Consider the following 57,289-nt stretch of genomic DNA (forward strand, 5'->3'; position numbering starts at 1 on the left):
CCGCCCCCCCCCCCCCCCCCCCCCCGCGCGGCCCGCGCGGCCGGGCCCCCCCCCCCCCCCCCCCCCCCCCCCCCCCGCCCCTGGTGGCGCAGCCAGGTGCGCCACCGGCATCACCTCTTTCCGAGGGCCTTCCGGAGCCTGCCCGGGAGGGCGCCGCCGCGGCGGAGTTCGTTGTAGGCGATCCGGGAGTTGCGGGCGGCGAGGCGGTACTGGACGCCGCGGACACCCCCGGGAAAGCGGTATCCGGCCGGCCGGTGCCGGGCGAAGTGCGCGGCGACGCGGGCGAAGAAGTCGGCCCGGAGCTCGGCGGGGATCAGCCCGGGGGTGTCGTAGATGGTCAGGGCCTGACGGACCGTCCGGTCGAAGACCAGCTGCCGCATCGCGGGCCCGGGGTCGTTGCCCGGCCGGTCCAGCGTCGCGAAGATCGCGTCGTACTGGGCGAACGCGTCGGCGTGCTTGGGGGAGGCCGTCGCGGTGATCGCGCCGGGGCGCCCGCGCCGGTAGTTGTAGCAGGAGCGGTCGAGGTAGCGCAGCCGCCCGGTGAGCAGGGCCGGGTAGGTGACGGAGATGTCCTCGTAGAACCCCCGGCCGAACTCCACCCCCAGCCCGAGCAGGAAGTCCCACCGGAAGACCTTGTTCCAGACCGACATCACGCTCTGGAACAGCGCCGGGTGGTCCACCGCGCGGCAGCCGGTCTCCAACGGGGAGCCGCGCAGCACGTGGCCCCACGGGTTGGGCTCGGTCGCGCCGCCGGGGTAGACGTGGACGAAGTCGGTGAGCAGGACGTCCACGGGGTGCTCGGCGGCGGCCTCCTTGCGCAGCTCCGCGAGCAGCGCGTCGAGCGTGCCCTCGGGCACCCAGTCGTCGCTGTCGACGAACCACACGTACCGCCCGGTGACCTCGGCCATCCCGGCGATCCGGGCTCCGCCCAGGCCCTGGTTCTCCGTCAGGTGCAGCACCTTGAAGCGGGGGTCGCGGGCGGCGTGCGCGTCCAGCAGGGCGCCGCAGCCGTCGGGGGAGAGGTCGTCGACCGCGATGACCTCGACCTCGCCGTCCTGGGGGCCGTCGAGGGAGGCCAGGCACTGGGGGAGGAAGCGCTCCACGCCGTGGACGGGCAGCACGATGCTGAGGAGGGGGCTCACGCTGGTTTCACTCCGTGGGAATGCCGGGCCGAGGGGCGGCTGACCGGGTCTGGCGCCACTTTACTGAACCGCGGGACCGGTCCCGAAAGGGCGACCGCCGGTGCACGCGCCGTGCGAGCGCGGGCACCGGCGGTCCGGTGTTGGCGGTCCGGCCGACCCTCAACGGCCGACCGCCGGTCCCGTCCACCAGGAGCGAGCCGGGCCGCCGCAGCGTCGAGACGGCCGGACAGTGGCTCACCTGGTGTCGGAAGTTCAGTTGTTCAGCTCATGTTCAGCTGTCGAATTCATTCGACGGGAGCTGGCCCGCCTTTCGGCGTCGATAGAGATATTGCTTGTAGGTTTCGGCCGCGTCAATCCCCTGAATGTGTTCACTTCTTGAATCTTGCGTGACTCATTGTCGTGAGCCTGTCGGGCTCCTATATTGACGACAAGTCTCACAAGGGAGGGTGCGATGGTCAGCCCGGTCCTCAAGGCGCTGATGGTGGCGCCGCTGGCGCTCGGTGCCGGGTACCTCTTCCTGCTGCTCACCCTCTTCCCGGGCTCCACCGGCACCCTCTTCGCCTGGCAGATGTCCCCGGTCTCCGCCGCCCTGCTCGGCGCCGGGTACGGCGGCAGCTGCGCCATGTACGTGCTGGCGCTGCGGGCCCACCGCTGGGTGGACATCCGGGTCGCGGTGACCGCCGGGGCGCTCTTCATGCCGCTGGCCGGGCTGGCCACGCTGCTCGGCCGGAGCGAGCTCCAGCTCACCGGCGGGCCGCTCGTCGGGGTGCTGGCCGCCTGGGGCTGGACCGCCGTGCACGCCGGCGCCCCACTGCTCGGCCTGATCGCGCTGACCGCCCAGTGGCTGGCCCGGGAGGAGCGGCCGCCGCGCCCGCCCCGGCTGCCCTGGTGGGTGGCCGGGCCGGTCACCGGGCACGGCCTGGGCCTGACCGTCATCGGTCTGCTGCTCTACGCCGTCCCCGGGCCGGCGGTCCGTCACTGGCCGTGGGCGGCAGGGCAGTTGGAGGTCCGGATGCTCGGTGCCTGGTGCCTGGTCTTCGGGGCCGCGCTGCTGCTCACCTGGGTCGAGGCCGAACTGCGCCGGGTGCGCAACGGGATGGCGGCCCTGCTGGTCACCGGGACGTTCGGCCTGATCGGCCTGGTCCGCGAGGCGGGGCAGGTGAGTTGGGATCAGACCGGCGCCTGGGCCGTGGTGTTGGTGCTCTGCGCCTTCCTGGGGCTCGGTCTCTCCGGGCTGGGGGTCGGCTGGATGCTCGATCCGGCGCTCCCGCAGGCCCCGCCCGCCCCGGTCGATGCGCACTCGTGATCGGTTGTGCCCGGATCTGGTGCGGCGTCAGTTCGCCGCGCACGATACGGTGGCGGATACACCAGGACGGTTGCGCGGACTCCGGCACTCGCGGATAGTCTTCGCCTCACGGCCCTGGCGCCTCGTAGGGGTGGGAAACTGATGGAACACATGCAAGTGCGGCCCCGGCCCCGGGTGCCGGCGATCCAGTGCGGTGTCGGCTCGACCGGCCGCCGCCTCGACCGCCATCTCTCGGTGCTCGGCGCTCCGGCGATCTCTGCGGTGGACACCGCCGAGGCGCTCGGCCTGATAAGGGAGCTGACGCCCCGTGGTGTCACGCCCCCTGCGGCCGTGACGCGCCGGAGCACGCGGGTGTTGCTGCTCGCGCCGCTGCGGCGGCTCAAGCGGAGCCTGTTCGGCAGCAGGGGCTGACCGCCCCGGCCCCGGACGACCCGGCAGACCTGACGGTCCGCCGGGTCCCTTGCATGCCCCGATCCTGGCAGCGTCCCGCAGGGGCGCGAGGAACCGCGCACAGGGGAACGGCAGCACGTGCAACCGGCTGACGCGCCCCGATCCCACGCCGGTCCGCCTTCCGTACCCGCGCAGTTCCCCGCGCCCCCGGTGTGGCCGCGTACGTCCCTCGCCCCCGATGCGAGGATGGGCGTCATGTCCGACAGCTTCTCCACCCTGACCATCGAGCTCACCACCGGCACCGGCGAGGTCGCCCTCGACATCACCGACCGCTGCTCGGCCTTCCTGGAGTCCGTCGCCCCCGGCCGGGACGGCCTGCTCAACGTCTTCGTGCCGCACGCCACCGCCGGGATCGCGGTGATCGAGACCGGGGCCGGCAGCGATGAGGACCTGCTCGCCCTGCTCCGTGACCTGGTGCCCGCGGACGACCGCTGGCGCCACCGCCACGGCAGCCCCGGCCACGGCCGCGACCACGTGCTGCCGGGCCTGGTCGCCCCGCACGCCACCCTGCCGGTGGTGGGCGGACAACTCGCCCTCGGCATCTGGCAGTCCGTGGTCCTGGTCGACACCAACGGCGACAACCCCCGGCGGACCGTCCGGCTCTCCTTCCTGGGCTGAGCGCACAGGGAGCTGACGGAGTCCGGACGGATCGCCGCGCGGGCCGCCGCGGGCGCCGCCGCCGTATCGTGGGCGGCATGAGCGAGGAAGAAGAGGTGGCCCGCGAGGCCGTCGCCCGGTGCGAGGTGCCGCCGCGGGTGGACGCGCTGGCGGCGTTGACCCCGGCCACCGGGGACGGGCCGCGGGCGGACTGCGTCCAGTGCGGCGAACCGACCGAGTACCCCGCCGACCACCCCGGGCTGACGCTGTGTCCGGTCTGTGCCTGGCAGGAGGCCCAGCGGGTGGCCTGCTCGGGCTGAGCCCGGCTCAGTCGAGGGCGGCGCGGAGGCGTTCGAGCTCGTCCGCGCGGCGGTGGTCCTTCGGGCGGCCGATGGCGCGCCGCATCCGGATCAGGTCGTCCGCCGTCACGTAGCGGACGGCGAGGCCGTCCCCGGGGTCGGTGGTGGTCAGGGCGCGGTCGAGGCAGCCGCTGGTGTCGAGGCCGCCCCAGGGGAGGGCCGGGGTGCAGAGGTCGCCGGTCGCGCCGGTGACCCGGTAGGCGGCCTGGGGGTGGGTGAGGTCGGGCAGGTCGGTGCAGCCGGTGGCGGAAAGCGCTTTCCGCAGGGCCCGGGCCTCGTCCGGCGAACCGTCCCAGAGCAGGTCAAGGTCGCCGGTCGGCTCGGCCGAGCCGTGCAGGATCCCGGCCACCTGGCCGACCAGCACCGCGCGCGAGCCCGCGGCGTGCAGGGCACGCAGGAACGGGAACGGGTCGAAGCCGAGCGCCCCGTCGGTGGCGAAGGTGCCTTCGAGGTCGTCGGCCGCCTCGGCTCCCCGGCCGGTGGCGGCCCGGTCCCGGGTCAGTTCCGCGGTGCGGCGGACGGTCTGGTGGAGCCGGGCCAGGGGTGACGTGGTGTCGGTCATCCCGCCATCCCACCATCCGGGAGGGCCGCGGCGCGGGCACTGCGCTGAGGACCCCGGGGCAAGCGCCCCGCGGCAAGCGCTCCGTGGCAAGCGCTTTCCGGAGCCGACGGGGCGTCAGGGGACGCCCGGGAAGCGGCAACGGCGCTCAGCGGCCGCAGGCCTCGGCGATCCTCGGTGCCGCCCGGTGCCGCCCCCGTGCGGTCAGGGGCGCTCGCGGGTGGTGAGGCGCAGGGTGGAGCCGTGGCGGCCCTTCTGGACCAGGAGCTGGGCCGGGATGCGGGAACGCAGGTCGGCCACGTGGCTGACGATGCCGACCGCGCGGTCGCGCTCGCGCAGCCCGTCCAGCACGTCGAGCACCTCCTCCAGGGTCTGCTCGTCCAGGCTGCCGAAGCCCTCGTCGATGAAGAGGGTGTCGAGCGGCATGCCGCCGGACTCGTCGGTGACCACGTCGGCCAGGCCCAGGGCCAGGGCCAGCGAGGCGAAGAAGCTCTCGCCGCCGGAGAGGGTGGAGGTGTCCCGGTCCTGGCCGGTCCAGGCGTCCACCACCCGGAGGGAGAGGCCGGAGCGGCGGTTGCCGGAGGCGCGGCCGTCGCTGTGCACCAGGGTGTAGCGGCCGCCGGACATCCGCAGCAGCCGTCCGCTGGCGGCGGCCGCGACCTGCTCCAGCCGGGCCGCCAGCACGTACGACTCCAGGCGCATCCGGAGCACGTTCTCGGCGGAGGTGCCGGAGGCCAGCTCGGCCAGCCGCTTGATCTGCTCGTAGTGGGCCAGCGACGGGCCCAGCGCCCGGACCAGTTCGGTCAGTCGGCGCCCGAGCCCGGCCAGGTCGGTGACCCGGGTGCGGGCGGAGCTGTCGGCGGTGTCGGCGGCCCGGAGCCGGGTGAGGGCCTGCTGCTCGTCCTCCCCGGCGGCGGCCGGATCGGCCGGTGGCAGGGCCGCGGCGGCCGTCAGCTCCGGCTGGGCGAGCCGGTGCTCGACCAGCTCCCGGTCGGTGCGGGCCCGCTCCACCCGGGTCCGGAGCGCCTCGCGCTCGGCGGCGGGCAGCAGGGCCGCCCCGGCCTCGGCGGGAGAGGCGAACCCGGCGGAACGGCTCGTCGAGGCCAACTCCGCCTCGGCGTCGGAGAGTCGGCCGGCCGCCTCGGACCGGGCGCGGGCAGCGGCCAGGGCGGTGGCCACGGCGTCGGCCAGCGAGGCCAGTGCGGCGGCCCGGGCGGCGACGCTGGGGGCACCCCCCTTGGCGGCGTCGATCCGTTCGGTGAGCCGCTCCCGTTCCTCGGCGAGGGTCTGGAGCCTGGCGGTGAGGGCGGCGGCGCGCACCCTGGCCTGTTCCTGCTCGGCCTGCCGGTCCTGCTGTTGGCGGGTCAACTGATCGGCCTGGCGCTGGAGTTGGCCGAGGGCGTCGGCGACGGTGAGGGTCGCCCGGAGCTCGGCGTCGGCCCGGGTGAGGGCGTCGGCCAGCTGCTCGGCGGAGTCGTCGCCGGCGGTCGCGGCGGCCGCCGCCTCGGCCACCCGCAGGGCGGCCAACTCCTGTGCGGCGGCGTCCCGGCGCCGCTCCGCCTGCTGCTGCTCGGCCTGGGCCCGCTGCTCGTCGGCCTGGCCGACCGGCGCACCGGAGGGCTCCGCCGGGGCGGGGTGCGCGGTCGCACCGCAGACCCGGCAGGGCGCGCCGTCGGTCAGCCCCGCCGCCAGCTCGGCGGCCATCCCGGCGAGGCGGCGCTCCCGCAGGTCGAGGGTGTGCTCCCGGGCCTCGGCGGCCAGCTCGCGCAGGGTGGCCGACTCGCCCTCGGCGGTGGCGATCCGGCCGCGCAGCCGGTCCCGCTCGGCGGCGGCGGTCAGCCGGGTGCGGAGCTCCGCGCGGCGGGCGTCCAGCTGCTCGACCCGGGCCTCGGCGGCCCGGGCGGTGGCCTGCTGCTCCTGGAGCTCCTTGACACGGGTGTCGAAGTCCAGCAGCCAGTCGGCGGCGTTGTCCGCGGCCTCCTCCGCGAGGCCCAGCTGGTGGTTGGTCCGCTCGGCCTCGCGCAGGGCCTCGGGGAGGCGGTGCTCGTCGGCGCGGGCGGCGTCGAGGCGGCCGAGGTCGGCGCGCAGGCCGCGCTCCGCCTCGGCGAGGTGCTCGGCCCCGGCCCGGTGGAGGTCGGTGCCGGTGTCCGGCGCGCCCGGCCCGCCCCGCCCCGCGAGGGCGGTGCGGGCGCGGTGCTCGGCGGCCTCGGCCCCGGCCAGGGCGGCCGTGGCGGCTGTGTGGCGGTGCAGGAAGGGCTCGACGGTGGCGGCCTGCTGGGCGACGGCGAGCCGGTCCGCGTCCCGCTGGTGGGCCTCGGCGTTGCCGGCCAACTCGGCGGCGGCCCGGACGGCTTCGGTGTGGCGCTGCTGACGCTCCGCCAGCTCCCGGGCCGTCCGGAGGCGGTCCCGGGCCAGCTCGTGCGCCCGCTCCGCCGCGGCCAGGGCCAGCGCGGCCACCCCGGCCCGCTCGGCCGCGTCCGCGCGCAGCAGTGCGGCCCAGCCGAGGAAGGCCTCCGGCCCGGCCGAGTCCGGCACCCAGTCGGCCAGCGGTTCGGCGGACGGCCCGGCGGCCTGTTCGGCCCGGGTGGCCAGGGCGTGCAGCTGCCGGCGGTCGGCCCGGACCACCGCCTCCTGACGGGACTTCTGCTCGGCGAGCCAGCGCTCCACCTGCTCGAAGCGCCCGGTGTCGAAGAGCTGGCGGAGCAGCTTGGCCCGCTCGTTGGCGTCGCCCCGCAGGAAACGGGCGAAGTCGCCCTGCGGCAGCAGCACCACCTGGCAGAACTGGTCCCGGCTCATCCCGATCAGCCGGTGGATCTGCTCCCCGGCCTCCTGGTGCGACCTGCTGACGGCCCGCCAGCCCGGCTCGCCCTCCCCGGCGTCCGGCGCCCACTCGCTGAGCAGGGTCTCCGGCTTCTCCGGCGTCATGCCGGTGCCGCGCTTCTTCGGCCGCAGCTGCTCGGGGCGCCGCAGCACCTTCAACCGCTGGCCGCCCAGGGTGAGTTCGAGCTCGACCTCGGTGAGCAGGCCGGGTTCGGCGTGGTCGCTGCGCAGCGGGTTGCCCTTGCGGGCGCCGGGCACCTCGCCGTAGAGCGCGAAGCAGACCGCGTCCAGCACGCTGCTCTTGCCCGCCCCGGTGGCGCCGCGCAGCAGGAACAGCCCGGCGGAGCCCAGGTCGTCGAAGTCCACCTGCTCCGTCCCGGCGAACGGGCCGAACGCGGTGATCCGCAGCCGGTGCAGCCTCATCGGGGCAACTCCTGCTTCTGCTGGTCGAGTCGGCGCACGTCCTCGAAGGCCTGGCGCAGCCAATCGCGCTCGGCCGGGTCGGCCTCGGTGCCGGGACGGACGTGCCGGACGAAGCCCTCGGCCACCTCCAGGTCGGTCCGGCCGCTGACCCGGGAGGCGTAGGACTCGGGCTGCTCGCCATCGACCGGCTCGGGGTCGAAGAGCAGTTGGAGGGTGTGCGGGAAGCGGGTGCGCAGCTGCTCCATCGGCTTCGCCGGGCGGGCCGGATCGGTCAGGGTGGCCTGCACCCAGGAGCCGGTGTGCTTCCCGTACTTCTCGTCCTCGAGCAACTCGTCCAGCCTGCCGCGCAGTTGGGCCAGCGGCCGGGGCACGGGGGTGTACACCCGCTCGGCCTCCACCGAACCGTCGGCGGCCAGGTCGACCAGCCACATGCTCTTGCGGTGGGTGGTCTCGGAGAACGAGTAGGCCAGCGGGGAGCCGCTGTAGCGCAGGTGCGGGGCGATGGTCTGGCAGCCGTGCAGGTGGCCGAGGGCCACGTAGTGCGCCCCGTCGAAGACCGCCGAGGGCACCGCCGCGATGCCGCCCACGGTGATGTCCCGCTCGCTGTCGCTGACCTCGCCGCCCGCCACGAAGGCGTGCGCCAGCACCACGGCCCGGGTCCCCTCCGGCCGCCCGGCCAGATCCTCCCGGACCCGCTCCATCGCGGCCGCCAGCACCTGCTCGTGCCCGCCCTTGGCCAGCCCGAACCGCTCCCTGGTCAGCACCGGCTCCAGGTACGGCAGTCCGTAGACCGCCACCGGCCCGTGCCCGTCCTCCAGCACCACCGGTTCGGCCACCCCGCCCGGGTCGGTCCGCAGGTGGATCCCGGCCCGGTCGATCAGCCCCGAGGCCACGCCGAGCCGCCGGGCCGAGTCGTGGTTCCCGCTGATGAAGACCGTCGGCACGCCCAGCTCCGCGAGCCGGTGCAGCACCTCGTCGAACAGTTCCACCGCGTCCAGCCCCGGCAGTGCCCGGTCGTACACGTCCCCGGCGACCAGCACCGCCTCGACCCCGCGCTCCTCCACCACCCGCACCAGGTGCTCCAGGAACCCCCGCTGCGCGGCGATCAGGTTCTCCCGGTGGAACGACCTCCCCAGGTGCCAGTCCGAGGTGTGCAGCAGTCGCACGTACCCAACCCCCACACGTCTCGCACCCACCAGGACCGCCCCGAGTATCCCAGCTCCCCCCGACAACCCGGGAATCGGCCGTTCGCCCCGGTCGCGGACCGGCCCCGGCTCAGCCGCGCCGCCAGGGCCGCTTCGGCTGCGGGGCGGGCGGCGTCTCCTCGGAGTGCACCAGTTCGGCCACGCTGACGTGCAGTTGGCTGCCGTGGCTCCAGGTCCGGGAGCCGTCCCGCACCTCCCGGGTCAGCTCCACCAGCCAGCTGGTCTCGGACCTGCGGAAGACCAGTCGGCCGTACTCCTCCCGCGGGCCGATCGTCCGGCAGAGCTCCTCGGCCCGGGCGACGGCCGCGTCCCGGCCGCCGTCGACGGCGACCTTCTGGGAGAGGACCCAGGTGTTGTCGCCCCCGAGGGAGTCGTTCCGTTCGACCAGCACGTACCAGCTCATGACGCCGTCTCCCCCGTGATCCGTCCGACCCGGCGGAATCTACCGGGGCCGCGGCCCCTCGGTCCGGGCGGCCCGGACATTGCTGTGCGTGTTCTGTCAGTGACCGTGTGTACGTTTCGGGTCGTCGGCACCCCGGGGTTTCCGGGGGTCGTGGTTCGAGCTCGGAGGGGATCCGGATGGCCGGGAAGTACGGTGCGCGGCGGCGGGTGGCGGGGCGTCGGCGGTGCGGGGAGGTGCGGCAGACGGTGGCGTTGGCGGTGGCCACGGACGCGGCGGCGTACGCGCGGCTGCGGCGGTGCGGGCTGTTCGAGGGGGTGGACTTCGGGGCGTACCTGCGGTGCACGGAAGGGCGGTTGCGGGCGCTGCGGGGGACGGGGGTGGACGTGCACCTGCGGGTGCTGGAGCCGGTGGACTTCGAGGACTTCTGCGCGGAGCACCTGCTGGACCCGGCGGACCCGGTGGCGGAGGTGGCGTACGCGGCCGATCCGGAGCTGGCCGGCGAGCCGTTCGCCTACGCGGGGGAGGGGCTGGCGGAGCTGCTGCCGGTGCTGACGGAGGATCACCGGGCGCGGGTGCGGATCTCGATCGGGTGCGCCGCGCTGCTGGCGGCGGTGGGGTGGGAGTCGAGCCCGCAGGAGCGGGTGGCGGCGGTGCTGGGGTACGTGTCGGAGGTGGTGATGGCGCTGGCCGAGGGGGCGGGGGACGGGCGGCACCGGCTGACGCTCCGTTCGCTGGGGCTGCTGGACGGCGAGGAGCTGACGGCGGTGGCCGGGCTGGCGGTGCGGGACGGCCGGCCGGACGGGGTGGGGCGGGAGGCGGAGGCGTTCTGCGTGACGCTGGCGGCGGCCGTGGCGGGGTGCGGCTCGGGGGAGCTGATGCTGTACCGGGCGGACGGCGCGGTGCACGGGTGGGTGCTGGTGGACGGGTGGCTGAGGCCGATGACGGCGGCGGAGACCGGGGCGGTGCTGGAGCTGCGGGCGGCCGGGGCCGGGGTGCTGGGGCCGGAGTTGCCGGCGGGGGAGGGGGAGGGGACGGGCCGCCCCGGCTTCCCGCTGCCGATGCCGTGAGCGCACCGGGGGTGGCCGGGAGCTGAACGGGGGGCGGACTGCCGTGCCCCGGGCGGCGGCCAGGACTGTTCATCGACCGAATGTTCGGGGAAGATCAACAGTCGGAGGCACCGACTCCGAATCGCCGCCGCACCCGAGACCGAGGCAGGAGGACGCATGGGCCGCATCGAGTACAGCGCGGAGATCGCCGAGCTGCTCGGCCGCGTCCGCCGCCGCCCGACGGCCGGGTGGCCCTGGCGGCCGGGCGAGCCGGTGCCGGAGGGGCTGCCGGTGAAGCAGTCCTGGGGCTGGCTGTTCGTGCCGGACGGCCGGGTGCTGACGCTGGTGAACCCCCGGGACGGCGTGGTCAGCCTGCCGGGCGGTTCGCTGGAGCCGGAGGACGCGGGGGACCCGGCGCTGGCACTGGCCCGGGAGGCGGGCGAGGAGGCGCAGGCCGTGATCGGCGCCGCGCACTACCTCGGGTACCTCTACGACCGGGTCGGCTCGGCCAACGGCGGCCACGAGTGCGCCCGGGTCCGGATGGCGGCCCCGCTGAACGCCGTCGGCCCGACCGCGCCGGACCCGGCCTCGGGCCGGCACTACCGCCGCCTGCTGGTGGCCCCGGGGCTGGCGGTGGAGCTGCTGGGCTGGGGCGAGCCGGGTCTGCGGCAGGCCCGCGCGGCGGTGGAGGTGGCCGTCCGGCTGCTGGGCATACCCGCGGCCGCCAACGAGACCATCGAGGAGCTCCCGCCGTCCGGTGCGGTCCTGGGCTGACGCCGCGGCACCCCGCCGGAAGCCGGTCGGAGGTGAGCGGGAACTGACACCGCGTCGGGCTGACGGTGTCACACGGGCTAATCCTCGCAACAACTTTGGCATGGCCACTATCCGGCGTAGCTACTCCCTGGTATCAAAATTGCGACCCGCGTCACGTGACCTGCGTCACTCCCAGTGGAGGTGCCCGTGCGTCCAGTCCGTGCTGTCTCCGTCGCCTTCTCGGCGATGCTGCTCACCCTGACCACCCTCGTCGCCGCTCCCGCGGCCCACGCCGCCGGGGCCCGCTACGTCGCCCTCGGCGACTCCTACTCCTCCGGAGTGGGGGCGGGCAGCTACACCAGTGAGAGCGGTGGCTGCAAGCGGAGCACCAACGCGTACCCGTACCTGTGGAAGAACGCCAACGCGCCCGCCTCGTTCTCCTTCCTGGCCTGTTCGGGAGCGAGAACCGGTGACGTGCTGGCCAACCAGCTCGGCACCCTCAACTCGACCACCACGCTGGTGTCGATCACCATCGGCGGCAACGACGCCGGCTTCGCCAGCACCATGCAGACCTGCGTGCTCAACTCCGAGAGCGCCTGCCTGACGGCGGTCAACGACGCGAAGGCGTACGCCACCAACGTCCTGCCCGCCAAGCTCGACCAGGTGTACTCGCAGATCCGCAGCAAGGCGCCCAGTGCCAAGGTGGTGGTCATCGGCTACCCGCGCCTCTACAAGGTCGGCGGGGACTGCATCTTCGGCATCGGCGACACCAAGCGGACCGCCATCAACAGCGCGGCGGACCTGCTGGACGACGTGATCTCCAAGCGGGCGGCCAACGCGGGCTTCACCTACCGGGACGTCCGGGGCCTGTTCACCACCCACGAGATCTGCGGCTCCGGCACCACCTGGCTGAACTCCACCGTGCTGCCGGTGGACGAGAGCTACCACCCGAAGGCGTCCGGCCAGTCCGGCGGCTACCTGCCGGCCTTCTCCGGCGGCGTGTGAGCCGTCCGGTAGACGGCGCGAGCCCGTACTCCCTGCCCCGTGACGCGGGCGGCGGGGGGTGCGGGCTCTGCGGTGTGAGGGGCCGTCAGGGCAGGTACGAGCGCAGGCCGCCCACGGTCAGGCCGGCGGCGGTGACGTCGGCCAGGGCGCGCTGGAGGTCGGTGGCCAGCGTGTCGGAGAAGTGGAAGATCACCACGTCGCCGGCCTGGAGGCCGCCGCGGTAGCTGGTGGAGGCGCCCCAGCTGTAGTCCGCGGTGGCGGTCATCACGGTGCGCAGGCCGCAGTTGGCGGCGGCCTGGAGGGTGTCGGCGTTGAAGGCGAAGTACGGCGGGCGGAAGACCTTGGGGACGGTGCCGTACCGCTGGGCGACGGAGTCCCGGGCCGTGCAGATCTCGGCCTGCTGGTCGGCGAGCGGCAGGGTGGTGAGGTCGCGGTGGGAGACGCTGTGCACCTCCACCGAGCCGCCGGTGCCGGCCGAGGTGACCCGCTTGAAGAAGTCCGGCTCGAAGCCGACCGGCATCGGCAGCGGGAAGGCGGTCACCGGCAGCTTGTTGGCCTCGACGACGTTCAGCACCTCGGGCGTGCGCTGCCAGCCGTCGTCCACGGTGAAGAAGACCTTCTTGTCCTGGACGGCGGCCGGGTAGGGCACGTTCCAGGTGGCCCAGGCCGGGTCGACGGCCGGGCCGCTGAGCTCCACGTCGTCGGCGGAGAAGGCGCCCTGCTCGTACCAGCCGTGCAGGTAGAGGCGGACGGTGGAGGCGTCGGGGCCGGTGGTGAAGCGGGTGGTGAGCTTCTGCCAGCCGCCGTTGGTGGTCTCGGTCCAGGACGGGGCGACGTCGTTGCCGGTGCCGGTGGCGCCGAGGAAGACGTAACTGCCGCGCACCCAGGCCGAGTAGGTGTAGGTGGAGTTCGGGCGGACGGCGACGGTCTGGGCGCACTCGCCGTTGCTGTGGTCGTTCGCCGGGGTCACGGTGAGGGCGGCGGCGCCGGTGCGGGCGGTGTCGCGGATGAACGCCTCGCCCGGGACGCACTGCCAGCCCGGGATCGTCCCCCAGTCGGCCAGCGGCAGCGAGGTGATCTCGAAGCCCGGGTTGGTGGCCAGGTTGACGGCCGGGGCGGCCTCGGCGTGCGCGGCGGTGGGCCCGGCGGCGCCGAGCACCGTGAGGGCGCCGACGGTGGCGCAGGCGATCCGGCGCAGAGAGGTGTGCACGGGTGAACTCCTGTGTGGGGGACGGACGCTGCACTCCCCGGAGGGGCGGGGAAGGGGACGGCCCGCCGCACATCCGGGCCGGGCCTGGGTACCGGCCGGGCCCCAACATTGGACTGGACCAGACGGCCCGTCAAGGGCCCGGCCCCACCTTGCCCCGGCTTGCCCGATCATGCCCCCGACATCCCGTCACCACGGTTCGTCCACCTCCGGGGAACGGAACGGACGCACGTCTCAACGGAACGGACACACGCCTCAGCCGGTGTACAACTCCTCGACGTCGTCCGCCCAGTGGGCCAGGATGGCCGAGCGGCGCAGCTTCAGCGAGGGCGTGAGCAGGCCCTCCGCCACGGTGAACTCCCGCGGCAGCAGCCGGAAGGCGCGGATCGACTCGGCCCGGGAGACGGTCGAGTTGGCGGCGGCGATGCCGCGCTGCACCTCGGCGTGCAGCGCCTCGTCCGCCAGCACCGCCCAAGGGTCCAGTTGCGCCCGGCCGTTGGCCTTCAGCCAGTGCGCCAGGGCCAGCGGGTCGAGGGTCACCAGGGCGGCCACGTAGGGGCGGTTGTCGCCGACCACCAGGCACTGGGAGATCAGCGGGTGGGCCCGGACGCGCTCCTCCAGCAGGCCGGGTGCCAGGTTCTTGCCGCTGCTGGTGACGATCAGCTCCTTCTTCCGGCCGGTGATGGTCAGGTACCCGTCGCGGTCCAGCGAGCCCAGGTCCCCGGTGGCGAACCAGCCGCCGTGGACGGCCGGTTCGGCGTGGTTGAGGTAGCCGGCGAAGACCGTGGGGCCGGCCACCCAGACCTCGCCGTCCGGGCCGATCGCCACCTCCGCGCCGGGCAGCGGGCGGCCGACCGTGCCGGCCTTGGTGCGGCCGGGCGGGTTGGCGGTGACGGCGGCGCCGGTCTCGGTCAGGCCGTAGCCCTCGTAGACGGTCATCCCGGCGCCGGTGAAGAACAGGCCCAGCTCGCGGCCGAGGTGGGAGCCCCCGCACATCAGCGCCCGGGCCCGCCCGCCGAAGACCGCCCGCAGCCGTTGGTACACCAGCCGGTCGTACCCGGCGTGCCGCAGCCGCAGCGCGGCGCCGGGGCCCGGGCCGGTGGAGAAGGCGCGCTGCTCCCGGGCGGCCGCCCACTCCACCGCCACCTGCCGCGCCTGCTCGAAGAGTTCGCCCCGCCCGGCCTCCTCGGCGGCCTGCCGGGCCCGCTGCGCCACCTTCTCCAGCACGTACGGCACCAGGTGCAGGAAGGTGGGGCGGAAGGAGGCCAGCGCGGGCAGCAGCGAGTCGGTGGTCAGCTCGGCGTGGTGGCCCAGCCGGATGCCGCCGCGCACCGCCGCGATCTGCACCACCCGGCCGTAGACGTGCGCCATCGGCAGCATCAGCAGGGTGGCGGGCTGGCCGCCGCCCTCGGACAGCACCGGGGCCCAGCCGGTCAGCAGGGCGTCCGCCTCGGCCGCCAGGTTCCCGTGGGTCAGCATGCAGCCCTTGGGGCGGCCGGTGGTGCCGGAGGTGTAGATGACGGTGGCCACCGAGTCCGGGGTGACGCCGAGCCGCTGACGGTGCACCAGGGAGTCGGGCAGCCCGCGGCCGTCCCGGGAGAGCTCGGCCACGCAGTCCTGGTCCAGCTGCCAGATCGCGGTCAGCCCGGGCAGCGCGTCGCAGACCGCGCCGACCGTCATGGCGTGGTCCTCGTGCTCCACCACGCAGGCCACCGCCTGGGTCTCGGCCAGGATCCAGCGCACCTGCTCGGGGGCCGAGGTCGGGTAGACCGGCACCGGGACGGCGCCGATGGACCAGAGCGCGTAGTCGAAGAGGGTCCACTCGTACCGGGTGCCGGACATCACCGCGACCCGGTCGCCGTACCGCACCCCGTGGCCGAGCAGGCCCTTGGCCAGGGCCAGCACCTCGTCGCGGAAGCGCAGCGCGGAGAGCGGACGCCAGCCGTCCGGCCCGGGCCTGGCCAGCTGCACCAGCTCGGGCGTCCGGTCGGCGGTGTCGTACAGCGAGTCGGCCAGCCCGCCGACCGCCGGGGGAGGGGCCGCCGGTCCGCTGAACTGCCGCAAGGCCACCCCCGTCCGCCCCGGCCCGTGGGCCGGGCCCGCCGCCCCGGCGCGGCATGCGGCGAAGCTACCGGATCGTCGCGGCCCTGCCCAGAGCTGTCGCACCGTCAGGCACTCTTGGCACGTGCCGGTGCCGGGCCCGGCAGGACAGACCTGTGCAAGTGTCAGAAACCGGGAGGAACATCACCGTTTGGTTCCGGCTGGCCATTCGACCCTTCGAACGAGTGGTCAGGGAGTAGTAAGGTGACGCAGATCTCGGGCAGAGGACGTGCCCGAACACTCCTTTCCGTGTCCATGACTGGCCTCCCCGCACCCCCCTCCCTGCACCGAGGACTCCATGCGTCTGCGCAGCAGCTCGATCCGCGCGAAGATGATCGCGCTGCTCTTGGTGCCCATCGTCGCCCTCACCGGTCTGTGGGTGTACGCGACGATGGTGACCACCGGCGACGTCTGGGCCCAGCTGGACGTCTCCACCGCCTACCGGACCTTCGGCACCCCCACCGACCAGTACGCCCGCGACGTGCAGAACGAGCGCCGGGCCGCCGTGCTCCGGCTGGCCGACCCGAGGGACAAGGAGCTCCAGGAGCGCTACCTCCAGGCCCGGACGATCACCGACCGTTCGCTGCAGCTGCTGCGCTACCAGGCCGACTCCTCCGACAAGGGGAAGCTGGACGCGGTGCAGAAGCTCCGGCTGGCCGACATGCTCAAGGCCTCCGAGGGGATCGCCCCGCTGCGCGACATCGTGGACCAGCGCCTCAAGGACTGGGACGTGGTGGTCACCGAGTACAGCAAGCTGGTGCTCCCGGTCTTCTCCTTCCGCTCCGCCTTCGTCAGCCAGCAGACCGGCCAACTGCCCCGCCAGGGCATGGTGCTGACGGAGCTGGTGCGGGCCCGCGAGTACCTCTCCCAGGGCGAGACCGGCATCCGGGCGCTGCGCCTGATGCTGGACCTCAAGGAGGCCAGCCCCAAGGACCGGCCCGAGCCCACCCCCGCGATGTACCAGGTGACCAAGGACGCGCTCCACAACGAGCAGGCGCTGTTCACCGTCTACATCCCCGAGCTGGACGAGCAGGACCGGGTCGACTACCTGGCCGTCCGCAACGGCAACAGCCTCTCCGCGCTGGCCGAGTCCGAGGGCCTCTTCCTCGGCTCGCCCGACCCGCGCCAGGCCGTGCTCGGCATCCCGCCGGTCTCCTGGAACGGCCCGGCCGACAGCGGCCTGGCCGAGCTGGCCACCCTCAACTCCCGCCTGGTCGGCGAGATCGGCGCCCGGGCCCGCTCCTACGCGGTGAACCAGCTGGTGCGCGGCGGCATCGCCGGTCTGATCGGCCTGATCGCGGTGGTCGCCTCGGTGATCATCTCCTACCGGATCGGCCGGGGCCTGGCCCGCGAGCTGATCGGCCTGCGCAACTCCGCGCTGGAGCTCTCCGGGGCCCGGCTGCCCGCGGTGATGCTCAAGCTGCGCCGGGGCGAGCCGGTGGACATCGCCGTCGAGGCGCCCGAGCTGGAGTTCGGCCCGGCCGAGATCGGCGAGGTGGGCCGCGCCTTCAACCAGGTGCAGCGGGTGGCCGTGGAGGCCGCCGTCGAGCAGGCCGAGCTGCGCCGCGGCGTCTCCGCCGTCTTCGTGAACCTGGCCCGCCGCAGCCAGGTGCTGCTGCACCGTCAGCTCACCCTGCTGGACACCATGGAGCGCCGCACCGAGGACCCGGCCGAGCTGGAGGACCTGTTCCGCCTCGACCACCTGACCACCCGCATGCGCCGCCACGCGGAGGGCCTGATCATCCTCTCCGGCGGCTCGCCGGGCCGGGCCTGGCGCAAGCCGGTCCGGATGGTGGACGTGGTCCGGGCCGCGGTCGGCGAGGTCGAGGACTACGCCCGGGTGATCGTCCGTCCGTTCCCCGGCACCGGGCTGCTCGGCAGTGCGGTCGCCGACGTCACCCACCTGGTCGCCGAGCTGGTGGAGAACGCCGCGGTGTACTCGCCGCCGCACACCCAGGTCACCGTCCAGGGCGAGGTGGTCGCGCACGGCTTCTCGCTGGAGATCGACGACCGGGGCCTCGGGCTGAGCGAGCTCGCCCTCGCCGAGATCAACCAGCGACTGGCGGTGGAGCAGGAGTTCGACCTCGCCGACACCGACCGGCTGGGCCTGTTCGTGGTCAGCCGGCTGGCCCGCCGGCACGGCATCCGGGTGCACCTGCGGCCCTCGCCGTACGGCGGCACCACCGCGATCGTGCTGATCCCCCGTGAACTGCTGGCCGAGGCACCGGACCTGCTGACCGAGCCGCCCGCCACCCCGCGTCCGGCACCCGCGCCCGCCCCGGGCCGGCCGGACCTGGCGGCGGTGCCGTCGCCCGTCGCCTCCGGGCCCGCACCGGCGCCCGGACCCGCACCCGTGGCCGTCCCCGGCCGGGCCGACCTGGTCGCGGTCCCGGACCCGGCCCCGGAGGCCGCCCGCGATCCGGAGGACGGCAACGGCCGCCGCCGCGGCCAGGCCGCCGAGGAGCCCGCCCGGGCCGGGGTCCGCCCGGCCGGCGGACCGCGCCCCTCGGCCGCCGACCCGGCCCGTACCCCCGGCGGCCTGCCCCGGCGGCGCTCCAGCGGCACCGGTGCGCCCGGCACCCCCGGCAGCGGCCCGACCCTGGTGCCCGCCGACTCGGTCGGCACCGGCCGGCACCGCCGCGCGGACAGCCCGCGCGAGGAGGGTCTCCGCGAGGTGGGCACGGCGCCGTCCTCCGTGCCGTCCCCGGCCGCCCTCCGCGAGGTGGGCGCGACGCCGCCCCCGGCCGGCTCCCGTGAGGCCGGTGCGCCGTCCCCGGCCGCCGCGCCGGCCGGCGGCCTGCTGCCCCGGCGGGTCCGGCAGGCCAACCTGGCGCCGCAGTTGAGGGACGCCGCGCCCGAGCGGGAGCAGAGCAGCCGCGAGCGTTCGCCGGAGGAGGCCCGCTCGGCCTTCGCCTCCTTCCAGCGCGGCTACCAGCGCGGCCGCGGCGACCGGCTCCAGCCCGCCTCGCTCACCGTCGTCCCGGACCCGGCACCCGGCGCTCCCGGCACCGCCCCCGGTGGTACCGCCGTGCCGCCGCCCGCCGTACCCTCGACCGGGCTGCCGTTCGCGGTGGCACCGGGCGGCCGGCGGGCCGAACTGGCCTCCCCGCCAAGGCCGCAGGCCCTCCCGGCCGGCCCCGCCGGCTCCGTGACACCTGCTCAGCCCGCACGACCTGCACAGCCTGCACGACCCGTACAACCTGCACAGCCCGCACAGCCTGCACCAACGGAAGGAAACCGATCATGACCGCTACGGCACAGCCGTCGGGAGAGCTGAACTGGCTGCTGGACGATCTGGTGGGGCGGGTCGCGGCGCTGCGGCATGCGGTGATCCTCTCCAGCGACGGCCTGGCCACCGGCGCCTCGCAGGGCCTCGGCCGGGAGGACGCCGAGCACCTGGCGGCCGTCGCGGCCGGCTTCCACAGCCTGGCGAAGGGCGCCGGACGGCACTTCCAGGTCGGCGGCGTCCGCCAGACCATGGTCGAGCTGGACGAGGCCTTCCTCTTCATCACCGCCGCGGGCGACGGCAGTTGCCTCGCGGTGCTCAGCGAGGCCGAGTCCGACGTGGGCCAGATCGCCTACGAGATGGCCCTGCTGGTCAAGCGGGTCGGCGAGCACCTGTCCGCCGAGCCGCGCACCGATTCCGCCGTTCCGCCGCCGGGGAGATGACCACCAGATGACCGTCGAGGATCAGTGGTTCGACGACGAGGCCGGGCCGGTGGTCCGGCTGTTCTCGATGACCCGGGGGCGGACCAGGCCCACCGAGGAGGGGTTGTTCGACCTCATCTCGCTGATCACCGCCGTGCACCGGGACGGGGCGGGCGAGTCCGACCTCGACCTGGAGCACCGGGCGATCCTCGACCTCTGCCGCGACGAACCGCTCAGCGTCGCGGAGTTGGGCTCGTTCACCGACATGCCGGTGAGCCTGGTCAGAGTGCTGCTGGGCGACCTGCACGACTCCGGGCTGATCTCCGTCACCCGGCCCGTTCCGCTCGCCCAGCTGCCGGACGAGCGACTGCTGCGAGACGTGATCAATGGCCTCCGTGCACTCTGACCGCCCCCTGGGTCCTGCTTCGCCGTGGAGCTCGGTGGCGGTGAAGGTCCTGGTCGCCGGCGGCTTCGGCGCGGGCAAGACCACCCTGGTCGGCGCGGTGAGCGAGATCCGTCCGCTGCGCACCGAGGAGCAGCTCACCGCGGCCGGCGAGCGGATCGACGACACCTCCGGGGTGGAGGCCAAGCGGACCACCACGGTGGCGATGGACTTCGGCCGCCTGGACCTCCGCCCCGGGCTGTCGCTCTACCTCTTCGGCACCCCGGGGCAGGACCGGTTCTGGTTCGCCTGGGACGAGTTGGCGCAGGGCGCGCTCGGTGCCGTGGTGCTGGCCGACACCCGCCGGCTGGCCGACTGCTTCCCCTCGGTGGACTTCTTCGAGCGCCGCGGCATCCCCTTCGTGGTGGCGGTGAACTGCTTCGAGGGCACCGAGGTCTACGCCCCCGGGGACGTCCGGGACGCGCTCGACCTGGACCCCGGGGTGCCGGTGCTGCTCTGCGACGCCCGCCGCCGGGAGGACGGCAAGGAGCTGCTCGTCCGGCTGGCCGAGCACGCCCTGGAACGGCGCCGTCCCACAGTGTGAGAAGTCGTCCCACGGAGCGGACGTTTTGCGCCAACCGGCTTGCCGCCGGGGCGGTCCGCATGGAACGCTCATGCGGACAGTTCGTCGCGGCGTTCCCGGGGGGAGGTACCAGAGCATGGCGGCAGTGCAGTACTGCGCGGTGGAGCAACCCGCGCCGGTGATCCCGGTCCTGACCATGCGTCGGTACATCGACCAGGCGCTGTGTTCCAGCGCCTGTTGTCGCTGACCCCGGGCCCGACCGCACGTCGTTCGAACCCCGGTGCCGCCTCCAGGTGATCGGCCCCTCCCGTGCGCCGTCCTCCTGAGCACCCCTGGCAGCACCGACTTTCTTTCTCGGCTGAACGTGCACAGCCGGCCCGCCCGTGCGACCACCACCCATCCCGTCACACGCGAAAGCGGCACACCATGTCTTCCTCCACCGCCACCCTGACCGCCCCCGCCGCCACCCCGCACCTGCGGGCCCTGCGCTCCGTCACCCCGCCCGCCGAGCGCCGCCACGTGTCCGCCGTCCCGGCGCCCACCCAGCAGCTGCTCACCGCCCTCCCCGAGGGCGCCACCGTGGTCGCGGCCCTGCCCCAATCCGCCATCCCGCAGGGCCTGTTGGCCCAGTACGGCGCCCAGTTCGCGGGCACCGAGACGGCCGGCCACCCGCTGGTCGGCTACCTGGTGCTGGTGCCGACCAGGGAGGCCCCGGCCGCCGCCCAGCTGACCTCCGTCCCGGCCGCCGGCCCGGTCGCGGTCCCCTCCACTGCCACCCCGCCGGCCCGCCCGGGCCGGGGCATCGTGGTGGACACCGAGCGCCGCAACGCCCACGTCGACGGGCGCCTGCTCGACCTCACCTACCTCGAGTTCGAGCTGCTCGCCCACCTCACCGCCCACCCGCAGCGGGTGCACACCCGCGACCACCTGGTCACCGCGGTCTGGGGCTACGGCCACGTCGGCGACGGCCGCACCGTGGACGTGCACGTGGCCCGGCTGCGCCGCAAGCTCGGCGCGGCGCACCGGGACAGCATCGTCACCGTCCGCCGGGTCGGCTACAAGTACACCCCGGCCTCCTGAGACCGGGCGGTGCCGCCCGGGGTCCGTCGCCCCGGGCGGCACCGCCTCTCCCCATCTCTGCTCAGCGAATCAGCTGCTCAGCGGCTCAGCGCGTCGATCTCCGCCAGCTCCTCGGCGGTGAGCGGCCCGGCCGCCAACGCGTCCAGGTTCTGGTCGAGTTGGGCCACACTGCTGGCGCCGATGATCACCGAGCAGACCCGCTCGTCCCGCAGCACCCAGCTCAGCGCCAGCTGCGCCAGCGACTGCCCGCGCCGCTCGGCCACCTTGGCCAGCGAGCGCAGCTGCTCCAGCTTCGCCCCGGTCAGCGCCTCCTCCTTGAGGAAGTGCCCGACCGACATCCGCGACCCGACCGGCACCTCACCGGAGAGGTAACGGTCCGTCAGCAGGCCCTGGGCCAGCGGGGAGTAGGCGATCAGGCTGGTCTGCGTCTCGCCGACCGCCTCCAGCACGCCGTCCTCCACGCCCCGGTCCAGGATCGAGTACCGGGCCTGGTTGAGCAGCACCGGCGTGCCCAGCTCGCGCAGGATCGCCACCGCCTCCCGGTGCTGCTGCGCCGGGTAGTTGGAGATCGCCGCGTACAGCGCCCGGCCGGACCGCACCGCGGTGTCCAACGCCCCCATGGTCTCCTCCAGCGGAGTGCTGGGGTCGTACCGGTGCGAGTAGAAGACGTCCACGTACTCCAGGCCCATCCGGCCCAGCGACTGGTCCAGACTGGCCAGCAGGTACTTGCGGCTGCCGCCGTCCCCGTACGGGCCGGGCCACATGTCGTAGCCGGCCTTGGAGGCGATGAACAGCTCGTCCCGGTACGGGCGGAAGTCCTGCGCGTACAGCGTCCCGAAGTTCTTCTCGGCGCTGCCGTACGGCGGGCCGTAGTTGTTCGCCAGGTCGAAGTGGGTGACACCCCGGTCGAAGGCGCGGCGCAGCACCGCGCGCTGCACCTCCAGCGGCTGGGTGTCGCCGAAGTTGTGCCAGAGGCCGAGCGAGACGGCGGGGAGCAGCACCCCGCTCCGTCCGGCCCTGCGGTAGGTCATCGAGGAGTATCGGTCAGCGGAGGGGAGGTAGGTCATGCCTGCATCCTGCCAGCTCAGGTCGGTGGGCGGGACCTATTACCCTGCCGCGTTCCGCAGCCCCGCCGTAGCCTTGCGGCGTGGACCGCACCGACATCCGGGACCGCGCCGATCTGGAGCTGCTGCTGCGCCGCTTCTACGGCGCCGCCTTCGCCGACCCGCTGATCGGCCCGTACTTCACCTCACTGGCCGGCACCCGGCTGGAACGGCACCTCCCGCACATCGCCGACTTCTGGGAGCGGGCCCTGCTGCGGACCGCCGAGTACCACCGCGACGTCCTCGAACCGCACGCCGTCCTCCACGCCCAACAACCCCTGACCGGCGAACACTTCGGCCGCTGGGTCCAGCTCTGGCAGGCCACCGTCGACGGCCTCCACACCGGCCCGCGCGCCGACCGCGCCAAGGCCCAGGGTGAACGGATCGCGGTCGCCCTGCTCCGGCGCCTCTCCGGCGAGGACCCCGCCACGGGCGGGACGGGCGGCTTCGTGCCGCTCAGCGCGGTGCTGCTGCGCAGTGGAGCAGCGTGATACCGGGGCACGGAGCAGGGCCGCCCGGGAGCTCTCGACCGGCGGCTCCGGTTGAGGGGCCACTTCCTGCTCAGCGGCGATGATGCGTGTCCGAGCTGTTCGTCAGACCTTTGCCGCAGTGACCGGCGCCGTCGCGCGGGCAGCCAGCACTGCGGCCAGTGCCCGCTTGTTCGTGATCCATTCGGTGTCGCCGGTGGAGACCGCGTGCTGTACGGCTTCGAGGACGGCTGCGTCGGCCGTGACGGGGTCGGCCAGACGTGCTCGCATGTAGTGCTTGAAGAGCGCGGGCAGTTGGCCCGGGCTCGTCGCGGTCCTGGTCCTCAGGGAGAAGACCGGGAGGAACCAGGCCTCGAAGTCGTCCTCGATCTCCTGGGTGGTGCGGTACGCCTCGTACAGCGGCTGCAGGCTTGCCATGTGGTCGTAGGGGAGGTGGCCGTGCAGGGCGTACTGGAGGCGAGTGCCGTCTTGCTCGCGGAAGTGCTGGCCGTGGGCGGCGATGTGGTTGGCGGCGTTCTCGGTGATGGTCATGACGGCCATCTCCGCCTCGTGCCGTCGGGCTGCGGCGAGCACGGTGACGTGGATGCCGACGCGCGGGTCGAGGACGAGGCCGTTGAGGCCGACGGGCGAGAGGTCGATGCCGTGGTCGCGGGTGCGGGAGAGGATCAGGCGCTGGGCGATGTTGGCCGAGGTGCGCTGGAGGTGCTTGGGCTGCCGGCGGTGGCTGGCGTGGATGTCCGAGCGGTCGAGGACGGGGCGTTCCTTCGCGAGTTCGGCGACGAGGTGGAGGTTGGTTCGGTCCAGGGTGTCGGTGCTGCCGCAGGCGTTGCAGGGGTGGCCGCCGATGCCGGTCATGTGGCCGCAGGCCCGGCAGATGGGGACCGTCTCGCGGCTGATGGTGAGGGTGCCGGCGCGGAGGTTGTTCTCGATCGTCTCCAGTGCGAGATCGGCGACCTCGGCGTCGGTGTCGGTCATGATGCCGCCCACCGGAGACTGCCCGGATGGGTACTTGTCGGCTATCAGGTCGGCCTCGAAGCGCCGGCGGGGGATCGTGGGGCCGTCGGCCTCGTGGTAGCGGAGGTCTCCGGCGAGGGTCACGGTGTTCCACAGGTGGGGTGCGGGCGGTAAGCCCAGGATGGCGTTGAGCGCGGCGGCGAGTCGGATGCCGACGGCCTTGCCAGGGCGGGTGGCGAAGGTGAAGGGCCCGTTCTGGACGGGCCCGTTGAGGAACAGGTGTCGCACGGGCTCCTCCTAGATCGGCGGGGTGGTGGTTCCCGTCCGGGTGAACCGGCCGTCGTGCAGCTCGTAGTGGAGGATCGCGGCGTTGGGCATCTTGCCCTTCCGTTCCTCAGCGAGGATCTCGGGCAGGGAGCGGACCTCGAGCAGGGAGCGGAGCGCCACCGCGGCGGTCTGATGGGTGAAGGCGACGACGGTGCGGGCCTCCTGGAGTTCGGCCTGGGCGAGGGCGGCGAACTCGGCGGCCCGGTTGAGCACGCCCTCGGCGAGTGACTCGCCGCCGCCCGGCGCTGTCCAGACGTGCTTGCGCAGGCGGCGGTCCTCGGCGAGTTCGGGGTAGTTGTCGTACAGCTCGCGCTTGGTCATGTAGGTGGCGTCGCCGTAGTGCTGTTCGTCGAGGAGCGCGGTGTGCTGGGGCCGGCCGTCGGGGAGGCCGGGCAGAGCGATCGCGGCGGTGTCGATCGCCCTGCGGTAGGTCGAGGTGTAGACGTGCGGCTCGGGGCCCGCGAGCTGCGGGAGGACCTCGGCGAGCCACTGGGCCTGCCGGAAGCCTCGCGGGGTGAGGCCGACGATGGTGCGGGAGATGGCGTGTGCGGCGGCTCCGTTGTATGGGCGGGGGTCTTGGTAGAAGCCGTTGTACTTGTCGGCGTTTTCGACGGATTCGGCGTGCCGGATGACGAGCAGGGTCACGGTGTGGGTCCTATCCGGCGAGGTTGGCGACGTAGGAGCCGCTGACGGTCCAGGGGGTGAGTTCGATGCCGAAGCCGCTGTGTTCGCCGTCCTGGGTGTGGACGAGCTTGCCGGCCAGGTGCACGGTGTCACCGGATCGGAAGGCGCCGGTGTAGGCACCGAGGTACGAGCGCATGTGGGTGATCCGGCGGGCGAAGGAGTCGGCCTCGTCGATGGTCGAGTTGAGGATGGTCTTGACCTTGATCCCGTAGACGGCCGGGGTGGTGAGGCCCTCGGCGTGGTCGGTGATCTCGGCGAGGAGCGAGACCTCGCCGATCTCCTTGGAGGAGATCCGGGCGAAGGTCTTGTCGCGGTCGGAGCGGATGGGTTCGCAGTTGATGTGCGCGCCGGCGTTGGCGGTGAGTCCTTGGAGCTTGCGGCGTTCCTGCTTGATGAGGGCGTCGAAGGAGCTGCCCTCCATGTACTTGGCCCGGCGGATGTACAGCCGGGTCAGGTCGCCTCCGTCGTACGGACGGATCAGGTCGGTCTGCTGGAACAGCTCCTGGGCGACCTCGTAGCCCTCCGGTCCGTAGCAGACGAGGTCGATGTCGGAGCGCTCGTTGAAGCAGCCGACGAGGAAGGAGCCGGTGACGCCGATCAGGCCCTGGGCGTCGTTCGTGGTGATCCACCCGGCGATCGCCAGGAGGTCCTTGCCGACCGGGTTGTCGGCGACCGCGCCGGGGTCCTCGCGGATGGCGGCGAGGGCCTGGCGGCAGGAGTAGTGGACGGCCACGTCCTCACGCGGGATGCCGGTGATGACGCAGCCGAGGGTGTCGGAGTAGACGTAGCACTCCGGCCTGCCGGCCAGGATGCCGAAGGACTTCGACACGACGCTGTTCTGACGGTACGTCCGGCCGAACAGCCGTCGGTCGCCCTTCTCGTCGGGGTGGTACTTGACGTAACCGAGGTAGTGGCTGCCGGGGTGGCTGTCGCCGATGACCTTGAAGACGACTCCGTGATGGTCCATCAGGTAGTCACGGTCGCGGACGGTGGGGACCGGCCTACCGGTGTTCAGCGGTGAACCGTTCCAGAGTGGGGAAGGTGCCGGTGTCGATTGCGTTGCCCGACTCATGCTGATCAAGTCCCATCGTGAAAAGGGTGCGGCGGTACTGCCACTTGATGTGCTTGTCGTGCCGTGTGGGGTCGGTGGGCCGCATGAGGGCGAGGAAGAAGAAGCACTTGACGAGCAGGAAGTCGCCCAAGTGCTCACTGACCCGCTGCCCGATCAGGGAGGCGGTGGTCTCGTCGAGGGCGGCGGTGTAGGCGGCGCGCTGTTCCGGGGTGATGCTGTAGCCCTTGCCGCCGCCCTTGAAGGCCACGATGTCGAGCGCGGGGTAGACGTCGTAGCCGAGCGGGACGGGCCCGTGGTGCTGCCAGTCGATGACCCCGGCCTGAAGGACGTTGGGCAGGCCGTAGTCCAGGTGCCCGTGCACCATCGGGAGCCGGGCCAGCCGGTCGAGGGCGCGCTTGACCGCCCGGTGGACGCGCGGGGTGTCGAAGTCGGGGTTCTCCTCGAAGACCTCGGCCGCGAAGGCCGCCTTCTCGAACCACGGCACGGCGGGGAGGGGGTGCCTCGCCTGGGCCTGCAGGAGCTCCGACGCGACGGCAGCCGCCGTGCCGATCACCTGGTGGCTGACCTGACCGTCCTGCCTGGCGTCGGCCAATGCCTCCTCGTGCAACGAGGTGTCGCCGATGGCGCGCTCGACGACGAAGTAGCGTCCGTCTTTCAGACCGCTGTCGACGATCTCCGGCACCGGGTAGCCCAGGCTGGCGGCCAGCTGCTGGAACTCGGTCTCCGCCCGCAGATCCTCACCACCGGTCCGCTTGTAGAGCAGGCCGTCAGCCGACTTCCACACCGCGCCTCGGGTGGCGGTCCTGTTCTTCACGAACTCCCATTCACTCATCCATCCATCCTTCCGTAGGGTCGAGTTGGGACGGCACAGCCAGGGCTGTGCCGCGTGGGGCAGGGCAGCACGGGCCTGTCGCGGCGCGGCTGTACGAACGCCTGCGCCTCAGGCCCGTAGCGGTGTGTAATGGGCCGTCAGCACTTGGAGACATTCAGCCCTGCCGGTGAGCCGCCCGACCAGTGCCGGCATTCGGACAGCGGTCGTCGTCCACAAGAGAGGCCCGGGGGACCAGATGCCGCGACCGCCAAAGCCCTTGGACCCCACACGGTCCGCAGCCCACTGGTTCGGTGCGGAGCTCCGGCACTGGCGGGACCTCAGGAGCCTGAGTCAGGACGAACTCGGGCGGCTGGTTCACCTCAGTGGGGACCTGATCAGCAAGATCGAGCGGGCTGAACGGCCCTGCAAGCTGCACCACGCCCAGGCGTTGGACGCTGCCCTGGACACCGGTGGAGTCCTGTCGCGGAGCATCGCGCTGGCCCGGGCCGAAATGGACAACCGCTCAAGGGAAATGGACAGACGGCCCGGTGGGCCGGTCAAGGCTCCCCCGGGGACTCTGCTCGGGGGCACGCTTGAGGAGCCATCGCCCGCTCCCGAGTGGAACGAGTCCGATCCCATGGAACGACGGAACTTCCTTGCCGTGACGAGTGCAGCGCTCGCCGCAGGCCCCCTGGCCCAACTCCTGACCTCCACCCCGGCCGCAGCCGTACCCGCAGTGGTCCGGCCCGCGGACGTCGAACAGGTCCGCGCCGCCGCGACGACCCTGCGCAGCTGGGACAACCTCTACGGCGGCGCCGGCGTCGTCCGTGACACCGCACTCGCCCAACTGCGCTGGGCTGCCGGCCTCCTGAACAGCCGCTGCCCCACTCCACTGCGCGCGGAGCTGTTCGCCGCCGTCAGCCGCCTGGCGACCGTGGTCGGCGCCTCTGCCTTCGATGCCTTCGCCCATGGCGGCGCCCACCGCCTCTTCGCCTTCGCCACTTCGTGCGCCGAGGAAGTGGACAACTGGCCGTTGCGCGCCATCTCCTACAACCTCCGTTCCCGGCAGGCCACTTGGCGCGGCGACCCCGACACCGCCCTCACCCTTGCGGAACTCGGCCTTGCCCGCGCCGACCGTCTCTCCCCGGCCGAACAGTCCATGCTCCACAACGCCCGTGCCCGAGCCCTGGCGAAGATGGGTCGCACCCAGCAGACCCTGGCCGCGATCGGCATCTCCGACGACTCGTTCGCCTCGATCATCGCGGCGAACGAAGGAGCGTGGATGGCGTACTACGACAGCGCCCAGCACCAGGGCGACACCGGCCACGCCCTGTTCGACCTCGCCCTCGCCGGCCACCCGCCGCAGGAGGCGCTCCACCGGCTGCAGGCCGCGGTGGACGGCCACGGCGACGGCTTCGCCCGGTCCCGCGCGTTCTCCCGCACCAAGCTGGCCACGCTCCAGATGGCCGCCGGTGACCCCGAGCAGGCCCTGGCCGAGGGGAGCGGTGCGCTCGCCGAGGTCAGCGACCTGCGCTCGCTGCGCGCGAACCACGAGCTGGCCGAGCTGGGCCGGGTGGCCCACCGCCACCGCAACCTCCCCGACGTCCGGGACCTGCGGGAGCGGATCGCCGTTACGGTGGCGACGTGAGCCGTACCGAGGAGTCCCACGCCCTGCTGGTCAAGGCGTGTGCCAGTGCCGGACTGTCGGCGGCGGGGGCCGAGCCGATACGGATCGGGGAGAACGCACTGTGGCGGTTGCCGTCTCGGATCGTGGCGCGCATCGCTCGCCCCGGGCAGGCGGTTGCCGCCGCCCGCGAACTGGCGGTCGCCCGTTGGCTGCACGACTGCGAGGTGCCCGCGGTACGGCCGCTCGATCACCTGCGGGAGCCGCTGGAGGTGGACGGCCATCCGGTGACCTTCTGGCACGAGCTTCCCCCACACCGCTCGGGGGGCGCTGCCGACATCGCACCGCTCCTCCGACGCCTCCACGAACTTCCCGTCCCGGCCATCCCGTTGGGCCACCTCGACCCGTTCGTCCGGCTGGCCGCCAGGATCGACGGCGCGGCCACCCTCGACGACGAGCAGCGGCAGTGGCTGCGCAACCGCCTGGCGGCACTCGAAGCAGCATGGTCCGGCCTTCCGGCAGGAATGCCGGCAAGCGTCATCCACGGCGACGCCTGGCGCGGCAATGTCGCGGTCACGCCGACCACCACCTACCTGCTCGACTTCGAGCGGACCTCCTTGGGCCCTCCTGAGTGGGACCTCACCGCCACGGCCGTCGGCCACGGCAGCTTCGGCTCCGTTTCGGAGAGCGAGTACGCGGCGTTCTGCAAGGCCTACGGCACTGACGTGACCTCCTGGGGCGGCTATGCGGTGCTGCGCGACATCCGCGAGCTGCGAGTCACCTGCTTCGCCCTCCAGCACGCGGCAGCCGATCCGGACCACCACCGATCAGAGGCCCACCACCGTCTGGCCTGCCTGCGAGGGGAGAGGGGCCCGCGGCCCTGGGGTTGGACGGTCGTCGGCTGAAGGGGTGCGCGGCTTCCGCCTGTCCGGTCCGGCGGAGGACCAGCGCTCGCCGAATCGGTGCGGTACGAACGGTTGAGGCCGTTCGCTGCCGAGGTCGACCCGGCTTGCCGGGGCGGGGGCGGGGTTGATCCGGACCGTACGGTGGCGCGGGCTAAGCTCGAACGATGGAGCGGAACGCGGGGGCGGTGCGGGTCCGGGTGCTGGGGGCGCTCGGGGTCGAGGTGGACGGGCGGGCGGTCCGGTTGGGCGGCCCGCACCAGCGTGCCGTGCTGGGGCAACTGCTGGTCGCGGACGGGGCCGTGGTGCCCGCCGACCGGTTGGTGGAGGGGCTCTGGCAGGGGCGGCCGCCGGCCAAGGCGAGCGCCTCGTTGCAGGCGTACGTCTCCAACCTGCGGCGGCTGCTGGAGCCCGGGCGGGGTCCGCGCGAGGCGGCCCGGCTGCTGGTCAGCGAGGGGGCCGGGTACGCGCTGCGGCTGCCGCGCAGCAGCGGGGCGCTGGACGCCCGGGACTTCGAGCGGCTGCTGGTCCGGGCCCGCGAACTGCGGCGCCCGGGCCCGGCCCGGGAAGGGCTGGAGCTGTGGAGCGGGGAGGCGTACGGGGAGTTCGCGGACCGTTCGTGGGCGGTCGCGGAGGTGGCGCGGCTCGGTGAACTGCGGCTTGCTGCACGGGAGTTGCTGATCGAGCTGGAGTTGGAGCAGGGGGACTCGGCGGTGGCCGTGCCGCAGGCGCTGGCGCTGACCGAGGAGCACCCGTACCGGGAGGAGGGCTGGCGGCTGCTGGCGCTCGCCCTCTGGGCCGGGCACCGGCAGGCGGAGGCGCTGGACGCTCTGCGGCGGGCCCGCGCCCTGCTCGGTGAGGAACTCGGCCTGGACCCGAGCCCTGCCCTGGCCGACCTGGAGTCGGCCGTCCTGCACCAGCACACGGAGCTGCTGCCGCCCCGGGTCCGGGAGCGGGTACTGCCCAACGGGCTTGCCGGGGACGGGATTTCGGGCGGGTCGGTCGAGGTGCCCGTGACCGACGGCGTGCCGCTGCCGCGCGCGGCCGTCCGGACGGCCCCCGGGGCGGCTGTGGCTGCCGCTTCCGAGGTGTTCGTCGGCCGGGAGGCGGAGCTGCGGGCGGTGCGGGAGGTGGCCGCCCAGGTGGCCGGGGGTGGCAGTGGGGTGGTGGTGGTCAGCGGGGAGGCCGGGGCCGGGAAGAGCACTCTGCTGCACCGGCTGCGGGTCGAACTGACCGGTGAGGGCTGGCTGGTGGCGGCCGGAAGGTGTCCCGAGACGGAGGGGGCCCCGGCGGCCTGGGCGTGGACGGAGGCGCTGCGGGCGCTGGCGGCCAGGACCGCCCCGGAGCCCGTGCTCGCCGGGCTGCTGGCGCCGCTGCTGGAGAGCGAGGGCCCGGCGGAGGGTTCCGGCCGGGAGGACGCCCTCGCGGGGAGGTTCCGGCTGCACCGGGCGGTGGCGGACTGGCTGCGGGCCGCCACCGCGGCCCGCCCGGTGGCCCTGGTCCTGGACGACCTGCACGCCGCCGACCGGGAGACCAGGGCGCTGCTCGGCGAGCTGGCCACCGGCCCGGCCGTGCCCGGCCTGCTGCTGGTGCTGGCCCACCGCCTGGGGGAGGGCGAACTCACCGAGACACTGGGTCAGTTGGCCCGCCTGAGCCCGCGCCGACTGCCGCTGCACGGGCTGGCCCCGGCCGAGGCCGGACGGCTGGTGGAGGCGGTCTGTGCGGCCCCGGTCCGGCCGGAGACGGTGGCCGCGCTGGCCGAACGCACCGGCGGCAACCCGTTCTACCTGCGGGAGAGCGCCCGCCTGCTGGCGGCCGAGGGGGCATTGGTGGCCGTCACCGAGGTGCCGCAGGGCGTCGGCGACGTGCTGCGCCGCCGCTTCGACCGGCTGCCGCCCGCCACCCTGGAGGTGCTCCGGCTGGTCGCCGTGGTGGGCCGGGAGGCCGAGGTCGACGTGCTGGTGGCGGCCGCGGCCGCGGCCGGGCAGTGGGAAGAGCGGCCGGGCCGACCGGAAGACAGCCGGCGGTACGCACGGTGGCCCGAGCCCCAGGGCGCCCGGTTCCCCGCCGGACCCGAGCTTGTCCAGCTGCCGGCCGGGCCCGAGCCCGTCCAGCTGCCGGCCGGGCCCGAGCCCGTCCAGCTGCCCGCCGGTCACCAGTACCCGCAGCACGGCGGTCCGCAAGCCGCGCAAGCCGCGCAGTCCGGCGCGCAGCAGGCCGCGCAGCAGGCCGAGGACCAGCTCTACGCCGCCCTGGAGACCGCACTCAACGGCGGCCTGCTCACCGAACCCGGCCCCGGCGTCGTCCGGTTCACCCACGCGCTGGTCCGCGACACCCTCTACGGCGACCTCACCCGCCTGCGCCGATCCCGCCTGCACGGCCGGGTGGCGGAGGCGCTCCGCACCCGCCGCCCCACCCGGCTCTCGGCCCTGGCCCACCACTTCGCCCAGGCGGCCGGCCCCGCCACCGCCCATCTGGCGGTGGAGTACGCGGTCCGCGCCGCCGAGGCGGCCGAGCGCCGCTACGCGCACGAGACCTGCGCCGCCCTGCTGCGCCAGGCCGTCGACCTGCTCGACCTGGTGCCCGCCGAGCTGGTGGACCGTCAGGCCCGCCGGATCGAGCTGCTGGGCGCGCTGCTGCGCGCCCAGGTGCGGGCGGGGGCGATCCGGGCCGCGCTGGCCACCCGGGCGACCGCCATCGCGGAGGCCCGGGAGAGCGGGCGGTTCGAGCTCTCGGTCGCCGCCTGGACCTCCTGGACCGAGCCCACCCCGTGGGTGGCCCATCCGTACGGTTCGGTGGACCACGCCGCCGTCGAGGCGCTGAACGCGCTGCTGGCCCGCCCCGACCTGCCGCCGGCCACCCGCTGCCACCTGCTCGACGCGCTCACCTACGAACTCGACTGCTCCGGCAGCCCGGAGGGCTGGGACGCGGCCGCCGAGGCGGTGGCGATAGCCCGTCAGGTGGGCGATCCGGTGTTGCTGGCGCACGCGTTGGCGGCCCAGGCCCGGGTGCACGACTACGAGCTCCAGATCGAGCTGCGCACCGCCATCGCGGCGGAGCTCTCCGCCCTGGCCACCGAGCACGACCTGCCCGCCTACCGCTGGCTGGCCGAGCACCTGAGGTGCACCGCCGCCGCGGTGCGCAGCGACTTCGCGGGGGTGCGCGAGCACGCGCTCGCCGGGTTGCGGATCGCCGAGGCGTACCACCTGCCCGAGTTGGTGGACGTGGGCCGCTGCCAGCTCGGCATGCTGGCGCTGATCGAGGGCCGGGAGGAGGAGGCGGACGCCCGCTTCGGGGCCGCCCTCGAGGGCCTGTACTCCCGGGACTCGATCCACGCGGAGGGCTTCGACGCCCTCTACCGGATCACCCGGGCGTTCCAACAGGGGCGGCTGGCCGAGGAGTTGCCGCTGATCGAGCGCGGCGGCGAGCTCTACGGGCCGCTGGTGGAGGACGTCCGGGCGCTGGCCCTGCTGCAGGCGGGCCGTCCGGTGGCGGAGGTGCGGGCCACCCGGGTGGAGCGGCGGCCGATCCCGCCGGACTACTACCGCTCCTACTTCCTGACCCTGCGGGCGATGGCCGTGGTCGCCCTGGACGAGCGGGCCGAGGCGGCCGAGGTCTACGCCGACCTGCTCCCGCACCGGGGCATGGTGGCCGGGGCGGCCAGCACCTCGATCGCGCTGTGCCCGGTCTCGCTCGCCCTGGCCGAGCTCGCCACCTACCTGGGCGAACCGGAGGCGGCGGCCGCGCACCGCCGGGAGGCGGAGGAGCTGACCGCCCGGCTGCCCCGCCGGGGCGCCCCGCTGACCGGGTGAAAGGTGTCCGGCCGGACAAGAACGGACGAACTCCTGATGTCATCCGGTCGTACGGCTGTGCCGTTGGTCACCCGGCGCGGAAGGCGGCCGCGAGGCGGCCGCGAGGCGGCCGGGACGGCTTCCGGGGCGTGTATTCCGCAGGTGGGGAGCATCGGTCGGGTACGGACTGACGGTTCGTCCGATCGGGGGCGCACGAGACCCGGAGGTGATCCACTCGACGGGCGGCGTAACCACGACGCATTAGCATCGTGTCACATGGCCGTGCTGACACAGGTGACGACACCGCAGGACAAGGGGGCCGGGGACTCCGCCCGGTACACGGCGGGGCCGGTACCCGAGCCGCGCACCCTGCTCGACGTGCTGGCGGCGACCACCCGCGCGCACCCCAACGAGCCCGCGCTCGACGACGGCCGCGCCGTCCTCACCTACCGTGCGCTGGGCGCCGAGATCGAGTCCGTGCGGCGCCGGCTGGCCGCCGCCGGGATCGGCCGCGGCGACCGGGTCGGCATCCGGGTGCCCTCCGGCAGCAACGACCTCTACGTCGCCATCCTCGGTGTGCTCGCGGCCGGTGCCGCCTACGTCCCGGTGGACGCCGAGGACCCGGACGAGCGGGCCGAGCTGGTCTTCGGCGAGGCCGAGGCGGCCGGCGTGCTCGGCGAGGGCCGCGCCCTGGCCCTGACGGGCCGTCAGCCCGGCGGCCGCACCGGCCAGGTGCCCGCCACCGGGGACGACGCCTGGATCATCTTCACCTCCGGCTCCACCGGCAAGCCCAAGGGCGTCGCCGTCACCCACCTCAACGCGGCCGCCTTCGTGGACGCCGAGGCCGCGCTCTTCCTCCAGGAGGAGCCGATCGGCCCCGGCGACCGGGTGATGGCCGGGCTCTCGGTCGCCTTCGACGCCTCCTGCGAGGAGATGTGGCTGGCCTGGCGGCACGGGGCCTGCCTGGTGCCGGTGCCGCGTTCCCAGGTGCGCGGCGGCGCCGACCTCGGCCCCTGGCTGGCCGAGCAGGAGATCACCGTGGTCTCCACCGTCCCGACGCTGGCCGCGCTCTGGCCCGCCGAGGCGCTGAACGAGGTGCGGCTGCTGATCTTCGGCGGCGAGGCCTGCCCGCCCGAGCTGGTGCAGCGCCTGGTCACCGAGGGCCGCGAGGTGTGGAACACCTACGGCCCGACCGAGGCCACCGTGGTCGCCTGCGCCGCGCTGCTGGACGGCGAGGGCCCGGTCAGGATCGGCCTGCCGCTCCAGGGCTGGGAGCTGGCCGTGGTCGGCCCCGACGGACAGCCGGTGAAGATGGGCGAGACCGGCGAGCTGGTGATCGGCGGCGTCGGCCTGGCCCGCTACCTGGACCCGGCCAAGGACGCCGAGAAGTACGCGCCCCTCGAATCGCTCGGCTGGGAGCGCGCCTACCGCTCCGGCGACGTGGTGCAGGCCGAGCCCGAGGGCCTGCTCTTCCTCGGCCGCGGCGACGAGCAGATCAAGCTCGGCGGCCGCCGGATCGAGCTCGGCGAGGTGGACGCGGCGCTCCAGGCGCTGCCCGGGGTGGCCGGCGCGGCCGCCGCCGTCCGCACCGCCAAGGGCGGCAACCAGCTGCTGGTCGGCTACCTGGTCACCCAGGAGGGCTTCGACCGGGCCGCGGCGGTGGAGCGCCTGCGGGCCGAACTCCCGGCCGCGCTGGTCCCGTTGCTCGCCCCCGTCGACTCACTGCCGACCCGCACCTCCGGCAAGGTGGACCGCAACGCGCTGCCCTGGCCGCTGGCCGACCTCGAACCGGCGGGCCCCGTCGAGCAGTTGTACGGCACCGAGGCCTGGCTGGCCGAGCAGTGGGAGGAGATCCTCGGCGTACCGGTCGGCAGCGCCCGGGAGGACTTCTTCGCCATCGGCGGCGGCAGCCTGTCCGCCGCCCGGCTGACCACCCTGCTGCGCGAGCGCTACCCCTCGGTGGCCGTGGTCGACCTCTACCAGTACCCGACCCTGCGCAAGCTCGCCCGCCACCTGGAGCAGAGCGGCCAGGGCGACGGCAAGCAGCGCGAGATCGCGCCCGTCCCGGCCCGCGCCAAGCTGCTCCAACTCCTGCTGCTGGTCCCGCTGTTCACCCTCACCGGCCTGCGCTGGGCGACCGGCCTGCTGGCCCTGGGCAACGTGCTGGCCTGGTTCGGCGACTACCCGTGGGCCCCCACCGCCTCCTGGTGGCTGATCGGCGCGGCCGCCGTCCTGCTGTTCAGCCCGCCCGGCCGGCTCGCCCTCGCGGCCGGCGGCGCCCGGCTGCTGCTGCGCGGCGTCGGCCCCGGCCGCCACCCGCGCGGCGGCTCGGTGCACCTGCGGCTGTGGACCGCCGAACGCCTGGCCGAGGTCAGCGGCGCCACCTCGCTCTCCGGCTCCTGGCTCACCCGCTACGGCCGGGCGCTCGGCGCGAAGATCGGCCAGGACGTGGACCTGCACTCGCTGCCGCCCGTCACCGGCCTGCTCAAGCTCGGCCGCGGCGCCGCCGTCGAGGCCGAGGTGGACCTCTCCGGCTACTGGCTGGACGGCGACCGGCTGGAGATCGGCGCGGTCAAGGTCGGCGCGGGCGCCGTGGTCGGCACCCGCTCCACCCTGCTGCCCGGCGCCAAGGTCGGCAAGGGGGCCCAGGTCGCCCCCGGCTCCGGCGTCAACGGCCAGGTGCCCACCGGCCAGCTCTGGGCCGGCGCACCCGCCGTCAAACTCGGCAAGGCGGAGCGCGGTTGGCCCAAGCAGCGCCCGCCGCGCAAGCCGCTCTGGTCCGCGATGTACGGGATCAGCGGCCTCGGCCTCACCCTGCTCCCCGTCCTCCCGCTGGCCGCCGCCCTCCTGGTGACGGGCCTGTTCGTCCACCCCGGCGACGGCCTCGGCCGGGCGCTCACCGGCGCCCTGCTCGCCCTCGTCCCGGCCACCCTGGCCTACGGCCTGGTGCACGCCGGCCTGCTGCTGGCGGGCGTGCGGCTGCTCTCCGTCGGCCTGGAGCCGGGCGTCCACCCGCTGCACGGCCGGATCGCCTGGCAGGCCTGGACGGTCAGTCAGCTGATGGACCAGGCCCGGGAGATCTTCTTCCCGCTCTACGCCGGTCTGATCACCCCGGTCTGGCTGCGCGCCCTCGGCATGACCATCGGCAGCCGCGCCGAGGTGTCCACCGTGCTCGCCCTGCCCAGCCTGACCACCGTCGGCGACGGCGCCTTCCTGGCCGACGACACCCTGATCGCCCCGTACGAGCTGGGCGGCGGCTGGCTGCGCCTCGGCTCGGCCGAGATCGGCAAGAAGGCCTTCCTGGGCAACTCCGGGATGACCGCGCCCGGCCGCGCGGTGCCGGACCGGGGCCTGGTCGGCGTGCTCTCCGCCACCCCGAAGAAGGCCAAGAAGGGCAGCTCCTACCTGGGCATGCCCCCGGTCAAGCTGCCCCGCTCGGCCGACCGGGCGGACGACAGCCTCACCTACGACCCGCCGGCCCGCCTGCTCTGGGCCCGCGGCCTGGTCGAGGTCTGCCGCCTCGTCCCGGTGGTGGCCTCCACCGGGCTGCTGGTGCTCACCCTGGCCGCGCTGGCCGCCCTCGCCGGGGCGCTGCCGCTCTGGGGCGTCGCGCTGCTCTCCGGCCTGGTGCTGATCGGCGCCGGGGTGCTGGCCTGCCTGGTCTCGGTGGCCGCCAAGTGGCTGCTGGTCGGCCGCTTCAAGGCGGTCGAGCACCCGCTGTGGAGCGGCTTCGTCTGGCGCAACGAGCTGGCCGACACCTTCGTCGAGGTGCTGGCCGTGCCCTGGCTGGTCGGCGCCGTCCCCGGCACCCCGGTGCTCAACCTCTGGCTGCGCTCGCTCGGCGCCAAGGTCGGCAAGGGCGTCTGGTGCGAGAGCTACTGGCTGCCCGAGGCGGACCTGGTCACCCTCGGGGACGGGGCCACCGTCAACCGCGGCTGCGTGGTGCAGACCCACCTCTTCCACGACCGGATCATGCGCATGGATACTGTGGTCCTCCACGAGGGGGCCACCCTGGGCCCGGGCGGCATCGTGCTGCCCGGCAGCTCGGTGGGCGCGCGCAGCACCCTGGGCCCGGCCTCACTCGTGATGCGGGCCGAGTCGGTGCCGGCGGACACCCGCTGGCTGGGCAATCCGATCGAGGCCTGGCAGTCCTGACGGTGCGTCTGGAGCAGGAGCGTACGAAGCGTTGAGTCCCAAGCAGGTGCCGTCCCCCGGCGTCGACCCGTACTTCCCCGAGCACGGGGACCCGCGCTACCGGGTGCACCGCTACGAGCTGACGCTGGACTACCGCCCCGGGCCGAACCGCCTCGGCGGCTCGGCCCGGATCCTCGCGGTGGCCGGAGGCTCGGCGCTGGCCGAGTTCGCGCTCGACCTGGCCGAGTTCCGGATCGGCCGGGTGCTGGTGGACGGCAAGGCCGCCCGCTACACCCACCGGGGCGGCAAGCTGCGGATCCGCCCGGCCAAGGCGCCGGCGGCCGGGGCCGCGTTCACCGTCGAGGTGCACTACACCGGCAACCCCAAGCCGGTGCGCAGCCCCTGGGGCGGGCTCGGCTGGGAGGAGCTGGCGGAGGGCGCCCTGGTGGCCAGTCAGCCCGTCGGCGCCTCGTCCTGGTACCCGTGCAACGACCGCCCGGCCGACAAGGCGAGCTACCTGATCTCGATCACCACCGCCTCGCCGTTCACCGTGGTGGCGACCGGGCGGCTGCTCGCCCGCACCAGCCGCTCCTCCTCCACCACCTGGGTCTACGAGCAGGCCGCGCCGACCTCCAGCTACCTGGTCTCGGTCTCGGTCGGCCTGTACGAGACGGTCCGGCTGGTGGAGGGCGGCGACCCCGGCCACATCCGCCGCGCCGTGCCGCAGACCGCCTACCTGCCGCCCCGGCTGCTCCCGGAGTTCGGCACCGACTTCGGGCGGCAGACCCGGATGATGCACCTCTTCGAGGAGCTCTTCGGCCCCTACCCCTTCGGCGAGTACGCCGTGGTGGTGGCCGACGAGGAGCTCGACGTCCCGGTCGAGGCCCAGGGCCTGGCCACCTTCGGCCGCAACCACCTCGGCGGGCAGCGGGCCTCCGAGCGGCTGGTCGCCCACGAGCTGGCCCACCAGTGGTTCGGCAACAGCGTCACCATCGCCGACTGGCGGCACATCTGGCTGAACGAGGGCTTCGCCAAGTACGCCGAGTGGCTCTGGGCCGAGCACTCCGGTGGCCGCACCGCCGCCGAGCACGCGGCCGCCGCCCACGCCCTGCTGGCGGGGCAGCCGCAGGACCTGGTGCTCGGCGACCCGGGCCGCCGCCTGATGTTCGACGACCGCCTCTACCAGCGCGGCGGCCTGGTCCTGCACGCCCTCCGGGCGGCCGTCGGCGACCAGCCGTTCTTCCGCCTGGTCCAGGACTGGGCGGTGCTGCACCGTCACGGCGTCGTCTCCACCGCCGACTTCACCGCCCACGCCGAGCGCTACGCCGAGGGCCCGCTCGACACCCTCTTCGACGCCTGGCTCCGCCGCCCGGAGCTCCCCCCGCTGCCCTCGCTCCCACCGCCGCGGCCGCCGCACCCGCCGGCCTCGTAACGGACCCACCTGCACCCGGCTCCGGGTTGGCCGGGTGCAGGTGGTCGTCTTCCGCTTCGCGCCCGCGCGGCGGAGCCGCACATCAGCGGAGCCGCGCGCCCCTGTGGTGGCTCGTCTCCGCGTCAGACGGTGACGGGCTCGCGGGGGGCCGGGGCCGGCTCGTCGGTGCCGTGCTCGATGTTGAGTTCGGGGAGGAGGCGGTCCAGCCAGCGGGGGAGCCACCAGTTGGCGCGGCCGAGCAGGGTCATGGTGGCGGGGACCAGGACCAGGCGGACCACGGTGGCGTCGACCAGGACGGCGGCGGCCATGCCGACGCCCATCATCTTGACGGTGACGTCCGGGTCGAGGGCGAAGCCGATGAAGACCGCGACCATGATGGCGGCCGCGCTGCTGATGACCCGTCCGGTGGCGGAGAGGCCGCGGACCACGCTGCCGTGCGGGTCCTTGGTGACCAGCCAGTCCTCGCGGACCCGGGCCAGCAGGAAGACCTCGTAGTCCATCGAGAGCCCGAACAGCACGGTGAACATCAGGATCGGCACCCAGCTGGAGACCGGCACCGCGTGCGGCAGGCCGAGCAGTTCCGCGCCGAGGTCGGTCTGGAAGACGGCCGTGGTGACGCCGTAGGCGGCGGCCACCGAGAGCAGGTTCATCGCGGCGGCCTTGACCGCCAGCACGGGGGCCCGGAACAGCACGGTGAGCAGGATCAGCGAGAGCGCCACCACGAAGGGCACCACCACCCAGAGCCGCGAGGCCAGCCGGTCGGAGATGTCGGCGAAGGCGGCGACCACGCCGGTGGCCTCGGCCCCGGCCGGGAGCAGGCCGCCGCGCAGGCGGTCGAGCAGTTCCTTGGTCTTGACGTCCTGCGGTCCGGTGGTGGGCCGTACGGTGATCACGGCCGCGTCCCCGGCCCGGTTGAGCACCGCCGGGGTGACGGCGGCGACGCCCGGTGCGTCCTTCAACCGCGAGGCCAGGGCGGGGAGTTCGGCGGCGGGCAGGGTGCGCAGGTCGACGGCTATGACCAGCGGCCCGTTGGCGCCGGGGCCGAAGGCGGACGCGGTGAGGTCGTAGGCCTGGCGGGTGGTGTGGTCGGAGGCCTGGCTGCCGGCGTCCTGCGGCCAGGTGCGCATGGAGAGCATCGGCGCGGCCAGCGCGAGCAGCACCACCAGGGAGGCCAGCGCCCCGGCCAGCGGGCGGCGGCCGATCAGCCGGGCCCAGCGCTCGGTGCGGGTCGGGGCCGAGGAGCCCGTGCGGGCGGCGGCCACGCCCGGCTTCCAGCCGAGCCGTTCGGCCTTGCGCAGCAGCCGGGGCCCGGCCAGCGCGCAGAGCGCGGGGACGAGGGTGAGCGAGGCCAGCATCACGGCGCCGACCACCACGAAGGTGGCGTAGCCGAAGGAGGAGTAGACGGAGAGCCCGGCCAGGCGCAGGCCGAGCAGCGAGACCAGGACGGTGGCGCCCGCGATCACCACGGAGGAGCCGGCTGTGGCGGTGGCCTCGGCGGCGGCCTCACGGGGGGTCAGGCCCCGTCGCAGGCCTTCGACGTGACGGCTCACCAGCAGCAGCGCGTAGTCGATGCCGACGCCCAGGCCGACCATGGTGGCCACGGTGGGGGCGGTGGCGCTGATGTCGGTGACGGCGGCCAGCAGGGTGGTGAGCGCGGTGCCGAGGCCGAGGCCGGCCAGGGCGACCAGCAGCGGCAGCCCGGCCGAGACCAGGGTGCCGAGCGCGACCACCAGGATGATCAGGGCGGCGACCACGCCGACCAGTTCGGCGGTGCCGTCGGGGGCGGAGAAGTTCTCCGGCAGCTGGCCGCCGAAGGCGACCTGGAGTCCGGCGGCCTCGGTGGGCGCGGCGGCGGAGCGCAGCGCGTCCAGCCCCTCGGAGCCCTGGAAGTCGGTGACGGGCACGGAGTAGTCGACCTGGATCAGCGCGGTGGCGCCGTCGGCGGAGAGCAGCGGGGCCCCGGCGGAGGCGGCGTGCGGCAGTTGCGCCAGCCGTTCGCGCAGCTCGGCCAGCGACTGTTCGGAGATCCGCCGGCCGCCTCGGTCGTGGACGACCACCCGGGCGCTCGCGCCGGAGAGCTCGGGGAAGCGCTCGCGCAGCAGGTCGGCGCCGGCGGTGGAGCGGGTGCCGGGCACCCGGTAGTCCTCGCGCGGCTCGCCGCCGAGGGTGCCGGCCAGGGTGAGGGCGACGGCGAGCAGCAGGAGCCAGCCGAGCAGGGTGCGCCAGGGTCTGGCGGCGGCGGAGCCGCCGAGGCGGCCGAGGAAGGAGGACATCGCAGGAGCCTTTCGGCGGTCCGGAGGATCAGTCAGGGCCAGCCTGGGGCGCGCGACTTGGAGATCTCTTGGGGTCGTTCGGGTCCGGTCTCCAAGCCGATGATCCGAATGGGGGTGTCCCGAACGGACATATGCTGACAATTGCGATGTAATCGCTCTCATGATCCGACCTTGGTCTGAACCTCCGTCAGAACGGGGGTGCCGGAGTTGAGCCTGCTCCGGGAGAACGCCGTCCTCGCGCTGTTCACCTGCCTCGCCCTCGGCTACCTGATCGGCAAGCTGAGGGTCGGCCCGATCCAGCTCGGCGGGATCTGCGGCACCCTGATCGTCTCGATGCTGATCGGCGCCCAGAAGGTCTCCGTCAACACCGACGTGAAGAACGTGGCCTTCGCGCTGTTCATCTTCTCGCTCGGCTACATGGCCGGCCCGCAGTTCGTCGCCAACCTCAACGCCAAGGGCCTGCGCTTCGGCGTGCTCTCGGTGCTGGAGGCGGCCGTGGTCATCCTGATGGCGATCGGCTTCGCCACCGGCTTCGACCTGGACGTCGGCACCGCCTCCGGCATCCTGGCCGGGGCGGCGACCGAGTCCGCCGTGGTCGGCACCGCCCAGGAGGCCATCTCCAAGCTGGCCGGGATCACCCCGGACCAGTCCCAGGAGCTCCAGGCCCACGTGGCCACCGCGTACTCGGTCTGCTACCTGTTCGGCCTGGTCACCATCGTCATGCTGACCAGCCAGATCTTCCCGATGCTGATGCGGATCAACCTGGCCGACGCCAGCCGCGAGATCTGGGAGAGGATGCGCGGCGGCGACGCCGGGCTGGAGGCCGGCGAGCAGGCCTCCCTGCCGGCCCTGGTCGGCCGCACCTACCTGGTCTCCCAGGGCGAGGGCAGCAAGGTCGGCGACTTCGAGCTGGCCGAGCGGCAGCTGGTCTCGATCGAGGGCGTCAAGCGCGGCGAGCACGTGCTCACCGTCGAACCCGGACTGGTGCTCAAGCGCGGGGACCGGGTCCTGGTGGTCGGCGCCCGCGAGGCCGTGATGGACGCCGGGCACGAGCTCGGCCCGGAGACCTCCGGCGTGCCCGGGCTGGACAGCCCGCTGGCCGTGCGCGAGGTGGTCGTCACCCACAAGGAGCTGAACGGACGGACCGTCAACCAGCTCCGGGCCGCCGAGCCGGAGGCGGTCGGCGGGGTCTACCTGACCGACATCCAGCGGGTGGACCACCACCTGCCGGCCGTCGGCGAGACCGAGCTGCACCAGGGCGACACCCTCACCGTGGTCGGCGCCCGCGCCAAGGTGGAGAAGTTCGCCGCCAAGGTCGGCGCGACGGTCCGTCAGGACACCGCCGACTACATCTACATCAGCCTCGGCATCTGCCTCGGCGTGCTGCTCGGCGAGATCACCATCCACGCCGGGGACGTCAACCTCGCCCTCGGCACCGGTGGCGGCTGCCTGATCTCCGGCCTGTTCTTCGGCTGGCTGCGCGCCCAGCGCCCGACCTTCGGCGCCTACCCGCCGGTGGCCGCGCAGACCGCCAAGGACCTGGGCCTGGCCATCTTCATCGCCGTCACCGGCATGGCGGCCGGCCCGGACGCCGGCCCGCTGCTCAAGCAGTACCCGGTGCTGCTCCCGGCCGCCGGGATCCTGATGGTGCTGATCCCGGCCTTCCTGTCGTTCTTCGTCGGCCGGAAGCTGCTGAAGATCGAGAAGCCGATCCTGATCGGCGCCATCGCCGGCCAGCAGTGCTCCACCCCCGCGATCACCGCCGTCAGCAACGTCGCGCAGAGCAGCGTGCCGATGCTCGGCTACACGATCACCTACACCATCTCCAACTTCCTGCTGCCCCTCACCGGACCGGTGCTGGTCGGCATCATCGGCCTCTGAGGAAGGAGAGGGACCGCCATGGACTGGATCACGGACCACGTCTTCAAGCCGTACCCGGAACTCCTGATCTTCCTGACCATCGCCCTCGGCTTCCTGGTCGGCAAGATCCGCTACAAGGCCATCGGCCTGGGCGCGGTGACGGGCTGTCTGATCGCGGGCCTGTTCACCGGCTGGGTGACCGAGGTCAGCGTCAACGGCACGGTGAAGTCGGTGTTCTTCATCATGTTCCTGTTCGCGCTGGGCTACAAGGTCGGTCCGCAGTTCTTCCGCGGGCTGAAGAAGGACGGCCTGCCGCAGGTCTCGGTGGCGGTGGTGGTCTGCGTCACCGGTCTGCTGGTCTGCTGGGCCTTCGACGAGATGCTCGGCTACGGTCCGGGCCTGGGCGCCGGCCTGCTGGGCGGCGCGCTCACCCAGTCCGCCGTGATCGGTGTCGCCCAGGACGCCATCGGCAACATCCAGGGCCTGACGCCCGACCAGATCACCGCCGAGCAGAACCTGGTGCCGATCGGATACGCCGTCACCTACCCGCTCGGCACCATCCTGTGCGCCGTCCTGCTGGCCAACATCGCGCCCCGGCTGCTGAAGAGCGACCTGGCCGAGGACTCCCGGCAGCTGGCCGTCGAGCTGGACGCCCCGGAGTCCAACCCGGACCTGGCCGAGGGCTACTACGAGGTGGTGCTGCGCGCCTTCACGGTGGCGGGCAACGGCCTGGTCGGCCGGACCATCGACGACATCGAGGCCCAGCAGAAGGAGCAGGGCCGCCGGATCTACATTACCCGGGTCCGCCGGGACGGCGAGATCCTCGACCACACCCAGCAGACCGTCATCCAGCAGGGCGACTCGATCGCGGTCTCCGCCCTCCGGCACGACCTGGTGGACTTCGACCCCGCCCGGCAGATCGGCCCGGAGACCGACGACGCGGGGCTGCTCAGCTACCAGACCGAGCACCTGCACGTGGTCGCCTCCAACAAGGAGCACCTCGGCAAGACGGTGGCCCAGCTGCGCCGCGAGCCGTTCATGGTCGGCGTCTACGTGGACAAGGTCTACCGGGCCGGGGCCGAGTTCCCGTACCGGCTCTCCACCGAGATCGAGCGCGGTGACACCCTGGTGCTGACCGGCCCCAAGCGGCTGGTGGACCCGGCCACGGCGGCGATCGGCAAGCCGGTGCCGACCAGCTTCGCCACCGACATGGTCTGGGTGGGCCTGGGCATCTTCCTCGGCGGCTGCATCGGCATCCCGGCGCTCACCGCCGGCGGCGTGCCGATCTCGCTCTCCACCTCCGGCGGCGCCCTGATCATGGGCCTGGTCTTCGGCTGGATCCGCGGCCGCTACCCCACCTACGGGAACGTGCCGCCCGGCGCCCAGTGGTTCATGGACACCTTCGGCCTGTGCGCCTTCGTCGCGATCGTCGGCATCAACGCCGGGCCGAGCTTCAGCAGCGGTCTCTCCCAGGCGGGTTGGGGCCTGCTGGTCTGGGGCGCGGTGGCCACCGTGATCCCGCTGATCGTCGGCATCCTGGTCGGCCACTTCGTGTTCCGGATCCGGGTCCCGATCCTGATGGGCGTGGTGGCGGGCGCGCAGACCACCACGGCCGCCATCGGCGCCATCAACGAAGAGGCCAAGTCCCAGATCCCGACGCTCGGTTACACCATCCCGTACGCGGCAGGCAACGTCCTGCTGACCATCTGGGGCGCCATCATCGTCGCCCTGCTCGGTTAGGGGCTGTCTCGTGGATGGGGCCGGGCGGGCGCCGCCGGGGCACGCACCTCGCCGGCTTCTCGTCAGTCGCCGATGCTCCGCATGGACTCCTTCCTCGGCGCCGCCGAGGCACGCACCCCAACGACGCCCGCTGATCCGACCCCACCCACGAGACAGCCCCTAGGAGAGACCACCCTCATGAGCAAGCCTTCGATCAGCCGCGAGGAGATCCAGCGGCTGTCCAAGCTGAGCCCGTTCGAGCTGAAGGGCGAGTTCATGCGGCTCGCCCAGGCCTACCAGGCCGACCAGCCGGGCCAGAAGGACAAGTCCACCTCGCACATGCTCAACGCCGGCCGGGGGAACCCGAACTGGATCGCCACCGGCCCGCGCGAGGCGTACCTGGCGCTCGGTCACTTCGCGCTCTCCGAGAGCCGCCGGGTGTGGACCGCCGACAACCTCGGCGGGATGCCGGAGAAGCACGGCATCGCCGAGCGCTACGACCGCTTCGCCCGCTCGCACCCCGAGCTGCCCGGCATCGAGATGCTCACCGCCTCGATCGGCCTGGCCGTGGACCGCTTCGGCCTGGACCGGGAGGACTTCATCCACGAGCTGGCCGACTCCCAGGTCGGCGACAACTACCCGGTGCCGGACCGGATGCTGGTCAACGCCGAGCAGATCGTCCGCGGCTACCTGCACCAGGAGCTGATGCAGAACCGGCAGCCGGCCGACCAGCTGGACCTGTTCGCCACCGAGGGCGGCACGGCCGCGATGTGCTACATCTTCGACTCGCTGATGAAGAACGGCATCCTCAAGAAGGGCGACAGGATCGCCCTGATGGTCCCGGTCTTCACCCCCTACATCGAGATCGCCGAGCTGGACACCTTCGACTTCGACGTGGTCAAGGTCGAGGCCTCCAACTTCGCCGAGACCGGCGTGCGCGGCTGGCGCTACCCGACCGAGGAGGTGGCCAAGCTGGAGGACCCGTCGATCAAGCTGGTCTGCCTGGTCAACCCCTCCAACCCGCCCTCCCTGGCGCTCTCCCAGCGGGTCGCCGACCAGATCAAGCAGATCGTCGCGGGCAAGAACCCCAACCTGATCATCGTCACCGACGACGTCTACGGCACCTTCGTCAACGGCTTCCGCACCATCGCCGCCGACCTGCCGCGCAACTCCCTGCTGGTGTACTCCTACTCCAAGCACTACGGCTGCACCGGCCACCGCCTCGGCGTGATCGGCCTGCACCACGACAACGTCATCGACGAGATGCTGGCCGCGCTCCCGGCCGAGGAGAAGGCCCGCCTCGCCAAGCGGTACGGCACCCTCACTCTGGAGCCGGAGAAGATCCGCTTCATCGACCGCCTGGTCGCCGACTCCCGGCAGGTGGCGCTCAACCACACCGCCGGGCTCTCGCTGCCGCAGCAGGTCCAGATGACCCTCTTCTCGCTCTTCGACCTGCTCCCCGAGGGGCAGGCCTACAAGGCCAAGGTCCAGGCGATCGTCCACCAGCGCCTGTCCCTGCTGCTGGAGGGCTCCGAGATGAAGATCGCCGACGACCCCCAACGGGCCGGGTACTACATCGAGTTGGACCTCCAGGCGGAGGCCGAGCGGGTGGCCGGCCCGGAGTTCGCCGAGTTCCTGCTGAAGAACTACGAACCCACCGAACCGCTCTTCCGCCTCGCCGAGCAGACCGGCGTGGTGCTCCTCAACGGCGGCGGCTTCGACGGCCCCGAGTGGTCCGTCCGGGTCTCCCTGGCCAACCTCGACGACCTCGACTACCTGAAGATCGGCCACCACCTGCGGCAGATCTTCCTCGACTACCGCACCGAGTGGGAGCAGTCCAAGGCCTGAGCCCGCCCGCACGGAGCCCCCGCCGTCCGCACGGCGGGGGCTCCGTGCGGTCAGGGGGCGCATGCTGGAGGCAGGGGCAGCGGACCCCTCCGGAGGCGGCCATGGAGATCAGATCCCCCTCGGGCGTAGTGGTCGGGGTGGACGGCTCGCAGCACGCGGCCACCGCCGCCGAGTGGGCGGCCCGGGAGGCCGAGCGGCGGGCCTGCTCGCTGCACCTGGTGTACGCGGTCGAGACCGGCACCCTCACCGTCCCGGCCCGCTCCGGGGCCGCCGTCACCGACCTGCTGCTGCGCAACGCCCAGGAGCTGCTGGACCGGTCGCTGGCCGAGGTCGCCGTCGCCCACCCCCGGCTGCGGCCGACCGGCGACGTGGTGCCCAAGGACCCGGCCGCCGCGGTGGTGACCGCCGCCGAGCACGCCGAGCTGGCCGTGGTCGGCACCCGGGGCCACGGCGGCTTCGCCTCGCTGCTGCTCGGCTCGGTCTCGCTCCGGGTCTGCGCCCACGCCGGCTGCCCCGTGGTGGTGGTCCGGGGCGGGACGGGCGACGGACACCAGGTGCTGGTCTCGGTCCGCGAGGAGCGGGACGCCGAGGCCGTCCGCTTCGCCGCGCGGGAGGCCGAGCTGGCCGGGCTGCCGCTGCGGGTGCTGCACACCTGGTCCCCGGTGGTGGCCGACGTGGCGCACGCCGCCCCGATGATGGACGAGCTCGGCGAGGAGTCCGACCTGCACCGCCAGCTGCTGCGCCGCACGGTGGACCCGGTCCGCGCCGAGTACCCCGGCCTCGACCTGGAGGCCGAGGACTTCGCCGGGCCGACCGCCGCCACCCTGGTGGACGCCTCCGCCGACGCCGCCCTGGTGGTGATGCCCCGTCACGCCCCGGCGCCCCGACTGGGCCTGCGCCTGAGCACCGCCTCGCACGCCGTCCTGCACCACGCCCACTGCCCGGTGGCGATCGTCCCGGTGTGAGACGGTCCGGGGGTCACGACCAGAGGCGCAGCCCGGCGGTCAGCTCGCGGACGCAGCGGGCGGCCAGTTCGGCGGCCTCCTCGGCCGGGGTCTCCTCGGCGGCCCAGGTCTCGACGGCGACCCGCATCGCGGTGTTGGCGGCGGCGGCCGCCAGGCGCAGTTCGAGGGGGTCGGTGCCCGGGGCGGCCAGGGTGGTGAGCACCGGGACCAGGGCGAGTTCCGACTCGTGGTGCACCCGGTGCCAGACGGCCAGCAGGTCGGGCTCGGACGGGGCCTGGCGGAGCAGGCCGCGGACCCAGCCGAGCACCTCGGGCGGGAAGTCGGCGGAGGGTGCCATGGCCTGCCGGGCGGACCGCTCCAGCGCCTGGGGGAGCGTCAGCTCCGGCGGGCTCAGGGCGAGTTCGCTGATCCAGTGCCGGACGCCGCCGGCCAGCAGCGGGGCGACGGCGTCCTCCTTGGTGCGGAAGTAGCGGTAGAAGGTGCGCAGCGAGACCCCGGAGGCCCGGGCGATGGCCTCGGCGGTGCACCCGGCCGCGCCGTGCTCGGCGAACAGGCGGGCGGCCGCGAGCGCGATCTCCTGCTGGGTGGCGGCCTTGCGGCGCTCGGTCAGGGAGGGGCGGTGGTCGGACACGCTCCGAGTCTAGTGGGTCACCGTGCATGACCGGCCGATCTGGCGCAGCATGCGTGGTTGGCACAACGTGCCATGTCGGCGTACCGTGAAGCCGAGATCCGGCACAACCCCGCAGGAGAGCACCATGAACCGCTTCGACGGCCGCCGCGTACTGATCACCGGCGCGGGCTCGGGCATCGGCCAGGCCACCGTCCGCCGCGTCCTGGCCGAGGGCGGCACCGTGGTCGGCGCCGACATCGCCGAGCCCGGCCTGGCCGCCACCCGCGCGCTGGCCGAGGCCGACGGCACCGCCGACCGCCTGACCACCCTCACCGTGGACATCGGCGACGAGGCCTCCGTGGTGGCCGCCGTGGCCCGCGCGACCGGCCTGCTCGGCGGGCTCGACGTGCTGGTCAACGCGGCCGGCATCCTGCGCTCCGAGCACACCGACCGCACCGGCCTCGATCTGTGGAACACGGTGCTGCGGGTCAACCTCACCGGCACCTTCCTGATGACCCGTGAGGCGCTGCCCGAGCTGCTGGCCTCCGGCCGCGGCGTGGTGGTCAACTTCAGCTCCACCTCGGCCACCTTCGCCCACCCGTACATGTCCGCCTACGCCGCCAGCAAGGGCGGGGTGCAGTCCTTCACCCACGCCATCGCCGTCGAGTACGCCAAGCAGGGCCTGCGCGCCGTCTCGGTCGCGCCCGGCTCGATCAGCAGCGGCATGACCGACGCCTCCGGCGCCAGCGGCCAGAACCGCGGCCCCGGCCTGCCCGCCGACGCCGACATGTCGCTCTACGCCAAGCTCACCCCGGCCCTGCAGTCCGGCAACGCCTACAACTTCGCCGGGCCGGAGACCGTCGCGGGCGTGATCGCCATGCTGGCCTCCGACGACGGCGCCTTCGTCACCGGCACCGAGGTCCGGGTCGACGGCGGCACCCACGCCTGAGCCCGACACGCTGGTGCGGATGGCACCTGACGTGCCGTCACGCCCGTGATGATGTGAATCGTCCCGAGCGAGAGGCGGTGCCCCGTGCCGGACCGGGTGCTCAACGGGCTGCGGCTGGCCCTCGGCCTGCTGACGGCCACCGCCCTGGGCTTCCAGCTGTACCGGCTGGGCGCCCAGGGCGGCTCCGTCGCCAACTTCTTCAGCTACTTCACCATCCTCGGCAACGTGCTGGGCATGGGCGTGTTCCTGGTGGGCGGCCTCCAGGGGCTGCGCGGCCGGGGGCGGGTGCCCGACCTGCTGCGCGGGGCCGCCGCGCTCTACCTGGCCGTCACCGGCCTGGTCTACCTGGTCGCGCTCCAGGGCCTGGGCCTCGGTCTGACCCTGCCCTGGGTCGACGACGTCCTGCACCGGGTGATGCCGGTGGTGGTGCTGGCCGACTGGCTGATCGACCCGCCGCGCCGCCGGATCGAGTACCACCGCGCACTGCGCTGGCTGCTCTTCCCGCTGCTCTACCTCCCCTACACGCTGATCCGGGGCCACGTCACCGACTGGTACCCGTACCCCTTCCTCGACCCCGGCCGACACGGCGGCTACGCCCGGGTCGCGGTCGCCTCGGCGATGATCACCGTCGCGTTCCTCGGGATCGGTGCCCTGATCGTGGTGATCGGCAACCGGCTCGGTGCCCGCGCGCAATCCGGTCGTACGAGCTGACAACCTTTCACCGGCCCCGCCGCGTCTGTCCGTCGTGAGTCGAGAATCCGAGGACGCCGCCTACGCGGCCTTCGTCGAGGCCGCCTGGCACCGGCACCTGCGCACCGCGACGCTGATCACCGGCGACCGCCACCGCGCCGAGGAGCTGCTCCAGGACTGCCTGGTCAAGCTGTACGTCCGCTGGCGCCGCGCCGCCACCGACGACCCGCACGCCTACCTGCGCCGGATGCTGGCCAACGGCCACGTGAGCTGGTGGCGGCGGCGCCGCCGCGAACTGCTCACCGACGCGCCCCCGGACTCCGCCGCCCCGGTGGCGCTCCCGGACGGTACCGAGGAGCTGCGCCGGGCCCTGCTCACGCTGCCCGAGCGGCAGCGGGCCGTGGTGGTGCTGCGGCACGTCGAGGACCTGTCGGAGAAGGACACCGCCGCCGCGCTGGGCTGCTCGGTCGGCACCGTGAAGAGCCAGAACGCCCGGGCGATGGCCCGGCTGCGGACCACCCTGCGGGAGCACCAGGAGGCCACCCGATGAACGTGCACGACGAGGAGCGGGTGGTCGAGGAACGGGTGGCCGAGGGCCTGCGGGAGCTGGCGGCCCGTCAGGAGGTCGGCGGCCCGGTGCCCGTGGCCGAGCTGTTGCACCGGGGCCGCCGCGGCCGCCGGCTGCGCACCGCCACCCGGGTGGCCGCGGCGGCGGTCGGCGTCGGCGCGGCGCTCACCGTGGCGGTCGCCCTGCTGCCCGCCCCGGCGGCGACCGGGCCGGGCCTCCCGGCGCTCCCGGCGGTGTCGCCGAGCGCGGTGGCGACGCCGAGCCCGGCCGCGAGCTCCCCGGCACCGCTGCCGACCACGGGGCCGGAGCTGCTGGAGGCGCTCCGCACCCGCCTCCCGGCCGGGTTGAGCACCGGCATCCCGTGGGTCCCGGAGCAGTTGCCGTACCAGAAGTACGTCGGGTTCCAGGTCCGCAACGGCGGTGCCACCGGCAACGTCCGGATCGACATCAACCGCCCGTCCACCGGGCCGGTCAACGTGGTCCGGTGCACGGTCCCGGGCTGCACCGACACCGACCTCCCGGACGGCGGGCACCTGCAGCTCTACCTGCCCGGGAAGGCGGTGGGCGGGCAGCAGGACTGGCGGGCCACCGTCCGCCGCCCCGACGGCACCATGGTGACCGCAGCCTCCGGCAACATCCCCGGCCCGGGCGAGGGCACCCAGGTCCACCCGAACGCCCCGTTGCTGACGGGGCAGCAGCTGTCCGAGCTGGCCCTCGACCCGCTCTGGCAGCAGGTGGCCCTGACCCTCACCGGGCAGCCGTCCCGCCCGCCGTACCCGGCGAAGCCGTAGGGCCCGCCCGACGGGTCTAGCGCACCCCGTCCGCCCGGAACAGACGGCCCGAGTCCGGGTGGTCGGCCGTGGTGGCGGTGGTGATCCAGAGGGTGCCGGCGTCGTCGAAGGCGCAGGCGGTGGCGCGGGGGACGGGGACCTCGACGGTGGCCAGCAGGGTGCCGGTGGGGGAGAAGCAGTGCACGGCGTGGCCGCCCCAGAAGGCGATCCAGAGGTTGCCCTCCGGGTCCAGGGCCAGGCCGTCGGGCTCGCCCGGGTACTGCGAGAGGTCGAGGGTGCGGACGGTGGCGCCGAGCGGGCCGTGCTCCGGGTACTCGTACAGGGTGGCCCGGTGGCTCGGGCTGTCGATGTGCCAGAAGCGGTCCGGCTCCGGCCAGCCCAGCCCGTTGGGGATGGCCAGGCCGCCGAGCAACTGCCGGACGCTGCCGTCGAGTTCGCGCCGGTAGAGCCGCCCGTCGGTGCGCGGCTCGGCGCGCTGCATGGTCCCGGCCACCATCCGGCCGTACGGGTCCACCGCGCCGTCGTTCATCCGGCGGTCGGTGTCCCCGGCCTCCACGGGGGTGGTCAACTCCGGTGTGCCGGTGGCCAGGTCGAGGGTCTCGAAGCCGCGCTCGGTGGCCAGCAGCAGCCGGTCCGGCCCGGCGGGCGCCAGGCAGCCCGGGGTGACGTCCAGCCGCAGGCCGTCGGTGCGGCCGGTGGCCGGCTCCAGCCAGCGGATCTCCTGGTCGGGGATGCCCAGCCAGTACAGCCGCTGCGCGTCGGCGTCCCAGCGCGGGCCCTCGCCCAGGGTGAGCCGGTGGCTGTCGGCGGGTTCGGCACGCATGGCGGTCTCCTCGTGAGGACGGGGGGTGCCGCCCCGCGGCGGTCGGCTGCGGGGCGGCACGTGGTGGTGATCAGTTGAGTGGTTGGACCAGTGGATCGTCAACTGCGAAGGTGGCGGCCCCGGTTCCCGGCTGCACCCGCAGTCGGAGCCGGTCGGCCGGTCCGGCCCCGGCGGTGAGCCGGGCGGTGGCCAGCGGCACGTCGTCGACCAGCAGGTCGTAGGTCCCGGAGGCCGGGTGCAGCAGCAGGGCGACCCGCAGCCACGCCCCCGGCGGGTAGGCGAACGGCGCGTCGGCCCAACTCCCGTTGTCCGTCAGGGCGGCGCTGCCGTTGGCCGCCAGGCTGAACTGCGCCACCGGGGCCCCGGCCGCGTCCAGCAGGTGCACCCCGAGCGGAGCGCCGGTCTGCCCGGCCCGGACCCGTAGGTCCACCCGGGTCTCCCCGGAGGCGGAGACGGCGGGGAAGGTGCGGACGGCCGTCACCTCGGTGGACTGCCGCGTCAGCAGCAGCGAGTTGCCGTAGCCGCCGCCCGGGTCGGCGCCGACCACCGCCCCGGCGGCCGGGCCGGTGACGGTCCATCCGGCGGGCGCGGAGCCGGCCGGGTCGGTGTTGAAGTGCGCGGCCAGGGTGGGTGCGGTGACCGAAGGGCCCTGGTAGGAGCCGATGTTGGCCCCTCCGGCGCCCAGTGCGGAGGATCCGGCCAGCAGGCGGTAGCCCCAGGGGTCGGCCAGTTCGCGGCCGGAGAGCAGCGGGGCGCCGGTGACCGTATTGGTCGCCCCCGCCGGGGTCGGCACGGCGTAGAACACGTTGTGGTCGATGGTGAAGGCCGGGTCGTTGAGCGTCCAGCCGACCGTTCCCGAACTGCCGTGCTTGGCCACGATGTTGTCGGTGAAGCGGACGTCCAGGGTGGCGTTGGTCCCCTCGGTGACGATCTGCTGGCTGATGCCGTCGGCCAGGTAGATGGTGTTGTGGTGGATCCGGCCGTTCTTCAGCGCGCCCGGGCAGACCTGGAAGCCCCGGGCCCGGTCGTTCACCGAGACGTTGTAGCGGATGGTGAAGTTGCTGGTCGGGGTGTCGTACGGGCAGAGCAGGAAGAAGCCGCCCTGGTTGTCGTGCGAGTAGTTGTACTGGAACACCACCCCGTCGGTGGAGTGGTCGACGTCGTAGGCCATGCCGTCGCTGGTGGTGCGGCCGCCCGAGGTGTCGTTGTACTGGAACGTCACGTCCACCGAATTCGCCGTCCACATCCCGGCGTTGGGCGAACCGGAGCGGACGTTGAAGCCCTGGAGGAGGTTGCGTTCGACCAGGGTCTGCTGCCCCGTCATCGGGGCGATGCCGTCCCCGCCGATGTCCCAGAGCCGGTTGCCCCGGATCTCCAGGCCGGTGGACGGGGCCCAGGGCGCGGAGCAGAGGCTGTTCCAGAACGCGGCCAGCCGGGCGTTGCGGCACCAGTTCGACCAGGTGTAGATGCCCTGGCGGTCCACCGCGTGGATCCGGTTGTCGAGGATCTTCAGCCCGGCGAAGGCGGTGGGCGTGGTGGAGCCCCTGGCCTCCACCACGATGCCGCCGGAGGCGTCGGCGTACTTGCCGGTGCCCGCGCCCGCTCCGGTGACGGAGGGCAGCTTGCCGCGCACGTCGTGGACGTCCAGGCCCTGGAGCACGATGCCGGGCAGGGTGCCCGCATCGGTGGCCCGCACGTACACGCCGCGCCGGGTGGACCGGTTGTCGCCGGGCGCGCTCAGGTCGAGGTTGCGGACCTCGACGTACGCCAGGTCCGCGAGCAGGACGGCCTCGGTGCCGCCGTCCGCGTTGACGGCGGGGAGCGGGCCGCTGCCGTAGGCGTCGACGGTGACCGGCGCGGCGGCGGTGCCGGAGCCGGCCGGGGCCAGGGTGCCGCGGCAGGTGGTGCCGCGCTTGAGGCGGATCGCGCTGCCGGGGGAGAGGGCCAGGGAGTTGACGGCGGCGAGGGTGTTGTACGGGGAGGACTGCGTACCGGTGCCGTTGGTCGCGGCGGAGCAGTCCAGGTAGGCGGCGACGGGGGCCGCGTCGGCGGTGGCCGGGGTGGCCAGGGTCAGGGGCAGTGCGGCGGCGAGGGCTGTGGTGAGCAGCCGGAGGAGGCGGGACACTCGCCCTCCTGGGTGACGGACACGGGGCTCTCTTCTCGGTGGGTGACGGACCCTCAGCGCAGCAGCGCCTCGGGGAGCATGGCGGTCGCCCCGCCGTCCACGGCCAGGCAGGTGCCGTTGACGAAGGAGGCGTCGTCGCCGGCCAGGAAGGCCACGGCGCGGGCGACTTCGATGGCGGTGCCGTGGCGGCCGAGCGGGTTGGCGCGCAGCAGGGCCGGGCCCAGCCGCGGATCGCTCCACACGTGCCGGTTGCGCTCCACCGGCACGAAGCCGGGTGCCACCGCGTTGCACCGCACTCCGCGCCCGCCCCACTCGACGGCCACCGCCCGGGTGAGCGCCAGCAGTGCCGCCTTGGCGGCCGCGTAGGCGGCGAAGCCGGGGACGGCGCCGTGGGCGTGCGGCGAGGCGATGTGCACGATCGAGGCGGGGGTGCCGGGCGGCAGTGCGTGCAGGAAGGCGGTGTCGAAGTGACGGGCGGCGGTCAGCACGGTGTGCAGCATGGCGTCCCAACTCCCGTCGTCCTGCTGGTCGAGCGGGGTCGGGGAGCCGGAGAACGCCCCCTGCACCAGGATGCGGGCGGGGCCGCCGAGGGACTCGGCGGCGGACAGCGCGGCGGCGCGGGTGGCCGGGTCGGTGACGTCGCCCCGGACGGGGGTGACCCGGTCGGCGGCGGGGACCGGGGCCAGGTCGACGGCCACCACCAGGGCGCCGCGGGCGGCGAGTTCGGCGGTGACGGCGGCGCCGATGCCGTGGGCGGCGCCGGTCACGACGGCGATCCGGTCGGCGAGGGGGAGGGGCACGGTGCTGGTTCCTGTCAGTTCGGGGTGAGGGGGTGCCAGTGGCCGGGTACGAGGTCCAGGCCGAGGCCGGGGCCCTCGGGGAGGGTGAGCCAGGGGCCGTCCGGGGTCTCGGCGGGGTGCACGGCGTGCCGCCGCCAGGAGGCCTCGCCGAAGGCGAACTCGCTCTCCACGGAAGGCCCGAGGGCCACCGCGAGGTGCAGCCCGGCGGCGGTGGCCACCGGGCCGGACGGGCTGTGCAGCGAAACCCCGGCACCGGCGGCCAGGGCCTCCTCGGCCAGGGCCCGGGCGGCGGCGAGGCCACCGGCGTGCTTGACGTCCGGCAGCAGCCAGCCGAGTCCGGCGCCCAGGGCGGGGCGCACCTCGGCCGGGGTGCCGGCGAACTCGCCGCCGGCCAGCGGGGCGATGCCCGCCTCGCGGACGGCGGCGAGCCCGTCCAGCGGGGCCGCGTCCTCCAGCCAGCGGAGGTCGAGGGCACGCAACTGCGCTGCGGCTTGCAGCACTTGGTCGATGGAGAGCAGCGAGTGGGCGTCCACCATCAGCTCCGCGTCCGGCGCCGCCGCCCGGACCGCCCGGGCCCGGGCCAGACCGCCGCCCAGCCGCGCCCCACCCGGGAGCCCGTCGAACGGCGCGCACTTGAGCGCGGTGTACCCGGCGGCCACGGCGGCGGCCGCGACCTCGGCGAAATCCTCGGGGGTGCGGCGCCGCAGCGCCCGGTTCAGGTTGGCGTACCGCCGCACCGGACGGGCCTCCCGCCCGCCCAGCCAGCGCCAGAGCGGTACCCCGGCCCGTCGGGCGGCCAGATCGACGAGGGCCTGCTCCAGCCCGCCGCGGACCGTCCTCGCGGCGAACCGCCGTTCCCCGGAGGCCGGTTGATCGAGCAGGGCCAGCGCATCCTCGCCGGACCCGCCCTCGGCGAGCCGCTCCGTGACCGACGGCCACAGTGCTTCGGCCCCGGGCCCGGCGTCGGACCACTCGCCGAGCCCGAACGCCCCGTCCGCGTCCCGCACCCGCACCACGTCCCACGAGGTCCGCGCGGACACCCGGGCACGGAACAGTTCGACGGTGAGCACGGAGGCCTCTCAGGGAAGGTGGTGGGTGAGGGGGTCGGAGAACCAGGCGTTGAGGAACACCGCGGCGGAGGCGAGCACCAGGGCGTGGTCGCCCAGGCCGGACGGGACCAGGCGGGTGGCGGCGGCCGGGCCGAGGGCGCTGTGGCGGACCAGTTCGGCCCGGACGTCCGGGAGGTACTCGGGGGTGTGCAGCGGGCCGCCGGCCAGGACCAGCAGCTCGGGGTTGACCAGGTCGAGCAGGAGGGCGGCCGCGCGGCCGACCCAGCGGGCGCGGGTGCGGAGCAGGCGGATCGCCCCCAGGTGCCCGTCGCGGGCCAGCCGGACCAGGCCCTCGAAGGACTCCTCCGGGCCCACCAGGCCCCGGTCGCGGGCCAGTCGGAGGACCGAGCCGTCGGTCAGCGCGGCCTGTAAGCAGTCCGAGGCCCCGCAGTCGCAGACCACCCCTTCGAGGCCCGGCAGCCGCAGGTGGGCGATGCCGCCGGCGGCCGAGCGCGGGCCCCGGTGGATCCGGCGCCCGACGGTGAAGGCGGCGCCCACCACGTTGCCGACGAAGAGCTCCAGCAGGCTCTCCGCCGCCTCGCCCGCGCCGTACCAGCCCTCGGCCAGGGCGAGGGCGCGGACCAGGCCGTCGAGGCGGACGGGCGGGTCGAGCCGGGCGGTGAGTTCGGCGTGCAGCGGGACGTCGCGCCAGCCGAGCGGTCCGTGCTCGACCACGGTGCCGGCCTCGCCGTCCACCCAGCCGCCGGTGGAGACGCCGACGCCGAGCAGCCGCCGGTGGGACTGCCAGGACGTCAGGTCGGCCAGCGCCTCGGCGAGTTCGCCGACCAGCTGGCGCGGGTCGGTGGAGCCGCGCGGGACGGCCCACTGGGCCAGCACCCCGCCGCGCAGGTCGACCAGGCCCAGGGTGGTGCGCAGCACGCCGATGTGCACCCCGGCCACGGCGGTCTCCTCGACCGGGAGGTCCAGCGGGATCCGCGGCCTGCCGGTCGCGCTCGGGCCCAACTCCGGTTCCAGTTCGATCAGTTGGCCGCTGACCGCGAGCCGTCCGGTGAGCCGGGAGACGGTGCCGGCGGAGAGGCCGGTGAGTTCGGCGATCCGGTGGCGGGGGAGCGGGCCGTGGGCGAGCACGGTCCGCACCACGGCGGCGGCGTTGTGCCGGACGCTCTCCATGGGGGCTGCCTCCTGTCGAGTTAATTTCGTTGAGAAAGTTAATGCCGCAACAGAGGGAAGGACAAGCCCCGCCGGTCTCCGCCATCCGCCGCAACACGGCGCAACGAAGCCGCAACACCCGCTCCCACCAGGCGAGATGGTGTTTGACAGACCGGCTCGCGGTCACCATTCTGATGCCCAGAAACCGAACCGTAGTCCGAGCGACCGACCGAAGGAGGAGCGATGACCGTCCGCATCTGCCGTGCCCTGTCCGCCTCCTGTTCCTGTCGCTGCTGCCGCTGTTCCGGCTGACGCCCCGTCGCGTCCTCTCTCCACCTCTTCCGCCGTCGGTCCGCGCCGTCTGCCGTCCGACGTGCCCCGCACTTCCTTCAGCCTCCTCCAGAACCGAGGGACCGTCATGACCACTGCCGTCACCACCCAGCTGAACCTCACCCCGGCCGCCGGCCGGATCGGCGCGATCGTCCACGACGTGCGGCTCGGCGGCGACCTGCCCGCCGAGACCGTGGCCGCGATCGAGGCCGCGCTGTACGAGCACAAGGTGCTCTTCTTCCGCGGCCAGCAGCACCTGGACGACGCCGAACACGAGGCCTTCGCCCGCCTGTTGGGCCAGCCGGTCGGCCACCCCACCGTCCCTAGCG

Annotated in this window: 46 protein-coding genes and 1 pseudogene (1 of these 47 cut by a window edge); 28 read left to right on the forward strand and 19 right to left on the reverse strand. The window is 73.9% G+C overall.

Translation table 11 applies throughout. The features are described from left to right. Positions 1-110: 110 nt before the first annotated feature. The gene (locus ACIA8O_RS14425; protein ID WP_396294028.1) at positions 111-1,142 is read right to left on the reverse strand and encodes a glycosyltransferase family 2 protein; all 1,032 of its coding nucleotides are present in this window, start codon (positions 1,140-1,142) and stop codon (positions 111-113) included. Between the two features lie 451 nt (positions 1,143-1,593). Between ACIA8O_RS14425 and ACIA8O_RS14430 the strand changes: the two genes are divergently transcribed. The 4 genes from ACIA8O_RS14430 to ACIA8O_RS14445 all read left to right on the forward strand — a co-directional run bounded on the left by ACIA8O_RS14430 (position 1,594) and on the right by ACIA8O_RS14445 (position 3,815). After that, the gene (locus ACIA8O_RS14430; RefSeq protein WP_396294029.1) at positions 1,594-2,448 is read left to right on the forward strand and encodes a hypothetical protein; all 855 of its coding nucleotides are present in this window, start codon (positions 1,594-1,596) and stop codon (positions 2,446-2,448) included. A 141-nt stretch (positions 2,449-2,589) separates the two neighbouring features. Next, positions 2,590-2,859, forward strand: a complete 270-nt coding sequence (locus ACIA8O_RS14435; protein ID WP_396294030.1) for a hypothetical protein — start codon at positions 2,590-2,592, stop codon at positions 2,857-2,859. Between the two features lie 234 nt (positions 2,860-3,093). After that, on the forward strand, positions 3,094-3,516 hold the full coding sequence (locus ACIA8O_RS14440) for a YjbQ family protein (RefSeq protein ID WP_396294031.1): 423 nt from the start codon (positions 3,094-3,096) through the stop codon (positions 3,514-3,516). Positions 3,517-3,593: 77 nt separating this feature from the next. Further along, the gene (locus ACIA8O_RS14445; RefSeq protein ID WP_396294032.1) at positions 3,594-3,815 is read left to right on the forward strand and encodes a hypothetical protein; all 222 of its coding nucleotides are present in this window, start codon (positions 3,594-3,596) and stop codon (positions 3,813-3,815) included. A gap of 7 nt (positions 3,816-3,822) precedes the next feature. Here the strand turns inward: ACIA8O_RS14445 and ACIA8O_RS14450 are convergent, their stop codons facing one another. From ACIA8O_RS14450 to ACIA8O_RS14465, 4 genes are all read right to left on the reverse strand, one after another. Beyond that, a complete protein-coding gene (locus tag ACIA8O_RS14450) occupies positions 3,823-4,416 on the reverse strand; it encodes a hypothetical protein (protein WP_396294033.1) in 594 nt (197 codons plus the stop codon). Positions 4,417-4,617: 201 nt separating this feature from the next. Next, the gene (locus tag ACIA8O_RS14455) at positions 4,618-7,656 is read right to left on the reverse strand and encodes an AAA family ATPase (RefSeq protein WP_396294034.1); all 3,039 of its coding nucleotides are present in this window, start codon (positions 7,654-7,656) and stop codon (positions 4,618-4,620) included. Next, positions 7,653-8,822, reverse strand: a complete 1,170-nt coding sequence (locus tag ACIA8O_RS14460) for an exonuclease SbcCD subunit D (RefSeq protein WP_396294035.1) — start codon at positions 8,820-8,822, stop codon at positions 7,653-7,655. The genes ACIA8O_RS14455 and ACIA8O_RS14460 overlap by 4 nt, the downstream gene beginning before the upstream one ends. 109 nt (positions 8,823-8,931) lie before the next feature. Continuing rightward, the gene (locus tag ACIA8O_RS14465) at positions 8,932-9,264 is read right to left on the reverse strand and encodes a hypothetical protein (RefSeq protein WP_396294037.1); all 333 of its coding nucleotides are present in this window, start codon (positions 9,262-9,264) and stop codon (positions 8,932-8,934) included. 176 nt (positions 9,265-9,440) lie between these two features. On the opposite strand from ACIA8O_RS14465, the gene ACIA8O_RS14470 reads away from it, so the two are divergent. The 3 genes from ACIA8O_RS14470 (at position 9,441) to ACIA8O_RS14480 (ending at position 12,068) form a co-directional block, all read left to right on the forward strand. Further along, positions 9,441-10,331 (forward strand): hypothetical protein, encoded by an 891-nt coding sequence (locus ACIA8O_RS14470; protein ID WP_396294038.1) that lies wholly within the window; start codon positions 9,441-9,443, stop codon positions 10,329-10,331. 156 nt (positions 10,332-10,487) lie between these two features. Beyond that, positions 10,488-11,084, forward strand: a complete 597-nt coding sequence (locus tag ACIA8O_RS14475; RefSeq protein WP_396294040.1) for a hypothetical protein — start codon at positions 10,488-10,490, stop codon at positions 11,082-11,084. Positions 11,085-11,309: 225 nt separating this feature from the next. Next, positions 11,310-12,068, forward strand: coding sequence for an SGNH/GDSL hydrolase family protein (locus ACIA8O_RS14480; RefSeq protein ID WP_396294260.1), 759 nt, complete (start codon positions 11,310-11,312; stop codon positions 12,066-12,068). An 85-nt stretch (positions 12,069-12,153) separates the two neighbouring features. On the opposite strand, the gene ACIA8O_RS14485 is transcribed toward ACIA8O_RS14480, so the two are convergent. Then, positions 12,154-13,278: a polysaccharide deacetylase family protein gene (locus tag ACIA8O_RS14485; protein ID WP_396294041.1), complete on the reverse strand. Its 1,125-nt coding sequence runs from the start codon at positions 13,276-13,278 to the stop codon at positions 12,154-12,156. Between the two features lie 252 nt (positions 13,279-13,530). Continuing rightward, the gene (locus ACIA8O_RS14490) at positions 13,531-15,339 is read right to left on the reverse strand and encodes an AMP-dependent synthetase/ligase (RefSeq protein WP_396294043.1); all 1,809 of its coding nucleotides are present in this window, start codon (positions 15,337-15,339) and stop codon (positions 13,531-13,533) included. A gap of 334 nt (positions 15,340-15,673) precedes the next feature. Here ACIA8O_RS14490 and ACIA8O_RS14495 point away from each other — a divergent pair, with 334 nt between their 5' ends. The 5 genes from ACIA8O_RS14495 to ACIA8O_RS14515 all read left to right on the forward strand — a co-directional run bounded on the left by ACIA8O_RS14495 (position 15,674) and on the right by ACIA8O_RS14515 (position 21,068). Continuing rightward, positions 15,674-18,622: a nitrate- and nitrite sensing domain-containing protein gene (locus tag ACIA8O_RS14495; protein ID WP_396294044.1), complete on the forward strand. Its 2,949-nt coding sequence runs from the start codon at positions 15,674-15,676 to the stop codon at positions 18,620-18,622. Beyond that, complete coding sequence (locus ACIA8O_RS14500; RefSeq protein WP_345283233.1) at positions 18,619-19,044, forward strand: roadblock/LC7 domain-containing protein; 426 nt, start codon at positions 18,619-18,621, stop codon at positions 19,042-19,044. The genes ACIA8O_RS14495 and ACIA8O_RS14500 overlap by 4 nt, the downstream gene beginning before the upstream one ends. Before the next feature lie 7 nt (positions 19,045-19,051). Next, entirely contained in the window at positions 19,052-19,429 is a 378-nt protein-coding gene (locus ACIA8O_RS14505) for a DUF742 domain-containing protein (protein ID WP_396294046.1), read from the forward strand. Beyond that, a complete protein-coding gene (locus tag ACIA8O_RS14510) occupies positions 19,410-20,009 on the forward strand; it encodes a GTP-binding protein (RefSeq protein ID WP_396294048.1) in 600 nt (199 codons plus the stop codon). The genes ACIA8O_RS14505 and ACIA8O_RS14510 overlap by 20 nt, the downstream gene beginning before the upstream one ends. Before the next feature lie 405 nt (positions 20,010-20,414). Continuing rightward, the gene (locus ACIA8O_RS14515; RefSeq protein WP_396294049.1) at positions 20,415-21,068 is read left to right on the forward strand and encodes a winged helix-turn-helix domain-containing protein; all 654 of its coding nucleotides are present in this window, start codon (positions 20,415-20,417) and stop codon (positions 21,066-21,068) included. A 77-nt stretch (positions 21,069-21,145) separates the two neighbouring features. Here ACIA8O_RS14515 and ACIA8O_RS14520 read toward each other — a convergent pair whose 3' ends face one another. Then, positions 21,146-22,135, reverse strand: coding sequence for an aldo/keto reductase (locus ACIA8O_RS14520; protein ID WP_396294051.1), 990 nt, complete (start codon positions 22,133-22,135; stop codon positions 21,146-21,148). 80 nt (positions 22,136-22,215) lie between these two features. On the opposite strand from ACIA8O_RS14520, the gene ACIA8O_RS14525 reads away from it, so the two are divergent. Beyond that, on the forward strand, positions 22,216-22,662 hold the full coding sequence (locus ACIA8O_RS14525; protein ID WP_396294052.1) for a group III truncated hemoglobin: 447 nt from the start codon (positions 22,216-22,218) through the stop codon (positions 22,660-22,662). Positions 22,663-22,764: 102 nt separating this feature from the next. On the opposite strand, the gene ACIA8O_RS14530 is transcribed toward ACIA8O_RS14525, so the two are convergent. Genes ACIA8O_RS14530 through ACIA8O_RS14545 form a run of 4 tightly spaced genes read right to left on the reverse strand, consistent with a single transcriptional unit; the run spans position 22,765 to position 26,528 of the window. Then, positions 22,765-23,901 (reverse strand): hypothetical protein, encoded by a 1,137-nt coding sequence (locus ACIA8O_RS14530; protein WP_396294054.1) that lies wholly within the window; start codon positions 23,899-23,901, stop codon positions 22,765-22,767. A 9-nt stretch (positions 23,902-23,910) separates the two neighbouring features. Further along, positions 23,911-24,585 carry a histidine phosphatase family protein gene (locus ACIA8O_RS14535; protein WP_396294055.1) on the reverse strand — a complete coding sequence of 225 codons (675 nt, stop codon included), beginning with the start codon at positions 24,583-24,585 and terminating at the stop codon, positions 23,911-23,913. 10 nt (positions 24,586-24,595) lie between these two features. After that, complete coding sequence (locus ACIA8O_RS14540; RefSeq protein WP_396294056.1) at positions 24,596-25,591, reverse strand: hypothetical protein; 996 nt, start codon at positions 25,589-25,591, stop codon at positions 24,596-24,598. Positions 25,592-25,625: 34 nt separating this feature from the next. Then, positions 25,626-26,528: a phosphotransferase gene (locus ACIA8O_RS14545; protein ID WP_396294057.1), complete on the reverse strand. Its 903-nt coding sequence runs from the start codon at positions 26,526-26,528 to the stop codon at positions 25,626-25,628. A gap of 235 nt (positions 26,529-26,763) precedes the next feature. On the opposite strand from ACIA8O_RS14545, the pseudogene ACIA8O_RS14550 reads away from it, so the two are divergent. The 6 genes and pseudogenes from ACIA8O_RS14550 to ACIA8O_RS14575 all read left to right on the forward strand — a co-directional run. Then, positions 26,764-26,976, forward strand: a pseudogene (locus tag ACIA8O_RS14550) (helix-turn-helix domain-containing protein); the annotation flags it as partial. Positions 26,977-27,168: 192 nt separating this feature from the next. Continuing rightward, a complete protein-coding gene (locus ACIA8O_RS14555) occupies positions 27,169-28,155 on the forward strand; it encodes a hypothetical protein (protein ID WP_396294262.1) in 987 nt (328 codons plus the stop codon). Continuing rightward, complete coding sequence (locus ACIA8O_RS14560; RefSeq protein ID WP_396294059.1) at positions 28,152-29,036, forward strand: phosphotransferase; 885 nt, start codon at positions 28,152-28,154, stop codon at positions 29,034-29,036. Before ACIA8O_RS14555 ends, ACIA8O_RS14560 begins: the two co-directional genes overlap by 4 nt. 164 nt (positions 29,037-29,200) lie before the next feature. Continuing rightward, entirely contained in the window at positions 29,201-32,845 is a 3,645-nt protein-coding gene (locus ACIA8O_RS14565) for a BTAD domain-containing putative transcriptional regulator (RefSeq protein WP_396294060.1), read from the forward strand. A 255-nt stretch (positions 32,846-33,100) separates the two neighbouring features. Continuing rightward, positions 33,101-36,979, forward strand: coding sequence for a Pls/PosA family non-ribosomal peptide synthetase (locus ACIA8O_RS14570; RefSeq protein ID WP_396294061.1), 3,879 nt, complete (start codon positions 33,101-33,103; stop codon positions 36,977-36,979). 31 nt (positions 36,980-37,010) lie between these two features. After that, on the forward strand, positions 37,011-38,390 hold the full coding sequence (locus ACIA8O_RS14575) for a M1 family metallopeptidase (RefSeq protein WP_396294063.1): 1,380 nt from the start codon (positions 37,011-37,013) through the stop codon (positions 38,388-38,390). Between the two features lie 122 nt (positions 38,391-38,512). Here the strand turns inward: ACIA8O_RS14575 and ACIA8O_RS14580 are convergent, their stop codons facing one another. Continuing rightward, entirely contained in the window at positions 38,513-40,663 is a 2,151-nt protein-coding gene (locus tag ACIA8O_RS14580) for an MMPL family transporter (protein ID WP_396294064.1), read from the reverse strand. A gap of 207 nt (positions 40,664-40,870) precedes the next feature. On the opposite strand from ACIA8O_RS14580, the gene aspT (ACIA8O_RS14585) reads away from it, so the two are divergent. The 4 genes from aspT (ACIA8O_RS14585) (at position 40,871) to ACIA8O_RS14600 (ending at position 47,055) form a co-directional block, all read left to right on the forward strand. Then, positions 40,871-42,544, forward strand: coding sequence for an aspartate-alanine antiporter (gene aspT / locus ACIA8O_RS14585; RefSeq protein WP_396294066.1), 1,674 nt, complete (start codon positions 40,871-40,873; stop codon positions 42,542-42,544). 18 nt (positions 42,545-42,562) lie between these two features. Continuing rightward, positions 42,563-44,263: an aspartate-alanine antiporter gene (aspT, locus tag ACIA8O_RS14590; RefSeq protein WP_396294067.1), complete on the forward strand. Its 1,701-nt coding sequence runs from the start codon at positions 42,563-42,565 to the stop codon at positions 44,261-44,263. Between the two features lie 177 nt (positions 44,264-44,440). Next, positions 44,441-46,090 carry a bifunctional aspartate transaminase/aspartate 4-decarboxylase gene (locus tag ACIA8O_RS14595; RefSeq protein WP_396294069.1) on the forward strand — a complete coding sequence of 550 codons (1,650 nt, stop codon included), beginning with the start codon at positions 44,441-44,443 and terminating at the stop codon, positions 46,088-46,090. A gap of 101 nt (positions 46,091-46,191) precedes the next feature. After that, positions 46,192-47,055: a universal stress protein gene (locus tag ACIA8O_RS14600; protein WP_396294071.1), complete on the forward strand. Its 864-nt coding sequence runs from the start codon at positions 46,192-46,194 to the stop codon at positions 47,053-47,055. 13 nt (positions 47,056-47,068) lie between these two features. Here the strand turns inward: ACIA8O_RS14600 and ACIA8O_RS14605 are convergent, their stop codons facing one another. Next, on the reverse strand, positions 47,069-47,686 hold the full coding sequence (locus ACIA8O_RS14605) for a TetR/AcrR family transcriptional regulator (protein ID WP_396294073.1): 618 nt from the start codon (positions 47,684-47,686) through the stop codon (positions 47,069-47,071). Positions 47,687-47,810: 124 nt separating this feature from the next. On the opposite strand from ACIA8O_RS14605, the gene ACIA8O_RS14610 reads away from it, so the two are divergent. The 4 genes from ACIA8O_RS14610 to ACIA8O_RS14625 all read left to right on the forward strand — a co-directional run bounded on the left by ACIA8O_RS14610 (position 47,811) and on the right by ACIA8O_RS14625 (position 50,663). Beyond that, positions 47,811-48,614, forward strand: coding sequence for an SDR family NAD(P)-dependent oxidoreductase (locus ACIA8O_RS14610; protein WP_396294075.1), 804 nt, complete (start codon positions 47,811-47,813; stop codon positions 48,612-48,614). A gap of 84 nt (positions 48,615-48,698) precedes the next feature. Beyond that, positions 48,699-49,325: a Pr6Pr family membrane protein gene (locus ACIA8O_RS14615; RefSeq protein ID WP_396294077.1), complete on the forward strand. Its 627-nt coding sequence runs from the start codon at positions 48,699-48,701 to the stop codon at positions 49,323-49,325. A 34-nt stretch (positions 49,326-49,359) separates the two neighbouring features. Then, positions 49,360-49,854: a SigE family RNA polymerase sigma factor gene (locus ACIA8O_RS14620; RefSeq protein ID WP_396294079.1), complete on the forward strand. Its 495-nt coding sequence runs from the start codon at positions 49,360-49,362 to the stop codon at positions 49,852-49,854. Continuing rightward, positions 49,851-50,663, forward strand: coding sequence for a hypothetical protein (locus tag ACIA8O_RS14625; RefSeq protein WP_396294081.1), 813 nt, complete (start codon positions 49,851-49,853; stop codon positions 50,661-50,663). Before ACIA8O_RS14620 ends, ACIA8O_RS14625 begins: the two co-directional genes overlap by 4 nt. A 16-nt stretch (positions 50,664-50,679) precedes the next feature. Here ACIA8O_RS14625 and ACIA8O_RS14630 read toward each other — a convergent pair whose 3' ends face one another. From ACIA8O_RS14630 to ACIA8O_RS14650, 5 genes are all read right to left on the reverse strand, one after another. Further along, on the reverse strand, positions 50,680-51,486 hold the full coding sequence (locus tag ACIA8O_RS14630) for an SMP-30/gluconolactonase/LRE family protein (protein WP_396294083.1): 807 nt from the start codon (positions 51,484-51,486) through the stop codon (positions 50,680-50,682). A gap of 70 nt (positions 51,487-51,556) precedes the next feature. Further along, complete coding sequence (locus ACIA8O_RS14635; RefSeq protein ID WP_396294085.1) at positions 51,557-53,611, reverse strand: right-handed parallel beta-helix repeat-containing protein; 2,055 nt, start codon at positions 53,609-53,611, stop codon at positions 51,557-51,559. 53 nt (positions 53,612-53,664) lie between these two features. Continuing rightward, on the reverse strand, positions 53,665-54,411 hold the full coding sequence (locus ACIA8O_RS14640) for an SDR family NAD(P)-dependent oxidoreductase (protein ID WP_396294086.1): 747 nt from the start codon (positions 54,409-54,411) through the stop codon (positions 53,665-53,667). A 14-nt stretch (positions 54,412-54,425) separates the two neighbouring features. Beyond that, positions 54,426-55,481 (reverse strand): enolase C-terminal domain-like protein, encoded by a 1,056-nt coding sequence (locus tag ACIA8O_RS14645; protein ID WP_396294087.1) that lies wholly within the window; start codon positions 55,479-55,481, stop codon positions 54,426-54,428. A 9-nt stretch (positions 55,482-55,490) separates the two neighbouring features. Then, entirely contained in the window at positions 55,491-56,651 is a 1,161-nt protein-coding gene (locus ACIA8O_RS14650; RefSeq protein WP_396294088.1) for an ROK family protein, read from the reverse strand. 397 nt (positions 56,652-57,048) lie between these two features. Between ACIA8O_RS14650 and ACIA8O_RS14655 the strand changes: the two genes are divergently transcribed. Next, positions 57,049-57,289, forward strand: the 5' portion of a protein-coding gene (locus ACIA8O_RS14655; protein WP_396294089.1) for a TauD/TfdA dioxygenase family protein. The gene runs 722 nt beyond the window's last position; 241 of the gene's 963 nt are visible here — the first part of the coding sequence; it begins with the start codon at positions 57,049-57,051; its stop codon lies beyond the right edge, outside the window.

It is taken from the genome of Kitasatospora sp. NPDC051853, assembly GCF_044452665.1.
In the GTDB taxonomy this organism is placed as follows: Bacteria; Actinomycetota; Actinomycetes; order Streptomycetales; family Streptomycetaceae; genus Kitasatospora.

Bases quoted from the DNA above. Each gene is read 5' to 3' on its own strand.
- ACIA8O_RS14475 (WP_396294040.1), top strand. From the start codon at position 10,488: ATGGGCCGCATCGAGTACAGCGCGGAGATCGCCGAGCTGCTCGGCCGC.
- ACIA8O_RS14445 (WP_396294032.1), top strand. From the start codon at position 3,594: ATGAGCGAGGAAGAAGAGGTGGCCCGCGAGGCCGTCGCCCGGTGCGAG.
- ACIA8O_RS14455 (WP_396294034.1), bottom strand. From the start codon at position 7,656: ATGAGGCTGCACCGGCTGCGGATCACCGCGTTCGGCCCGTTCGCCGGG.
- ACIA8O_RS14470 (WP_396294038.1), top strand. From the start codon at position 9,441: ATGGCCGGGAAGTACGGTGCGCGGCGGCGGGTGGCGGGGCGTCGGCGG.
- ACIA8O_RS14510 (WP_396294048.1), top strand. From the start codon at position 19,410: ATGGCCTCCGTGCACTCTGACCGCCCCCTGGGTCCTGCTTCGCCGTGG.
- ACIA8O_RS14595 (WP_396294069.1), top strand. From the start codon at position 44,441: ATGAGCAAGCCTTCGATCAGCCGCGAGGAGATCCAGCGGCTGTCCAAG.
- ACIA8O_RS14625 (WP_396294081.1), top strand. From the start codon at position 49,851: ATGAACGTGCACGACGAGGAGCGGGTGGTCGAGGAACGGGTGGCCGAG.
- ACIA8O_RS14515 (WP_396294049.1), top strand. From the start codon at position 20,415: ATGTCTTCCTCCACCGCCACCCTGACCGCCCCCGCCGCCACCCCGCAC.
- aspT (WP_396294067.1), top strand. From the start codon at position 42,563: ATGGACTGGATCACGGACCACGTCTTCAAGCCGTACCCGGAACTCCTG.
- ACIA8O_RS14480 (WP_396294260.1), top strand. From the start codon at position 11,310: ATGCTGCTCACCCTGACCACCCTCGTCGCCGCTCCCGCGGCCCACGCC.
- ACIA8O_RS14450 (WP_396294033.1), bottom strand. From the start codon at position 4,416: ATGACCGACACCACGTCACCCCTGGCCCGGCTCCACCAGACCGTCCGC.
- ACIA8O_RS14540 (WP_396294056.1), bottom strand. From the start codon at position 25,591: ATGGACCATCACGGAGTCGTCTTCAAGGTCATCGGCGACAGCCACCCC.
- ACIA8O_RS14580 (WP_396294064.1), bottom strand. From the start codon at position 40,663: ATGTCCTCCTTCCTCGGCCGCCTCGGCGGCTCCGCCGCCGCCAGACCC.
- ACIA8O_RS14435 (WP_396294030.1), top strand. From the start codon at position 2,590: ATGGAACACATGCAAGTGCGGCCCCGGCCCCGGGTGCCGGCGATCCAG.
- ACIA8O_RS14505 (WP_396294046.1), top strand. From the start codon at position 19,052: ATGACCGTCGAGGATCAGTGGTTCGACGACGAGGCCGGGCCGGTGGTC.
- ACIA8O_RS14520 (WP_396294051.1), bottom strand. From the start codon at position 22,135: ATGACCTACCTCCCCTCCGCTGACCGATACTCCTCGATGACCTACCGC.
- ACIA8O_RS14545 (WP_396294057.1), bottom strand. From the start codon at position 26,528: ATGAGTGAATGGGAGTTCGTGAAGAACAGGACCGCCACCCGAGGCGCG.
- ACIA8O_RS14600 (WP_396294071.1), top strand. From the start codon at position 46,192: ATGGAGATCAGATCCCCCTCGGGCGTAGTGGTCGGGGTGGACGGCTCG.
- ACIA8O_RS14495 (WP_396294044.1), top strand. From the start codon at position 15,674: ATGCGTCTGCGCAGCAGCTCGATCCGCGCGAAGATGATCGCGCTGCTC.
- ACIA8O_RS14630 (WP_396294083.1), bottom strand. From the start codon at position 51,486: ATGCGTGCCGAACCCGCCGACAGCCACCGGCTCACCCTGGGCGAGGGC.
- ACIA8O_RS14440 (WP_396294031.1), top strand. From the start codon at position 3,094: ATGTCCGACAGCTTCTCCACCCTGACCATCGAGCTCACCACCGGCACC.
- ACIA8O_RS14465 (WP_396294037.1), bottom strand. From the start codon at position 9,264: ATGAGCTGGTACGTGCTGGTCGAACGGAACGACTCCCTCGGGGGCGAC.
- ACIA8O_RS14565 (WP_396294060.1), top strand. From the start codon at position 29,201: ATGGAGCGGAACGCGGGGGCGGTGCGGGTCCGGGTGCTGGGGGCGCTC.
- ACIA8O_RS14610 (WP_396294075.1), top strand. From the start codon at position 47,811: ATGAACCGCTTCGACGGCCGCCGCGTACTGATCACCGGCGCGGGCTCG.
- ACIA8O_RS14500 (WP_345283233.1), top strand. From the start codon at position 18,619: ATGACCGCTACGGCACAGCCGTCGGGAGAGCTGAACTGGCTGCTGGAC.
- ACIA8O_RS14650 (WP_396294088.1), bottom strand. From the start codon at position 56,651: ATGGAGAGCGTCCGGCACAACGCCGCCGCCGTGGTGCGGACCGTGCTC.
- ACIA8O_RS14430 (WP_396294029.1), top strand. From the start codon at position 1,594: ATGGTCAGCCCGGTCCTCAAGGCGCTGATGGTGGCGCCGCTGGCGCTC.
- ACIA8O_RS14570 (WP_396294061.1), top strand. From the start codon at position 33,101: ATGGCCGTGCTGACACAGGTGACGACACCGCAGGACAAGGGGGCCGGG.